The organism is Staphylococcus sp. HMSC36A10, assembly GCF_001838845.1.
In the GTDB taxonomy this organism is placed as follows: domain Bacteria; phylum Bacillota; class Bacilli; order Staphylococcales; family Staphylococcaceae; genus Staphylococcus; species Staphylococcus aureus.
The window spans coordinates 1-57,671 of sequence record NZ_KV839099.1 but is presented as its reverse complement, the minus strand read 5'-3'; the positions used below and the strand labels follow the sequence as shown (position 1 = coordinate 57,671).

Genomic DNA, 57,671 nt, shown 5'->3' with positions numbered 1-57,671 from the left:
TGTTTTATTGATTCAAGTGATGCAATAGGTCCAAATGCAATATGTTGAATATGTCCGCTTAAAGTCCGAATCATTAAATTAGCATGCAACGTTTGTGGTACACCTTGAGTCATCAATAAAATACTAATTAAACATGATAATGGTAAAAGTACTCGGACAATAAACCGAACAATATCTTGATAAAAATTACCAATGATATTAGTTAATCCAGTTAAACGTCTCAACATCGCTATACAAACGGCGTAACCTGATGCACTAGATGTAAACATTAAATATGTCATTACAATCATTTGCGTTAAATATGTCACATCTGATTCACCGTTATAGTGTTGTAAATTACTATTTGTTAAAAAAGATATTGCTGTATTAAACGCTAAATCTATCGATTGGTTTAAATTATGATTTGGATTTAAAAAAAGCCATTGCTGAACTATTAGCAATACAAATGTTATAAACCCCATAAATCCATTAAATGCCAGAAAATGTTTGACATATGTTTTAGCTGACATGTGTTCTAAATCTGTGCCGATAATTTTAAAACACATATTTTCAAATCTAGTAAATATTAAATCTACTCTTGACGATTGCACCAATGCTACGCGATATAGATATCCACTAAAAACATACGTAATCATAACCATCATTGTTAGAAACAAAATTATTTCCATGATAACCCTCACTTAATATATTTCTAAAATTTTTCACTACGAATTAAGGCATAAAATAAATACAAAACTAATGCAATAACTACCAGTAATAAAACGATGAGCATTGCCATAACCTCCTTACAACACAACAACATCGTAACAACTTGTTTATGAGAGAAATATTAATTTTCAAACTTAGTTATTAAGAAATCATTAAGATGTGTATGCAGAAATAAATTTTATAGCATTTAATTGTGAAGAATATTATGATATTGCTATCGAGGTGAAGGTTATGTCAAACACTGAATCGCTAAACATAGGAAAAAAGCGTGGATTTTTAACAATTTACATCGGTTACAGTCCAGGTGTTGGTAAAACATTTGAGATGCTTTCAAATGCCATTGAACTATTTCAAAGTAACGTTGATATTAAAATAGGATATATTGAACCGCATCAGCGTGATGAAACAAATGCATTAGCTGAACAATTACCTAAAATCACAACCAATTTTACTAAACATGGTAGTCATCATTTTCAATATTTAGATGTCGACCGCATAATCGAAGAATCGCCGACAATAGTACTTATCGATGAGTTAGCACATACGAATATTTCTAGAGATCGTCATGAGAAACGATATATGGATATTGAAGAAATTTTAAATCATGGTATCGATGTTCATACCACTTTGAACATTCAACATATTGAAAGTTTAAGTAGTCAAATTGAACTGATGACCGGTGTACATGTTAAAGAACGTGTACCCGACTATTTCATAATGAGCGCCGATGTATTAGAAGTCGTAGATATCTCACCTGAACAATTAATTAAACGCTTAAAAGCTGGCAAGGTATATAAAAAGGATAGGCTAGATGTAGCATTTAGTAATTTCTTTACGTATGCCCACCTAAGCGAACTGCGTACATTGACGTTAAGAACAGTTGCCGACTTGATGAGTGATAAAGAAAAAGTCCGACACAATCATAAAACGTCACTCAAACCTCATATTGCTGTGGCAATTAGTGGGAGCATTTATAATGAAGCAGTAATTAAAGAGGCATTCCATATTGCTCAAAAAGAACATGCGAAATTCACTGCTATTTATATAGATGTATTCGAAAAAAACAGGCAATATAAAGATAGTCAAAAGCAAGTGCATCAACATCTCATGCTTGCAAAATCATTAGGAGCAAAAGTAAAAGTAGTTTATAGCCAAACCGTTGCATTAGGATTAGACGAATGGTGTAAAAATCAAGATGTAACCAAATTAATTATCGGACAACATATTAGAAATAAGTGGCGAGACTTTTTCAATACACCTTTAATTGACCATTTAATGTCCTTTGAACATAGCTATAAAGTCGAAATCGTTCCAATCAAACAAATACCTGTTGAATTGAAAATGAACAAATCACCCTATCGTCCTAAAGGCAAACGTTTCGCCATAGATATGTTAAAAATGATTTTGATTCAAATAATTTGTGTAATGATGGGACTGTGGATTTATCAACTTGATAAGCATGAGTCTAGTACGATTATTTTAATGATTTTTCTCATCGGCATCATTTTGTTATCCATTTGGACGCGATCCTTCATCATTGGCTTTTTAGCAGCAATTATTAACGTATTTGTTTTTAATTATTTTTTTACGGAACCTAGATATACATTTGAAGTATATCGCTTTGACTATCCTATTACATTTATCGTTAGCATTTTAACAAGTATTTTAACGAGTGCTTTATTAAAACAAATTAAATTCCAATACTCCATTACTAAAAAGCAACTTTATCGTACAGATTTATTATTTCAATTTAATGATTCGATTAAACAAACTTATACAGTTGAAAACTTACTAATAAATGCTGGATACCAAATTAATCAATTATTGCAACAATCAATTACTATATACGTTATCAATCAATCGAAAGTAATTAAAACAATACCATTGCAAAACCATATCGATAATACGACTCAACAGCATGAACAAGCATTAAGCTGGGTAATTAAAAATGAAAGACAAGCTGGTGCAACAACAGATACATTTCCAGGCATTAATAAATGGTTGATACCAATTGGCACATCTCCGATTAAAGGCATTCTATCCATTGATTACCAAAGTTCTCAAGTGATTAATCCATATGATGCATCAATATTAGAATCAATGTTAAATGAACTTTCTCTCGCCGTTGAAAATGTGACGTTACTTAAACAAACGAGAGAATCCATGTTACAGGCTGAACGTCAACTGACACATTCAAATTTTTTAAGATCAATTTCGCATGACATACGTACACCGTTAACAACAATTATGGGAAATTTAGATATTTTAGTATCACATAGTAAAGATATGTCTATCATAGAAAAGGAACAATTACTTGTGCATAGTTTTCAAGAAAGTCAGTATTTATATCTATTAGTGACAAATATTTTATCATTAACAAAATTACAGTCATCAAATGTTCAAATAAAATTGCAACCTTATCTTGTTAGTGAATTAGTAGAAGAAATCGATATGATTTTAGAACGTCGCCATTTAAAAAAGCGTATAACTGTATCATCCTCAGTAGATTTACAGTTTATACACATTGACAGTAAGTTGATTTTACAAGCTTTATTCAATTTGATTGAAAATGCAGTTAAACACACTTCTACTGACACCAAAATCAATTTATCTATTCGTTATGCTAGCGATGAACAAATCGAATTTGCCGTTATAGACGAAGGACCTGGAATTAGTTTAGAAGAACAACAAAAGATATTCGAGCCTTTTTACACAGGATCAAATAAATATTTTAAAGATAACCAAAAAGAAAGCATGGGACTAGGCTTATATTTAGTACAGACTATCCTACACAAACATCAATCAAACTTACAATATAAACCGAACCAACCACACGGCAGTATATTCTATTTCAATATAGATACAGACTTTAATGAAGGAGACATATAATGCAATCTAAAATATTGATAATTGAAGATGATCACGCAATCACACATTTACTTGATGTTGCATTAACTTTAGATTATTACAATGTAACTACAGCCGACAATGCCACACAAGCACACTTTAAAATTCAAATTGATAAACCAGATGTCATTTTATTAGATTTAGGTTTACCAGATAAAGATGGATTATGTTTGATTTCAGAAATCAGGCAACATACTGACATTCCTATCATTGTAATAAGTGCAAGACAAGAAGAACAAACAATTATTCAAGCTTTAGATAACGGTGCGAATGACTATATGACTAAACCTTTTAATGTTGATGAGCTTCGGGCACGAATACGAGTCATCGAGAGAATCGCTAAGTCACATCAAGAAACTAACATTGTATTTACTAACGGTTTGCTAAGCATCGACTTTGGCTCCAAATCTGTTGTTATTAATAATCAGGAGGTACATTTGACTCCAAATGAATTTAGCTTGTTAGAACTATTGTCAAATCATAAAGGAAAAGTACTCACTTATGAGATGATATTAAAACGAATATATGGCTATGTTAATAAGACTGAAATGCCTAGTTTAAGAGTGCATATGACATCATTAAGACAAAAACTTTCACAATGTCATGAGGACGCAAAAGATATTATTAAAACACATCCACGCATTGGTTATCAAATGTTGCAGTGGAAAGAGAAATAATTAAATAAAAAAGATCGCTGCCATTAAACGAATGATTGGCAGTGATCTTTTTTATATTCAACTTATTATTTATCGCGCACTAGCGTCAGCAAAAAGCCCTATTATTTTTTTACAAGAACATGATACTGAAATTTCATAAAGTTTATTTATGTTCGATTATTCTTAATTTAAAAATAGTTCTTTAAATTATATACTCACTACATTTGGTGGAGAACCATATTTACACAGAATGATATAACCGCATACAGATCTCAATCCAATTAAATATTTAACCTTTAAAACGTTAGTACTTTGATATCTACAGAGAATCAATTATTGAAAACAAAAAAGAGCTCAAGACATTACATCTTTAAGCTCTTAATCTATAAATTATTTTTGATGGTCAGCAAATGTGCGACCTTTCATAGGTCTGCTTCCACCGCTGCTCTTCTCTTTACGGTCGAATTTTTTTGTACTTTTCTTTTTACTTGAGTATCCTTTTGAACGTTTACTCTTACTGTCAAATTTAGGATTACCACGCTTACTATTTCTGTTACGAGAACCGCTTGGTTTACCATTACGGCCTTTGCGAGATAATGGTTTTTCAAAAGTTAATTGAACTTCAACTTCATCGTTCGCTTCTACTAACTCTTGTAAAAGTGCAGCAACTAAATCAACATCGTTATATTCATTTAACAACTCTGTAGAAATACGTTTCAAGCGTGATTCTGACTCTTTAGACATCCAGTTATCAACTTTTTCTTTGATGTCATCTTCACGTGCTTGAAGTACTTCTTTACGATGAGGTGGACGAAGTGCACTCATTTTTCTACCATTTGCATCTTCAATTTGTCTGATATAATCCATTTCGATTGGATTAACAAACGTTACAGCGATACCTTCTTTACCAGCACGACCCGTACGACCAATACGGTGAGTATAGCTTTCAGTATCTTGAGGTATATCAAAGTTATAAACATGACTCACACCAGAAATATCTAGTCCTCTTGCTGCTACATCAGTAGCGACTAAAATATTAATTTGGTCATTTTTAAATTTCTTTAATACTTCTAAACGTTTCGCTTGTGTAATATCACCATGTAAACCTTCAGCTTTATATCCTTTAGAAATCAAAGCACTTGTTAATTCATCAACACGACGTTTTGTACGTCCGAATACGATTGCTAATTCAGGTTGATGAACATCTAGGAAATTTGTAAATGTATCAAATTTCTCTAATTCTTTAACAATTGTATAGAATTCTTCGATTTGTGGATCAGACATTTCATTATTCATTGTCTTAATGATTTTTGGTGATTTCATAAATTGTTGTACTAAAGCTTGGATTGCTTTAGGCATTGTAGCTGAGAACAACATTGTTTGACGTTGTACTGCTGGAATTTTATCCATAATAAATCTCATATCATCGATGAATCCCATATTCATCATTTCATCAGCTTCATCTAAAATCAAAGTATGAATTCCGTCAGTTTTTAATGTGCGACGATTTAAATGGTCGATAACACGCCCAGGTGTTCCGACTACGATTTGTGGGCCTTTTTTCAAGGCTTTAATTTGGCGTTCGATAGGCATACCACCGAATACAGTAACAACTTGGACACCTTGTCCACGGCTAAATTCTCTTAATTGTTCAGCTACCTGCATTGCCAATTCTCTTGTAGGTGCTAAAATCAACGATTGAACCCCTTGTTTCCCTACTACTTTCTCAATTAAAGGAATACCGAATGCTCCTGTTTTACCTGTACCGGTTTGAGCTTGCCCAAGGATATCAATTCCTTGTAACGCATAAGGGATACTGTCTTTTTGGATAGGTGTCGGCTCTTTAAATCCCATTGATTCAAGTGACTGAACCGTATTATCCGAAATCCCTAGTTCTTTAAAATTTTGCAAAATAATTCTCCTTTTTACCTGTTTATTTCTCAATATACTTTTGCATATAAGTTCATTAATATTTCATCAACTTCTATATAGTACCACCAAAAAAATTTAATCGCAATAAAGCAATTTGCGAATATTTATTAGAATCACATTAATTGATTGTCATATTTTTGTCAAAAAGCTAGCATTAGATAAGATGTAAGCGTTACGCATCATTCGAATAATCATTATAAAAAATTTTTTATAAAATACGTATATCGTTAACATTCCACAACAAATTTTACTGAAACACATGTGAAATTAGACATTATAATACTACATCTTTTTGTAAAATATTATATAAACATTCAAACTACTTCCTATATAAAGTGTGTACATAGAATTAACCTTGATTTAGTTTCAAATTTATAGATTTAACATAAAAAGAAAAAGGCAATTTTGTATTTACACACAAAACCACCTCTTCTTTGTAATCTTTTAGTATTAATTCAAATCATTTTTATAAGTAAAAGGTCGCTCGACTAATCTCTATGAAATTAAAGCATTTACAACTTCTTCTAACTTCATACCACGTGATCCTTTAACTAATACACGGTCATGCGCTTTTAAATCGCTTGTTAAAACTTCTATCATATCGTCTTTAGAATTGAAGTGTTGTGCTTTTTCGACATGTTGCTGGCCCGAATCATAAATATACTTCGCTTCATTACCAAACGTATACAACACATCTATATGCTTTTCTTCTAAATAATTACCTACACCGATATGCATTTCTTTGCTATTTTCACCTAATTCTAAAACATCTCCTAAAATTAGAATGCGACGCCCTGTCAAAGTACCCAGTGTATCAATAGCTGCTCTCATACTTGTAGGACTTGCATTATAGGCATCATTTATCACAGTAATATCATTTTCTAATGTATGTTGCTCCATACGCATACCAGTTAAGCTGACATTTTTTAAATTTTGATAGATTGTGTTATATGTCAAACCTAATTCATGACCAACCGCAATGGCAATCGTCGCATTTTTCATATTATGCTTTCCTAATATTGGCAGATCGTAATGTTCTTTATTATTAATCGTAAATGAAATACCTGTAGTATCTCTATCATCAACAGAACAAACTAATGCATTATCAGTAGCAACACCAATACTAATACATTTTGCATTTTCAACTTCTTTAACATGTGGTTTCAATAATGGTTCATCGCCATCATATATAAACGTACCATTATCTTTTAGACCTATTGTAATTTCAGATTTAGCTTTAGCAATCCCCTCGCGCGAACCTAAATCTTGCATATGTGACTCACCAATATTAGTTATAACTGCAATATCTGGTTGAGCGAGGTTTGACAGAAATTCAATTTCATGGAAACCTGACATCCCCATCTCCAATATTGATATTTCAGTATCATTATCTAATTCCAAAATAGTTAAAGGTAAACCAATTTCATTATTGTAATTACCTTGCGTTTTCTTAACTTTAAATTCGGTATGCAATACACTTTCAATCATATCTTTAGTCGTTGTTTTACCATTAGACCCTGTGACGGCAATTACTTTAGGGTTTACATGTCTCAAGTAAGCTTGTGCCAATTGTTGTAATGCCGTTAATGTGTCTTCAACCCATATAATAGGCCCGCTTACATTTTCATCTATAGGTGTTCCTCTTTGATAAAAAGCAGCCCCAGCACCATCTTGTAATGCTTTAGAGACAAAGCGATGACCGTCAACATTTTCACCTTTAAATGGTATAAATAACATATTTTTAGAAATTGCTCGTGAATCAATTGTGACTCCATTTATCTCTTGATTTAAAAATTGATCTTCAATTTCACAAGGAATCCATGATTGAATTTGCTTTAATGTAACATTAATCATAATAACAACCTCAGTTAGTCAATTTTGTATTTATTTTTCTGTTTATCCTGGTGACGTTCTTTAGCAAGCTCGATAAGTTTTGTAATCAATTCTGGATAAGATAAGCCCATATTTTCCCATAACTTTGGATACATACTGAAAGCCGTAAATCCAGGCATTGCATTTGTTTCATTAATATATATTTGGTTGTCTTCTGTTACAAAGAAATCAGCACGGACTAAACCAGAACAATCTGTCGCTTTGAATGCCTCTAATGCCATATTTCTAAGCGTTAATTGAACATCTTCGTCTAAGTCAGCTGGAATTTGTAATTGAACCTTACCATCTTTATATTTTGATTTGTAATCGTAAAACGCGACATCTTTTACGACTTCACCTGGCCATGTCGCTTCAGGATAGTCATTTCCTAAAACTGCTACTTCAATTTCACGTGCGTTAACGCCTTGCTCAATAACAAGCTTACGGTCAAATTGGAATGCTTCTTTAATACCTTCTTTAAGTTCCGCTTCATTATTACATTTACTTATACCTACACTTGATCCTAAGTTAGCAGGTTTAACAAAGACTGGGTAATTTAATTTATCATTCACTAATTTTAAAATGTTATGTTCATATTTTTCATATTCAGAACGTAAGAAACTAATATAAGGTAACTGTGGTAACCCTCGATGTTCAAATAATTGTTTCATTACAAGTTTGTCCATAGAACTTGCAGCTGACAATACACCATTTCCTACATATGGTACATCCAAAACTTCAAAAAGCCCTTGAATCGTGCCATCTTCACCATTAGGACCATGTAATAATGGGAATACTGCATCGTATGGTTGTCCTGAACTACTTTCTTTCAATAGCTGTGAAATCTCAAGCGCCTCTCCATTTTCTAAATGAAGCTCATCAGTAGATTTAATTTCAGCTGTAATATTATTTTGCTTTCTCCAATCACCATCATTGGTAATATAAATGATATCAACATGATATTTGTCTTTATCTATTGCATTTAATACATTTTGTGCTGTCAGAATCGATACTTCGTGTTCTGCACTTTTCCCTCCAAAAACGATACAAATATTTTCTTTTGTCATTTCGTTTTCCTCCAATGATATATCAGGGTTTGCTACCTTAATATAAATTAATATTGATTTAGTCCTATTGTTAATTGATTTATTCGCATCTTTGAATCTTAATAGTATCACATTTTAATGCTATTTTGCATTTTAAAAACGAGGACTTATGTGTCTGTATCTATGTTGATTCATTTATAATCAGAACAATATTCCCTTCTATTTTATTCCTAATTCAAATTGAAATCTATAGCTGATATCACTGTGATATTCTAGCTAATTTTTAAAAAGTCATGTAAAATTGATATAAACATTAGTGAGTATAAAAGGAGTTTGCAATGAATTATTCATCTCGTCAACAGCCGGATAAGCATTGGCTTCGCAAAGTAGACTGGGTATTAGTAGCCACTATAGCTGTTTTAGCAATTTTCAGTGTTCTGCTTATTAACTCGGCAATGGGCGGTGGTCAATACAGTGCTAATTTCGGTATCAGACAAATTTTTTATTACATTTTAGGTGCAATTTTTGCAGGTATCATCATGTTTATTTCACCTAAAAAGATTAAACATTATACATATTTATTGTATTTCTTAATCTGTCTATTATTAATAGGCTTGCTCGTTATTCCTGAGTCACCTATTACACCTATTATCAATGGTGCCAAAAGTTGGTACACGTTTGGCCCTATCAGTATTCAGCCATCTGAATTCATGAAAATTATTTTAATTTTAGCATTAGCGCGTGTCGTTTCTAGACATAATCAATTCACATTCAATAAATCATTCCAAAGTGATTTGTTATTATTTTTCAAAATTATTGGTGTCTCGTTAGTACCAAGTATTTTAATATTACTGCAAAATGACCTAGGAACTACATTAGTATTAGCTGCTATTATTGCAGGTGTGATGTTAGTAAGTGGTATAACATGGCGTATCTTAGCACCTATCTTTATTACAGGTATTGTTGGTGCAATGACAGTCATTTTAGGTATTCTATATGCACCCGCATTAATTGAAAATTTATTAGGTGTCCAACTGTATCAAATGGGACGAATCAATTCATGGCTTGACCCCTATACATATAGTAGTGGTGATGGCTATCATTTAACTGAATCACTTAAAGCTATCGGTTCTGGACAGTTACTAGGTAAAGGATACAATCACGGTGAAGTTTATATACCTGAAAATCATACTGACTTTATCTTTTCAGTGATTGGGGAGGAACTTGGCTTTATCGGTTCTGTCATATTGATCTTAATATTTTTATTTTTAATCTTCCATCTAATAAGATTAGCTGCGAAAATTGAAGATCAATTTAACAAAATCTTTATCGTTGGTTTCGTCACTTTACTTGTGTTCCATATTTTACAAAATATTGGTATGACAATTCAGTTGTTACCAATCACTGGTATTCCATTACCATTTATTAGTTATGGTGGTAGTGCACTATGGAGTATGATGACTGGAATAGGTATAGTCTTATCAATTTATTATCATGAACCAAAACGATATGTCGATTTATACCATCCAAAAAGTAATTAATTTAAACTATTTTGAGTTTCAAATATCATAACTTTTCAAGATGACGTTATATAGTCTATTTACGTCGTCGATTTAAAATGTCATATATAGATATTACTCGATAATAACAATCCCTCTTTGAAGTACACATTGTAAAATGTACACTCTAAAGAGGGATTTTGTTATATAGTACTTGCTTTCATTTTAGTAAATCCAGTCAAAAAAGCTATCATCGAATAGTCCGACGATAGCTTTAACGGTGTGTGATTCACAATCACAGTCAATTATTTTAATTCGTGACTTACTTTATTAGATGCTGGCAAAGTATTAATAATGTCTAAACGAGATTTAGTTTTTTTAATATTCACACCTAATGATGACAATAGTTTGACTACATTTTGAATCTTTTCAGGACGTTTCATTATTATCACCTCGTTTGGATCGCTTTCAATATTATCTTACCCTATTCGACATACCTTTACTACATCATTTACAAAATTTTTAATTTATTTTCAAAATTAAAATCTATAGCGCACTCTACATTATACCCTAAAATACAATTTTGTATCCTTCATCATAGATTTCTTTTTCAATACTATTCAAATTTGCTGGTGTCTCATACGATACAGTTACTTGACCATCTATTATATTAATATTCACTTGATGAACACCTATCATATTTGAAATGCGTTCTGTCAATTGACTTACTTGTTCTTCTGTTTCAATTCCCGCTGTGTAAATCGTATTTTGATGTATCATCTTAAACTCCTTTAGTCTTTAATCAATTTTTGAAAAGTCACTAATAACTCTTCCATTGCCTCTTCCTGAGCACCTTGATTAACTTTATTCATAATACAACTTTTCATATGTTGTTCTAATAACTTTATCGCAACACTGTTTAACGCCGAACGTGTCGCTCTTATTTGCGTAAGGACATCATCACAATAGACATCTTCTTCAATCATGCGATTAATCGCTCTCACTTGTCCTTCAATTCGATTTAAACGTGATTTAAGATTCGTTTTTATTTGTTCAGAATGATGTGCATTATCTTGTTCAGTCATAGCATTCACTCCTTCATTTACATTCTTTACTATACTATATCCCATAAAACACAACGTCAACACAAAGTGTGTTTTTCAAACTAAATTGTCATGATATTTAAATTGCTTCATGATACAATTAATAAGATATACTACTCGTTTAAGATTTTCGATGGGAGGTTTCAAATGATAGAGTTATTATCCATTGCACTCAAACATTCTAATATTATTTTAAATTCAATATTTATTGGTGCATTTATTTTAAACTTATTATTCGCCTTTACCATTATTTTCATGGAAAGACGTTCTGCCAATTCTATCTGGGCTTGGTTACTAGTCTTAGTTTTCTTGCCTTTATTCGGCTTCATTTTATACTTACTATTAGGACGACAAATTCAACGTGACCAAATTTTCAAAATTGATAAGGAAGATAAAAAAGGATTAGAGTTAATCGTTGATGAGCAATTAGCTGCTTTAAAAAATGAAAACTTTTCAAATTCCAATTATCAAATTGTAAAATTTAAAGAAATGATTCAAATGTTGTTATATAATAACGCAGCATTTTTAACAACAGACAACGATTTAAAAATATACACAGACGGCCAAGAAAAATTTGATGACTTAATACAAGACATCCGTAATGCTACTGATTATATTCATTTTCAGTACTATATTATTCAAAATGATGAATTAGGTCGTACCATTTTAAATGAACTTGGTAAAAAAGCGGAACAAGGTGTAGAAGTTAAAATTCTTTATGATGACATGGGTTCTCGTGGACTGCGTAAAAAAGGCTTACGCCCGTTTCGCAATAAAGGCGGACATGCTGAAGCATTTTTCCCATCAAAATTACCTTTAATTAACTTGCGTATGAACAATCGAAACCATCGAAAAATTGTTGTAATAGATGGGCAAATTGGATATGTTGGTGGTTTTAATGTTGGTGATGAGTACTTAGGTAAATCAAAAAAATTCGGCTATTGGCGAGATACGCATTTACGAATTGTCGGGGATGCAGTGAATGCATTGCAATTACGATTTATTCTAGATTGGAATTCACAAGCCACACGTGACCACATCTCCTATGATGATCGTTATTTCCCAGATGTAAATTCTGGTGGAACAATTGGCGTTCAAATAGCTTCTAGTGGTCCTGACGAAGAATGGGAACAGATTAAATACGGTTATTTGAAAATGATTTCATCTGCTAAAAAATCGATTTATATTCAATCTCCCTATTTCATACCTGATCAAGCCTTTTTAGATTCTATTAAAATTGCGGCATTAGGTGGTGTTGATGTCAATATCATGATTCCTAATAAACCTGACCATCCGTTTGTTTTTTGGGCTACTTTAAAAAATGCAGCATCCTTATTAGATGCCGGTGTTAAAGTATTTCACTACGACAATGGCTTTTTACACTCAAAAACACTTGTTATAGATGATGAAATTGCAAGTGTGGGAACAGCTAATATGGACCATCGCAGTTTCACATTGAATTTCGAAGTCAACGCTTTTATTTATGACCAACAAATTGCCAAAAAATTAAAACAAGCTTTTATAGATGATTTAGCAGTATCTTCTGAATTAACAAAAGCACGTTATGCTAAGCGAAGTCTTTGGATTAAATTTAAAGAAGGTATTTCACAATTATTGTCACCTATCTTATAAAATAGAAATATGAGGAGTGTAACTTTAATGCAACAATCAGACGTCATTAGTGCTGCCAAAAAATATATGGAATCTATTCATCAAAATGATTATACAGGCCATGATATTGCGCATGTATATCGTGTCACTGCTTTAGCTAAATCAATCGCTGAAAATGAAGGTGTTAATGATACTTTAGTCATTGAACTCGCATGTTTGCTTCATGATACCGTTGACGAAAAAGTTGTAGATGCTAACAAACAATATGTTGAATTGAAGTCATTTTTATCTTCTTTATCACTATCAACCGAAGATCAAGAGCACATTTTATTTATTATTAATAATATGAGCTATCGCAATGGCAAAAATGATCATGTCACTTTATCTTTAGAAGGTCAAATTGTCAGGGATGCAGATCGTCTTGATGCTATAGGCGCTATAGGTGTTGCACGAACATTTCAATTTGCAGGACACTTTGGTGAACCAATGTGGACAGAACATATGTCACTAGATAAGATTAATGATGATTTAGTTGAACAGTTGCCACCATCTGCAATTAAGCATTTCTTTGAAAAATTACTTAAGTTAGAATCTTTAATGCATACAGATACGGCGAAGATGATTGCTAAAGAACGTCACGACTTTATGATGATGTACTTGAAACAGTTTTTTACGGAATGGAATTATCACGACTAGACATTGAAGTTGTAGTATGATGATGCGATGTAATGGCGTGTTGTTGTGGAAGCTTGGTGTCATGCCGTTACTTTGATGTGTTGTTGTGGGAGCTTGGTGTTGATGCCATGCTACTTTGATGTGCTGGTACCACGATGCGTCTTGATGTAGTGCTATGATGTGGCATTGCGCTGTTATGGTGTTATAGACAGGTTTGGTGTTGATGCCATGTTACTTTGATGTGCTGGTGCCACGATGCGTCTTGATGTAGTGCTATGATGTGGCGTTGCGCTGTTATGGTGTTATAGCCAGGTTTGGTGTTGATGCCATGCCGTTACGATTCTATGATATGTTGTTGGGACGTTGCAATGTGTATTATGCCGTTGTGACGTTATTATTTCACACTGTTACATGTATTAGTGAATTGCTGTGGAAATTTGCGACATATACTGCTACACTGATGAATCATTGTGTCAAGATGACATTGCAATGAAGAATGGCAACTCTGTTGTTAACCACTTTTTACATGCTGAAATCTCGTTAATATTATTTCAAATAAAAACAGCAGTAGGATGACTTTCACATTTGAAATCATCTTACTGCTGATTCTATTTATCACATATTGTATAATGTGACACTAAGTTTCGCTATTGAAGCGAAAAATAATGTGCGCCCTATAAAGTTAAAATTATCTTCAACTTTTAGGGTGCACATTATTTGGACTTGCTAAGGTTATTTCTTTTTCTTTTTAGACACTACTTGTGTGTTTTTGCCTTTTTTATTGTTGCCGCCGTTGTGCTCTCTTTCATACGCTTCAATGAAAGGTTGTACTTCTTTTTTAGCGACTTTTTCATAATAAATGTTCGCAAAGTGTGTTTGAACTACAAGGAACGCCGCACTGACTGACCAGTACAAACCAAGTGCTGATGCTGAGCTTAATGAAATCCAGATAATCATAATTGGTGAAATGACCATCATCATGTAACCCATTTGACGTTGTTCGTCTGGCATCGTTTTACTTGATACATATGCTTGGATAAAGTATAAAACACCGGCAATAATTGTAATCCAAATATCAGGACGTCCTAAATCGAACCATAAGAAGTGTGGATATTTAAACAAACCATCTACAAGTTGGTCTTTAAGTACAAAGTATAATCCCATGATGATTGGCAATTGGATTAGCATTGGTAAACAACCCAACATACTCTTAATCGGGTTCATGTCATACTTTTTATATACTTGCATTAATTCTTGGTTTGCAGCCATTTTTTCTTCTTGTGTACGCGCACGTTTCACTTTTTCTTGAATTTTTTCAACTTCTGGCTTTGCAACTTTCATTTTTTGACGCATCATATGACTATTTTTATAGTTTGACAACATGAATGGTAATAAAATAATACGAATTACCAATACAAGGATAATAATAGCTAAACCATAATTGTCGTTTAATAAGTTATTTCCCAACCAATCCAATACATTTTTCATTGGATCTACGAATGTATTGTAGAAAAACCCACTACGTTTTTCAGGTTTAGAATAGTCACAACCAGCCAAAAAGACCATAATACCTAAAAATAATGGTAGTAACGCTTTTTTCTTCATTTTTCCACCTCTATCATTATATTCACATAGGATTTATTCTATCACATTAATGAGTACGTATGAAACAATAAGTGGAAAAATTTAACTAATTATTAAAAAAATCTTTGAATCGATTAACAGTCTTTTCAATATTTTCACTTTTAGAAATGGCTGAAATGACTGAAATTCCATTGGCACCTGCTTCTACAATTGGCGCCACATTATTAGTATTGATACCGCCAATAGCTACAATCGGTAGTTGCGGATTCATTTCTTTAAACGTTGCAATCATTTTTGGACCTACTGGTATATGTGCGTCATGCTTCGACGGCGTAGGATAGATTGGTCCAACACCTATATAATCAACATGAGTTAAATCAGATTTTGCATACTCATCTAAATCACTAATACTAAGTCCAATAATTTTATCAGTGAAATATTGTGCTATCTCTTTGACTTTCGCATCATCTTGACCGACATGTATACCATCCGCGTTAATTTCTTTTGCCAAGGATACATCATCATTAACGATAAAAGGCACATCATATTGATGACAGAGATGCTGTAATTCTTTAGCTAATACAAGTTTATCGTTTCCTTTTAAAGCTGATTCACCCTTTTCTCGAAATTGGAAAAGTGTAATCCCTGCCTTTAATGCTGCTTCTAATACTTCATGAATAGTTCGATGACTCGGAACATCGGAGGTCCCACAAATAAAATACACATTTAGATACGATTGGTTAAACATATTATTCCACCTCTTGAATACGAATCCGTTGTTGATAGGTTGTTTCATTTAAATGATATAACGTATCAAGCAACAATGGTGAAAACGTACCAGGACCACCACAATTTTCATTTTCAGCAGCTACCTCAGCAGCAATATTAAATACGCTTACCGCTTCAATTAACGCTTCTATGTCTGGTTCTGTTTCTCTAAATAAAAATCCAGCAATAACGCCTCCTAATAAACAACCAGCTCCAGTTACTCGTGCTAATAATGGAGATCCATTAGCTAATACGATGGCTTTATTATCTTGAACAATAACGTCCTCTTTACCTGTGATTACTATTGCAGTTTTATATGTTGCGTAAGCCTTTTTCGCTATTGTAACCGCATCAAGATTAGCATCACTATCTGTACCTTTCATAGTTGCTGTATCATCAATCAACGCTAATATTTCAGATGCATTGCCTTTAATTACTGATACTTTCGCTGATTTCAATAATAATTTACAAAATTGCTTTCGATATGTAGAAGCACCAACAGCTACAGGGTCAAATACAATAGGTAAGCCTGCCTCATTTGCCGTTTGAGCAATCGCAATAATATCTTGTTCATTTTCTGCTGTTAAAGTACCGATATTGATTAATAGCGCTTGTGCAACTTTGTAAAATTCTTCAGCTTCTTCGGGAGCTTCACTCATTGCAGGGCTAGCACCAATACTTAATAAACCATTCGCTGTAAAATTTTTAACTACATCGTTTGTATAACAAATTGTTAATGGGTTTTCAATACGTATTTTATTTAGATAATTCATCGTCTAATCCCTCTTTCTTTAAATATGCAAAATGATTCACTGGACCTCTACCACGGCCGATTTCAGGCGTATATTGTATACTCATTGAAATAAACTTTTTAGCCTTGTGTACAGCCTCAAATAATCGTCTACCTTTTGCAAGTTCTGCCGTTATAACTGCTGAAAATGTACACCCTGTTCCATGCGTATGTTTTGTTTTAAATCGTTCATTTTCAAATGTTTGAACACCTTCGTTAGTAAATAAATAATCTTTTGCTATATCAGTATCATTTGAATGACCGCCTTTAATGATGACACCTTTACTACCAATCTCATTAATAAAGATGCGGCCAGCCTGCATAATTTTTTCTTCACTATCAATGGTTAGTCCCGTTATTTCTTCAGCTTCTGGTAAATTCGGTGTTACTACGTCAGCTAATGGCAATAACGTATGCTGCAAGTTTTGCTTTGTGTCATTATCCATTAATGAATCACCGCTTTTCGCCAACATAACAGGATCAATTACATATGGAATAGATTCATGTTGCATTAAATAATGACGAATCGTTTCCATAGTATCTGCTGTAGCAATCATCCCCGTTTTAATAGCATGAGGTAAGGTATCATTGAAGACACTATCAAGTTGTTCATCTACCCATTGATGATTTAAATTATGAATATGTTGTACGCCCAATGTATTTTGAGCAACAATACTTGTAACGACGCCCATACCATATACACCACATGAATGAAATGATTTTAAATCAGCCATTACGCCGGCACCACCTGTTGGATCAGTACCTGCAATGGTTAATGCTATTTTAGGTTTAATCATTTACTTTTCCTCCAAATTCCCATTGTTCTAGTGTCATAGCCATATTGAAAAATCGACGCTCATGTATGCAACTTTCTAAAAATACTTGCTTTACTTGTTCCAATTCCTTGTCAGACATTGATTCGGCTAATTTATTCATTAATGCCTCAAATACGTTAATTATGTCATCCATTTCAGTACTATAAAAATCAAACCATTTTGCCGTATCTTTTTCTCTATTAAGCTTATGATCACTTTGAGAGCGCTTAGCTAATTCTGCATAAATATATGGACAAGGTGCCATTGCAGCAATTGTATAAATAGCATTTTCACGACTATGCGCTTGGAAATACATATGTTTTATGTAATGGTCGCCACTTGGAGGCCAAACTTTTGTTTTAATGATTTCTTCGTATGATTCACCAACAATTTGCGCTAAAATATCATGCGCAAGTACTTCACCTTCAACCATAAATTCTATTTGCTCTACTAAAAATTTTACGTCATTCATGCTATTCATTTTTGGAATTAACAAAGCATATAAGTTTGTGAATTCTTTTAAATAAGCTGCATCAGCTTGTAAATAGTGACGTAATGCATCAGCTTGTATATTGCCTAATAACATTTTTTGAATAAAGTCATCCTCATAAATATCATTAATGATTGGCTTTGCAGCTTGGTACAATTTTTGTGAAAATTCCATTGTAAAAAATCCTCCCTAAATAAAAAAACTACTTCCAACATGAAAGTAGTTTGATGGCAATGTTGCTATACTAGCCCCATCACTTCAATAACTACTTTCCTACGTTGGTACTAACCAAATCAGGTCATAAGGGTCTGAACAATTCATCTCAGCCACATCATTAGGCTCCCCTAGTAGTTCCTTAGTATTCAATTGCAAATTAATCTTAGCAAACGGTTTCAACATTTTCAATTATTGTTGCTAAGTTGTATTATTATCTTTAAATAATAATTCTATAATGACATATATTTGCGAAATAAAAAAACCGGAACATATCGAGAATTCCCCGATATATTCCAATCTAAAAGTTACTTATATAACTATTAATTAGCTATGCATAAATGGCTTATGCAGTAACCCAATGTCCAGCGCCACCAGTGTTATATAATTTTACTGCTGCGGCATCTTGAACACTTTCAGGAGCATTTGCTGGTGATACACCTTTATATTTAGCAGGTGCTACTGAATCCCAAGTTGATTGTAAGAATTGATACTTACCAGCTGCACCTGATGTTGGATTTACAGCATGAATATTGCCACCTGATTCACGTTGAGCAATTTGTTTTAGATGAGCATTCACATTTACTGATGAACCTTCTGATGCTTTTGATTCAGTTGGTGTTGCAGTAACTTGTGAATTGTTTGATGTTGATGCTTGTGGTTGTTGAGTTTGAGCATTTTGTGGTGCTTCAACTTCTTGTGATTGTACTTGATTAGCTTGAACAGCTGATGGTGCAACATTATTAGTTGCAGGTGCTTGTGCACTCATGTCTGCTCCATTAGCACCTGTTGCATGGTAATTCCAAGCAAAGTGTGTACCATCTGATTCAAAGTGATAAGTAAACCCTTCATAGTCAAATGTATAATTATAAGCCCCAGCTTCAATTGGTTTTTGATTTAATGTTTGATCATTTGATTGCGCCATTTGCGCTAAAGATGCTTTATTTAAGTCCGCTTCACTTGCATGGGCTTCGTGACCTGCATTTCCTGCTACGATTCCTAAACCTACTGCTAATGATGATGCGAGTAATGTTTTCTTCATAATCTTAAAATCCTCCTACAAGTAATTTGTTTCTCTAAAAGTTTTACAGAGACTACTGTAACATCTATAAAATCCGTGCAGGTTACAACAAAATAAAAAAATAGCCTTGTTTTTTACACAGTGATTACAACGAAATCCCCCATAATTTCAGATATGATTCTATCGAGAATTGTCATGACAGTAAAAATGTTTTTTATTTGCAATTTTTTATGTAATCGTTTTGCAATCTATGTCTATTTTCTATTAGAAAAACTACACAAAAAGACGACCTACACAACAGTACTAGTCATGTAAGTCGTTTTTAAGTGAGTATATTTCAAGTTAATTAGATCTATAAAAAATTTAGGATGGATTAAATGTATATTAAGGATGTTTAGGATAATTGGATTTAAATTTCTAATAAGTCATGATTATCTATATTTTGAGAGTCAATATCTAAAATACTATCTGAGAGAATTTCATTATTTTGGGATTTAGGGGACATAAATTTTATTGTTTCAACATATAATTCAGTGACAAAGTGTGTTTGTCCGTCTTTATCATACTTTCTTGATCTCATTTGACCAGTTATACCAACCAATGTACCTTGATTAGTATATTTTTCTATATTAGAAGCTAACTTGCCAAATGCTTTACAGAATAAGTAATCACAGACGATTTCTCCATTTTCATCTTTATAATTTCGGTGCGTTGCAACACAAAACGTTGCAATTTTTCTATCCTCCTTTTCAAATATTTGTGCGTCTTTCGTCAGTCTCCCGACAATTACGATTTTATTTAGCATGTAGTGTGTGATTCACCTCCTATGCCTATATCTTAATTACTAGCTTAAAAATGGTCAAAATGGCAAATTTTATATAATTAATAGCTATAGCATCTCGTTATTTGTTATATTTAAAGAAATTAGTCATGAAATGACCTTAAATCTTCTAAATAATTCAAAAATCATAAATATTAAACTAATGGGATGTGGGAATATGAAAACTTTTAAAGCAGTAAGGTTTCAAATTGTGAATGAACACGGCAGAATTATAGAATATGAATTAGAAGATGGCGTAATAATTAATAAAGAGGAAAGTGGCACGGGTTGGTTGCTTGAAATTGTCATTTCTAATGAGCATTATGAAACATTTAAGGAATATCAAGACAATGAACAGTTATTGGATATTCGTGTCGTCATCACGCGTCCAGCCAATGATCCAGCTTTATTTGAATCTACTGTGAAAAGTATTAAAAATTTTAAAACAACAATGTCTATCGTATTTGAATGTCATATTTACACTTTACGTCAACAGTATGCTGAAAGTTTATTAGAACAACTTATTGATGATGGATTATCTGGTGAAGAATTAAAAAAATCATTTAATCGAATGATGCAGTCTAAACCAAAGTTAAAGGATGAAAAATTAGAAGAGTAAAATAAAAAACATTCAAAGATTATGCCAACACATTAAATCTTTGAATGTTTTTTTGTTTTATTTTACATCTTGAATTGCAAATGTAAGTTCACAACTACAAGCAAGTTGACCATCGACAGTAGCTTTAGCATTACCTTTACCGATTGGTCCTTTAATTTTAGTGATTTCTACTTCCAACGTTAAAGTATCACCAGGTACTACTTGACGTTTAAAACGACATTTATCAATACCAGCAAATAAAGCGATTTTGCCTTTATTTTCTTCACTATTTAAAATAGCTACCGCACCTGTTTGAGCTAACGCTTCAGTAATTAATACGCCTGGCATTACCGCATACTCAGGAAAATGCCCTTGAAAGAATGGTTCGTTTCCTGATACTTGTTTAATAGCCACACAACGTTGACCTTCTTCATATTCAACTACTTTATCAATTAATAAAAATGGCTGTCTGTGAGGTATAATTTGTTTAATTTGGTTATAATCAAAAATTGTTTCCATGGTTGAAATCCTCCATTATATTAATTTACTGAATTAATCGTTAATACGTTCAATGTCTGCACCTAATTGCTTCAATTTACCGTGTAAGTCAACATAGCCTCTATCTAGGTGCGTTAATTCAGTAACGCTTGTTTTACCATCAGCAACTAATCCAGCTAAAATTAAGGCGGCTGCTGCTCTTAAATCAGTCGCTTTAACTTGTGCACCTTGCAATTGACTTTTACCTTCAAGTTTAGCACTACGACCTTCTACATTGATATTAGCATTCATACGTTTGAACTCTGCAACATGCATAAAACGGTTTTCAAAAACAGTTTCGGTTACGACTTTATGACCATTTGCCGTTAATAACAATGCCATCATTTGTGATTGCATATCAGTCGGGAATCCAGGATGTGGTAGAGTTTTGATGTCTACAGGTTGTAATTCCCCTTCAGCACGTACACGAATACCATCTTCTTGATAGTCCAATTCAACGCCCATTTCTTCTAGTTTATAGACTAAACTCGCCATATGTTCTTTGATTGCACCACGTACAAAAATATCACCACGCGTTATAGCACCAGCGATTAGTAATGTGCCTGCTTCAATTCTATCTGGAATGATAGCATGTTCTACACCATGTAATGATTCTACACCATTGATTGTAATTGTGTCTGTACCAGCACCAGTAATTCTACCACCCATTTCATTAATGTAGTTTGCTAAATCGACAATTTCAGGTTCTTTAGCTGCATTTTCAATTAAAGTCTTACCCTTAGCTAATGATGCTGCCATAATAATATTTTGTGTTGCTCCTACACTTGGAAAATCTAAATGAATTGATGTACCTTTTAATCCATCTTTAGCATTAGCATAAATATTACCATTTTCAAGATGAATTTCTGCGCCTAAAGCTTCAAAACCTTTAATGTGTTGCTCAATCGGTCTACTTCCAATTGCACAACCACCAGGCAATGCAACAATAGCATGTCCTAGTCTTGCTAAAAGAGGTCCCATAACTAAAATACTTGCACGCATTTTACTAACATATTCATATGGTGCCTCTTCATTTAGAGTCTTTGTTGCATCAACGACAACAGCATTTTCGTCCTTTTTGTATGTAACGTCAGCATTTAAAGTTGTTAATACATTATTTATTGTTTCTACATCACTTAAAGCTGGAACATTAACTAATTTGCTCGGTTTATCAGAAGCTAATAAAGATGCTGTCAATATTGGTAATACTGCATTTTTAGCACCTTCTACTTTAACTTCACCCGTTAATTTATTTCCACCTTTGATTACTATTTTATCCATCGTAAATCCTCCACTTAGAACTCCTATTACTTTACATTTCCCTATTTTAAAATTATTTTAAGTCATTATTTAATTATATCTAGTTTTGATTACAAATCATAGAGTTAGACTTATTTTATTAAATATTTTACCTGCGTCGAGTATTGTAACAAATCTACAATAAAATTGCTTACTGCAGTGCCTAATAAAATAGCAACAAATATCATACACACTTGTAATTGAGTGGCGTATCCTTTTTTAAAAAATTGATCTAATCTAATTGATTGTAAAGCCCAATAGGCAATACAAATACATACAACATGTAACACTAAATGGATAACTGCATATTGTCCGATATAATCCATTTTATCACCTCATAAGATTACTGTATTACATTGTACATGAAAAATTTAAATAATGATACAAAGTTTAATACCCGTTTTTAGTAAAGTTTAAGCTAACTTACTATATAATTCTTTTTACATAAATATCATAACTATAAAATATCTTGGTATGAAAAAATGTAGATAATTTCAAAAAATGAAATGTCGACTGTAGATAGTGGTGAAGGAAATTTTGATTTTAGCAATCTATTAGTGATTGTAAAAAAGTAAAACTATTCTTGGGAGTCGGACATAAATCAATGTCTAGACTCTATAGTGTTATATTTGGCAGTAGTTTGCGGGGCCCCAACAAAGAGAAATTGGATTCCCAATTTCTACAGACAATGCAAGTTGGGGGCGGGGCCCCAACATAAAGAAATACTTTTTCTTTAGAAATTAGTATTTCTTATACATGAGTTTTACTCATGTATTCCTATTTTAAATACACATTAGCTGTGTTTAATGATAAAGAACCACTACATCATAAATCTTTAATGGTTCTTTATCAATTCCTTCCCACTCTCATGTTTTGTATCTTTAAATCAATATAATTCAAAAAAGGGTCGAAGATATGAAATCACATCTTCGACCCTTTATTTACTATTTTAATTCAGCCACACGCAAACGGTTATTTGCTCTCTCTAAAGCTCTTTCGGCTCTATGAATATCAGTATTGTCGTCATCATTTTCCAAGTGAGACTCTGCTCTTGCTTTGGCTAATTTAGCTCTTTCAACATCAATTTCTCTTGCAGTTTCTGCAGTCTGAACAATGATTGAAACTTTATCTTTTCTAACTTCAACAAAGCCATCGCTTACAGCAATATATTCAGTTCCATCGTGAAATTTCACTTTTACAAAGCCTGTTTTTAAAGCAGCTACAGTTGGAATATGTCCACTCATGACACCTATCTCACCAGCTGTTGTTTGCATAACAACGAGTTCAACATTATCACGATTGTAAACAGAACCATTAGGAGTGACAATATCTAGGTTTAATGTATTCATTATCCATTCCTCCTAATTGTTATACTTCAACACCCATATCTTTAGCTTTTGCAATAACATCATCCATGCTACCAACTAAACGGAATGCATCTTCTGGAATATGGTCATATTTACCATCTAAGATATCTTTAAAGTTTGCAACTGTTGTCTTAACAGGTACATAAGAACCTTTTTGACCAGTAAATTGTTCCGCTACGTGGAAGTTTTGAGATAAGAAGAATTGAATTCTACGTGCGCGTTCAACTGTTTGTTTATCTTCATCAGATAATTCGTCCATACCTAAGATAGCAATGATATCTTGTAATTCACGGTATTTTTGAAGTGTTGATTGTACATCACGAGCTACTTCATAATGTTCTTGACCTACAATTGATGGTTCCAATGCTCTTGATGTAGACGCTAATGGATCCACGGCTGGATAAATACCCATTTCAGTTAATTTACGTTCTAAGTTTGTAGTTGCATCTAAATGGGCAAACGCTGTCGCAGGCGCTGGGTCAGTATAGTCATCGGCAGGTACGAATACCGCTTGAATAGAAGTTACTGATCCTTTTGTTGTAGACGTAATACGTTCTTGTAATTGTCCCATTTCAGTAGCAAGTGTTGGTTGGTAACCTACTGCAGAAGGCATACGACCTAATAATGCAGATACCTCAGAACCAGCTTGTGTAAATCTGAAAATGTTATCGATGAATAATAATACGTCTTGACCTTGTTCGTCACGGAAATATTCAGCCATTGTTAAACCAGATAATGCAACACGCATACGTGCACCAGGTGGCTCATTCATTTGCCCGAATACCATGGCTGTTTTCTTAATTACACCACTGTCACTCATTTCGAAGTATAAATCGTTACCTTCACGAGTACGTTCACCTACACCGGCGAATACAGAAATACCACCGTGCTCTTGAGCGATGTTGTTAATTAATTCTTGGATTAATACTGTTTTACCTACACCGGCACCACCGAACAATCCGATTTTACCACCTTTAATATAAGGTGCTAGTAAATCTACTACTTTAATACCTGTTTCTAAAATTTGAACTTCTGTTGAAAGTTCATCGAATGCTGGTGCTTGACGATGGATAGGATCGCGGCGAACAGAATCACTAATTTCTTCTTTAAGGTCAATTGTTTCACCTAGTACATTAAATACACGACCTAATGTTTCGTCACCAACAGGTACACTAATTTCTTTGCCTGTATCTTTTACATCCATGCCTCTTTGGACACCATCAGTTGAATCCATCGCAATTGTACGAACAACGTCGTCACCTAATTGCAGCGCAACTTCTAATGTTAGTTGTATTGTACCTTCTTCTTTAGGCACATCAATAACCAAGGCGTTATTAATTTTAGGAACTTGGTTATGTTCAAATCGAACATCAATTACAGGACCCATAACTTGAGTTACACGGCCAATTCCCATGCTATTTTCCTCCTTTAAATATTATTCAAGCGCTGCGGAACCACCAACAATTTCAGTAATTTGTTGCGTAATTTCTGCTTGTCTCGCTCTGTTATATTCTAATGATAAGTCATCAATAAGTTCAGTTGCATTATCAGTGGCATTTTTCATCGCAGTCATACGTGTTGCATGCTCACTTGCTTTTGCGTCTAATATTGTTCCGTAAATCAAACTCTCAACATATTGAGGCAAGATTACACTTAAGATAGATTCTTTATCTGGCTCAAATTCATAAGAAGACAAATGACCATGCCCCTTACTAGAATCCTCTTGAGATAATGGTAATACTTGTCTAGATGTAGGCTTGTTTTCAAGAACGCTGACATAATGACTATAGTATATATTTAATTCATCAATTTCTTCTTCACTGTATAAGTCTATAGCATGGTTAGCTAGTGCTTGAACAGATTTGAAAGAAGGTTGATCAGGTACGTCTACTTGAGAATACTCAATGTCATAACCTCTATTTTTTAGGAAATCAACACCTTGTTGCCCTAAAACTACAATACTGTATTCGCTACTATCTTGATGTTTCGCTTCAATATCAGTAATCAATTTTTTAAGCACGTTTGCACTATATGCACCTGCTAAACCTTTATCACTCGTGATAACTAAATATCCACTTCTAGTAATTTTACGAGGTCTTAGCATTGGATGGTTTGTATTGCTACTTGCCCCTGCAACTGCAGTAATTGCATCTTGCATTTTATCCATATATGGTGTGAATTGTTTTGTATTTTTTTCAGCTCTACGAAGTTTTGAACTTGATACCATGTTCATCGCTTTCGTAATCTGCTTCATTTTTTTGGTTGATTTTATTCGAGTATCTATTTCTTTAAGAGAAGCCACTATCTCACCACCTTATACTAAACTTGTTTATTATTCAGATTTGCTAAAGCTTTTTTTGAATTCGTTAATTGCTGTGTCAAACTTCTCAGCATCTGGTAAGCCACCAGTTTCTCTGATTTCATTTAACAGTTCAGTAGCATTTGATTCTGCCCAGTGGTTTAACTCGTCTTCAAAACGTGTGATATCTACAACTGGAATATCATCTAAATATCCTTTTGTTAATGCATAAATAATCAACACTTGGTGTTCAACTGGTAATGGTTTGTTTTGATCTTGTTTTAAGACTTCAACAGTACGTTTACCACGTTCTAATTTACTTGCAGTAAATTCATCAAGGTCTGAACCGAATTGTGCAAATGATTCAAGTTCTCTGTATGACGCTAAGTCAAGACGTAACGTACCAGCAACTTTCTTCATTGCTTTAATTTGTGCAGATCCACCAACACGAGATACAGATTGTCCGGCATTAATCGCTGGTCTTACACCTGAGAAGAATAAATCAGATTGTAAGAAGATTTGTCCATCTGTAATTGAAATAACGTTTGTTGGTACATAAGCTGAAATATCACCAGCTTGTGTTTCGATAATTGGTAATGCAGTAATTGAACCGCCACCTAAGTCATCGTTTAATTTTGCTGCTCTTTCTAATAATCTACTATGTAAGTAGAATACGTCACCTGGGTATGCTTCACGACCTGGAGGTCTACGTAATAATAATGATAACTCACGATAAGCTGCTGCTTGTTTAGTTAAATCATCATAAACGATTAAAACATGTTTACCGTTAAACATGAATTCTTCACCCATTGTTACACCTGAATATGGTGCAATATATAATAATGGAGAAGGTTCAGAAGCTGATGCTGCTACAACAATAGTGTAGTCTAAAGCGCCTGCTTGTCTTAACTTTTCAACATTTGCTCTTACTGTTGAATCTTTTTGACCAATAGCAACATAGATACAAATCGTACCTTGATCTTTTTGGTTCAAAATTGTGTCAATTGCAATTGTTGTTTTACCTGTTTGACGGTCACCAATGATTAACTCACGTTGACCTCTACCAATTGGTACTAAAGCATCAATTGCTTTGATACCTGTTTGTAATGGCTCATCTACTGATTTACGATCCATTACACCAGTAGCTTTTTTCTCTACTGGACGTGTTTTAGTTGTGTTAATCGGTCCTTGTCCATCAATAGGTTGTCCTAATGGATTAACAACTCTTCCGATTAGTTCTTCACCTACTGGCACTTCCATGATACGACCAGTACGTTTAACTTCGTCACCTTCAGTAATACCTGTATATGGTCCTAAAATAACCACACCCACGTTTGACTCTTCAAGGTTTTGGGCTAAACCAAGTACGCCGTTATGGAATTCTACTAGCTCACCAGCCATAACGTCATTTAATCCGTGAATTAATGCAATACCATCACCAATTTGTAATACAGTACCTACATCAGTTACGGACATTTCTGACTCATAATTTTCAATTTGTGAGCGAAGTAATGCACTGATTTCTTCAGCTTTTATGGCCATCTATGTCACTCCTCTTTATAATTAATTAACTCTTCTAAATTTTCTTTGTAATTGGACAAGATCATTTCTAACACTACCATCTAATACAGTTGTGCCGACTTTAACTCTAAATCCACCAATTAAATCTGGATTAATTTTTGTATCTACAATAACTTTAGATAACTTCGTTTGTTGAGTTACTAGTTTGACAATCTTATCTAACTCTTCTTGACTCAATTCATATGTTGACTCAATTGTTGCAAAATCTTGATTGTAGTGTCCGTTATATAAGCTTTGGAACGCCTTGAATACGTCAGCTATTAATGAGATATGTCTATTATCTGCTAACACGTACATCATATTTTTAATGTATGGATTAATGTCAGTAAATACACCATTAATCAACTCACGACGTTGTTCTGCTGTTTGAGTTGGATTACTGTCAACCATTTTCAATTGCTCAATTTTATCTTTTACTGCTTCATTTATAACTGTTAATTCTTCATTAATAGTCTCTAAATTATTTGTATCTAATGACACGTCAAATAATGCTTTAGCATACTTGTTAGCTACTTTTACCATTATTTATCGCCTGCCTCTTTTAGATACTTGTCAACCAATGCTTTTTGGTCTTGTTCAGAAATTTCTTTTCTAAGAACTTTAGAAGCAATTAACACTGATAGTTCAGATACTTGATTATTAATATCTGCAATGGCACGTTCTTTTTGGCTATTGATTTCACTTTGTGCTGTTTCAATCATACCGTTTGCACGTACGTTTGCTTCATGAATAATTTGTTCTTGCTGTTGACGTGCTTGAACCTTAGCATCTTCTAAAATCTTTTGAACTTCTTCTTGTGTTTCTTTAAGTTTTTGTTTATTTTCTTCTTCAAGTTTCTGTGCATTTAACTTAGCTTGTTCTGCGTCATCGATATCTCTGTTAATATCTCTTTCACGTTTATCCATTACATCTTTCAATGGACCCCATGCGAACTTTTTAAGTAACGCAAGTAACACGATGAAAGTTAGGACCTGTACAATCACAGTACCCCACTCAACGCCTCCAGCTGCACCAAGAACGAATAAGTTAGCTGTTTCAGTCACGGGTTCATGACACTCCTTTCATTAAAATAATCGCTAGTGTTATATAGAAAAAAACGACGAGGTTAGGACCTACTGAATTTATGCGATAGGCATGGTGCGTTCATATCTCAACTATTTAATAAAGTTCAAAGATATTACTATATATGCATCATGAATTATGTCCTATGCGCTTTGTCCCGACCTCTTTTATCTGTTAATTATCCAGCAAATGTCATGAATGCAATTACTACACCGATGATAGGTAATGCCTCAACTAAACCTACACCAATGAACATGATACCCATTAATTGACCACGTGCTTCTGGTTGACGTGCTACACCTTCAACTGTTCTTGAAACGATTAAACCGTTACCGATACCTGCTCCTAATGCTGATAAACCAATTGCGATTGCTGCTGCGATTAAATTCATAATTTAATTTCCTCCTGTGATTGTATATAATTATTGAAATTTTTAGTGTTCATCTGCCACTTTATGTGACATATAAACCATCGAAAGCATAATAAAGATATATGCTTGGATTGTTCCTACAAATATTGAAAATGCTTGCCAAACAATTAATCCTGGGATACTAATAATCCAACCCCATGCTGGTTCGTTAAAGAATAAGCCAGCAAGTAATGTTAATAGTATCTCACCTGCAAATATGTTACCGTACAAACGCAGACCAAGCGTTAATGTTGAAGTGAACTCTTCAAAAACATTAATAATTGCCAATGGCCAAAACGGCTGTACATAACCTTTAAGATATTGTTTCGTACCACGCATTTTAATTCCATAAAAGTGAGTTAACAGTATTATCGTTGTAGACAACGTTAAAGTCACTGTTGCATCAGCTGTCGGTGATTTCCACCACAATGTGTGATCTTTCGTTACTATAGAAAACGGAAGACCTAACATATTAGCTATAAAAATGTACAGAATCAGCGTTACTGCTAAGAAGTGGAATTGACCACCTTTTTTCCAAGCCATGTTACCTTCAATGATTCCCCTCACGAAATCAAAAATCCATTCAACGAAATTTTGTTTGCCAGTTGGTCTTTTTTTCAAATTACGCGTACAAATGATAGCAAGTAGAAAAACAAGAAACGCCGTAACAAGTATCATCAATATACTTGATAAATTGAAAACGATATCAAAACCGAATAAATTCCAACTCACGAGCGGGGATTTGTGATCCATAATCTCACCTCTTTCTTAATTTATTTGCTCACCTTTAGTAAAGGACGTATGATAACTACAACATATGAAATCATTAAACCAATAATTATACCGATGATACTTACATGCGCTTTATTAAGGTACCAAGTCATACAGGCAATAATTGCAACTAAGTATCGCCACATATTTCCAGTTGAAATATACATAGTGTCTGGTCTTTTAGCTTTAGCTAAATAGCATTCAAAAATACATGTGTTGATTGCAGAACCAGTAACACCAATGATTAATCCTAAGATAAATGCATGGTGTGTATAAAGGTATAATCCTCCCAATATTATTATTAGATAAAAATAATATTGAATGAACTGTTTAAAAATGTTGTAGAAACGACTCATTTTATATGCCTCCGTGTGACTGATATCAATCATGAAAACCGTTCCACTCATACAAACTAAATGATAATATAGGCGATTTGTGGTGTCAATTCTATTCAAATTGTTGTAAAAAAATAAGCATAGTTAGACACAATTTAGACACAATTAGACAAAAAGTCTATTTTCCTCAGAAATCGCTTGGTTTTTCAGTGATTAAATTCAAATAATACTTAATATGATTAACTATTCTTTCTGAAGCAAATCCATCACCGTAAGGATTAGATGCTTCAGACATTTGATGATATAATCTCTCATCATCGATTAATTCTTTTGCAGCTTGATACACATTTTGCTTATTTGTTCCAATGACTTTTAATGTGCCAGCTTCAACACCTTCAGGACGTTCTGTAACGCTTCGCAAAACTAAAACTGGCTTATTAAATGATGGCGCTTCTTCCTGAATTCCACCTGAATCTGTCAAAATAAAATAAGATTTTTTAGCAAAATTATGGAAATCTACTACGTCCAAAGGTTCAATCAATTCAATTCTGTCATGACTACCTAAAATCTTTTGAGCCACCTCTCGAACTTTCGGGTTTTTATGCATTGGATATACCAGTGCTAAATCAGTATACTCATCTATTAAGCGTCTAACCGCTTTAAATATATTTTCCATGGGTTTCCCGATATTTTCTCGTCGGTGTGCTGTCATAAGAATGAATTTTTTGTCATGGTATTTATCCATGATGTTAGATTTATAATTGTCATCAACTGTATATTTCATAGCATCAATCGCTGTATTACCAGTGACAACAACACTTTCTGAATATTTCCCTTCACTTAACAAATGCGATGCAGCATTTTTAGTAGGTGCAAAATGTAAGTCAGCTAATACACCAACTAATTGTCTATTCACCTCTTCTGGAAAAGGTGAATATTTATCATAACTTCTAAGCCCTGCTTCAACGTGTCCAATCGGCACTTGGTTATAAAATGCCGCTAAACCACCTGCAAATGTCGTCATCGTATCACCATGTACAAGTACCATGTCTGGTTTTTCTAATTGAATCACTTGCTCTAATTGAGTGATTGATTTAGAAGTTATCTCAGAAAGTGTCTGTCCTGATTTCATAATATTCAAATCGTATTTTGGTTTGATTTCAAAGGTACTTAATACTGAATCAAGCATTTCTCTATGCTGTGCTGTAACAACAACAATTGGCTCGAGCATTTTTTCTTGTTCCAAAGCTTTAACTAAAGGAGCCATCTTTATGGCTTCGGGTCTTGTTCCAAATATGGTCATAATCTTTTTCATCAAACTACTTATCTCCGATTCTTCTATTTAGTACCAAACAATCTATCTCCAGCGTCGCCTAACCCTGGTGTGATATATGCTTTATCATTTAGCTTTTCATCAAGTGCAGCAATATAAATATCTACATCCGGATGTGCTTCATGCATCTTTTCTACGCCTTCTGGTGCTGCAATTAAACACATGAAGCGAATATTTTTAGCGCCACGTTTCTTCAATGAAGTAATAGCTTCAATTGCTGATGCGCCTGTTGCTAACATAGGATCAACAACAATGATTTGTCTTTCAGTAATATCTTGAGGTAACTTAGCAAAATACTCTACAGCCTTTAATGTTTCGGGATCTCGATATAAACCGATATGTCCAACTCTGGCTGCAGGTACTAAACTTAAAATACCATCAGTCATACCTAAACCAGCTCTTAAAATTGGAACGATAGCTAATTTTTTACCAGCTAATCGTTTAGCCGTCATTTTAGTTACAGGCGTTTCAATATCAACATCCTGAAGCTCTAAGTCTCTAGTTACTTCATATGCCATCAACATACCAACTTCGTCTACAAGTTCTCTAAATTCTTTAGTACCTGTATTTACATCTCTAATATAGCTTAGTTTGTGTTGAATTAATGGATGATCGAAAACGTGTACTTTACTCATAAAAATTACTCCTATCTTTGTGTATGTTTATTGATATAGAGGATATTCAGCTGTTAATTTCGCAACGCGTTCTTTAGCTTGTTGTAATTTTTCTTCATCTTTACTATTTTTCAATGCTAAACTGATGATTTTTGCAACTTCCTCAAAAGCTTTTTCATCAAATCCACGCGTTGTTGCAGCAGGTGTACCTAAACGTATACCACTCGTTACAAAAGGTTTTTCTTGATCGAACGGAATGGTATTTTTGTTACATGTGATACCAACTGAATCTAAAGTCTCTTCAGCTTCTTTACCAGTAAGTCCTATAGACCCTTTTACATCAACAGCTACTAAGTGATTATCTGTACCGCCAGAAACAATTCTAAATCCTTCATTAATTAATGCTTCTGCAAGAACTTTTGCGTTTTTAACCACTTGTTGTTGATACGTTTTGAAATTATTTTCTAACGCTTCTCCAAAAGCAACTGCTTTTGCTGCAATAACATGCTCAAGAGGTCCACCTTGAATACCAGGGAAAATTGTTTTATCTATGTCTTTTTTATATTCTTCCTTACATAAAATCATACCACCACGTGGTCCGCGTAATGTTTTGTGTGTTGTAGTTGTTACAAAATCAGCATATTCTACTGGATTTGGATGTAAACCTGCCGCTACTAATCCTGCAATATGTGCCATGTCTACCATTAACTTAGCGTTTACTTCATCTGCGATTTCTTTAAACTTTTTGAAGTCAATTGTTCTTGAATATGCTGATGCTCCTGCCACAATAAGCTTAGGCTTATGCTCTAACGCTAATTTACGAACTTCATCATAATTGATTCGTTCTGTGTCTTTATCTACTCCATATTCAACGAAATTGTAGAATTTACCACTAAAATTAACAGGCGCTCCATGTGTCAAGTGACCACCATGACTCAAATTCATACCTAAAACTGTGTCGCCCATTTCTAATGCAACTAAGTAAACAGCCATGTTCGCTTGTGAACCTGAATGTGGTTGAACATTGACATGTTCAGCTCCAAACAATGCTTTAGCACGATCAATTGCGATGCTTTCAGTAACATCTACAAACTCACAGCCACCATAATATCGGCGTCCTGGATAGCCTTCAGCATACTTATTAGTCAACACTGAACCTTGTGCTTCCATAACCGCTTCCGATACAAAATTTTCCGATGCGATTAACTCTATGTTGCTATTTTGTCTCTGAAATTCTCTCTCGATTGCTTCTGCGATAACTTTATCTTGCTTGGTGATATAAGACATAAAATCTCCCCTTCTTTCAAAAAAACTTATTGGTATTTAGCACGTTCGCCACCAATCTTTTTCGGCCTAGATGTGGCAATAGTTACAATTGCCTGTCCTACTTGCTTTACTGAAGTCCTTACAGGTACACATACATGTTTAATATGCATGCCTATTAACGTTTGACCAATATCAATTCCACAAGGAACAGTAATATGTTCGACCACGATCGGATCCTTCATATGCTGAAAAGCGTATGTTGCCAAACTCCCTCCAGCATGGACATCTGGAACGACGGAAACTTCTTCCATTGTTAATGGATTATACTGAGATTTTTCTATTGTTATCGCTCTGTTGATATGTTCACATCCTTGAAAAGCAAAAGTAACGCCTGTCTCTTTACTCACAACATCTAATGCATTAAAAATAGTTTCTGCAACTTCCATCGAACCGACAGTCCCTATTTTTTCGCCAATGACTTCCGATGTTGAACATCCAATTAAACATATATCTCCTTTATTAAAAAAGGACATATCTTTTAATTCGTCTAATAACATTGTCAAATCTTTCATAAAAGCCCACCCTTCCTAAAAATAAAAAAGGAATATAGCAAAGTGCTACACTCCTCTATTATAACTTATTTAACTGTTAACATATACTAATTATACAGAATTCCTACTAGCAAATAATATCTTTTAATTTTAAAATTAAACTTACAAGTTCTTCATAGGTATGTACATACATTTCTTTTGTTCCACCGTATGGATCTATAACTTCTCCTGCTTCTTTTACATATTCATGCAATGTGAAAACATGATTTTGCAAACCAAAGTGTGCCTCTATTAATTCTTTGTGCGAATACGACATCGTCAAAATAATATCTGCTTTCAAATCTGCTTCAGTAAATTGTTGCGATAAGGTCGTTTCAGCTAAATGATGTTCTTCAACTAAGTCTTCAACATAATTCGAAACACCTTGATTGTTCACAGCGAATATACCTCTTGATTCAAATTGATGATTTGGCATAACCTCTTTTGCAATACTTTCCGCTAATGGGCTACGACATGTGTTACCTGTACAAACGAATAAAATCTTCATAGTTCACATCCTTTAATAATGTGATTACCTGCAGCTTTTAACATGCGATTCATAATTGCTTCTGTATTATCATTCAGCTCAAAGCCGTATATATACGCCGCTGAAATATTTTCATTTTCATCAAGTGAATGTAACACATCATAAAGATTATGACTTGCTTGTTTAACATCATTGTCATCCTGACATAATTGAATGAATTGCGCTTCACTTGGTATAAACGCCACCTTATTACTCGGCACAATAAAAGCTATAGAAGACCAATCTTTACCGTCATTTCCAATTTTGCTCTCAATATCTGTAATAATTGTAAGTGGTGTATTGGGTGAGTAATGCTTATACTTCATACCTGGTGCAATTGGCTGTTCAGTATCATTATAATCAGCATGGGCGATACTATTCGGAAGTATTTCTGTAATCATTGCTGCTGTTATAGAACCAGGTCTTGCAATTTTATAAGGAAAAGATGTGCAATCTAAAACCGTACTTTCTAATCCTTCTTCACTTTGTTCAGCTTGAACAATACCATCGATACGGCCATTCAAATCTTGATATACATGATTGAAAGTTGTTGGTGAAGGTCTACCACTTAAATTAGCACTTGGAGCAGCTAGAGGTTCATTTATGATTTGTAATAATTGTCTACCTACAGAATGGCTTGGCATTCTAACAGCAACTGATGATAAACCTCCAGAAACTTTTCGACATAGATAGCCTGGCTTTAACGGCAATATAAACGAAATAGGGCCCGGCCAGAATGCCTGCATTAACTTTTCTACGCGTGGATCCAAAGTATATGTAAAATCTTTTAATTGACCTTTACTGTGTATATGAACAATAAGCGGATTGTCAGATGGACGGCCTTTAGCTTCATATATTTTAGCTACAGCTTCTTCATCTGTCGCATTTGCTGCAAGTCCATAAACTGTTTCAGTTGGTAAACCTATTAAACCACCGTTTAAAACAATGTCTTTTATTTCATTAATTTTAGGATATTGCTGTAAATCTTCATTATATTCTCTAACATCCCAAATTTTAGTATCCAACTTAATCACGCCTTTCTTATTTATCATAATATAAAGCAAAAAGCTATGCACTTAACTAATCATAGCAAAGGCATAACTTCTAATTACCATTTAAATGAGACGATTCGATCGTGGCCATTTATATCTTTAATAATGTCGATTTTTTTGTCAGGAAATTTATTTAAAATTATTGATTTAAGTGCCTCACCTTGATTGTAACCAATTTCAAAAACAACTGGGCTGCCTTTTTCCATAACGTGAGGTAAATCTTCAATGATTGATTCATAAATAGCATATCCATGGTTATCTGCAAACAATGCCTGATGTGGTTCGAATCTCGTAACCGTTGGAGACATCGTAACCATATCTTTTTCATCTATATATGGTGGATTAGATATCAAGCCGTTCAACTTGATACCTTCATTAATTAAGGGCTTTAATGCATCCCCTGTTAAAAATTGTATTTGTGATTGATGCTTCTCAGCATTATTACGAGCCATATTCATTGCTTCAAGTGAAATATCAGTAGCAATAACATTTAAATCCGGCTTTTCACATTTCAAAGTAATTGCAAGTACACCACTACCCGTTCCGATATCTACGATTGTTGCATCATCTTCTAACTGTTGTAAGAAATGCAACATTACTTCTTCAGTTTCAGGTCTTGGTATCAAACAATTTGAGTTTACATCAAACGTTCTACCATAAAATGAGGCAAAGCCAACTATATACTGTATAGGCTCTCCTAATAACATACGTTGTAATGCTAAGTCGAACTTCATAATCATCGCTTTCGGCATATCATCATGCATGTGGACTACAAAGTCCGTACGCGTCCATTGAAATAAATCTAACATTAACCATTCAGCTCGTGTTTGTTCAAACCCTTTTTGTTGTGTTAAATGAATTGCTTCATCTAACTTTTCTTTATAATTCACCATTATTAAGTTCTTTCAATTTATCTGTCTGCTCTGATAAAGTCAGTGCATCTATAATTTCTTCTAAATGGCCTTCCATAATTTGCCCTAATTTTTGAAGCGTTAGACCTATACGATGGTCTGTTACACGGCTTTGTGGATAATTATAAGTTCGAATACGTTCTGAACGATCACCAGTACCGACTGCTGATTTACGTTGTGACGCATACTTTTGTTGTTCTTCTTGAACTTTCATATCGTATAAACGTGCTTTTAACACTTTCATTGCTTTTTCACGGTTTTGAATTTGAGACTTCTCAGAAGATGTTGCAATGACACCAGTTGGTAAATGGGTAATACGTACTGCAGAGTCAGTTGTGTTTACGTGCTGACCACCTGCACCACTTGAACGATACGTGTCGATTTTTAAATCTTCATTTCTAATTTCAATTTCTACATCTTCAACTTCTGGTAAAACTGCCACTGTAGCTGTTGAAGTATGAATACGTCCACCTGATTCTGTTTCAGGCACACGTTGAACGCGGTGCGCACCATTTTCAAATTTCAATTTACTATACGCGCCATTACCAGAAACTGAGAAACTAATTTCTTTGTAACCACCATGGTCACTTTCAGACGCTTCTACTATTTCAGTTTTGAATCCTTGTGATTCAGCATACTTTGAATACATACGCATTAAATCACCAGCAAAAATCGCAGCCTCATCACCACCTGCTGCTGCTCTTATTTCTACAATAACGTCTTTGTCATCATTAGGATCTTTAGGAATCAATAATATTTTAAGCTCTTCTTCAAGATTTGGAAGTTCAGCTTTAATACCATTACTCTCCTCTTTTAACATTTCTACTTCTTCTTTATCATCAGTCTCACTTAACATTTCTTCAATATCAGCTAATTCTTCTTTTTTAGCTTTATAGTTACGATAAACATCTACAGTTTTTTGTAAATCAGCTTGCTCTTTAGAATATTTACGTAATTTATCTGAATCATTTACAACATCTGGGTCACTTAACAGTTCATTTAACTGTTCGTATCTTTCTTCTACAATATCTAATTGATCAAACACTTATAATTCCTCCTTATTATTATCACTAGGTGCTACGATATGGTGCGCGCGACAACGTGGCTCATAACTTTCATTGGCACCTACTAAGATAATCGGATCATCGATTTTAGCTGGTTTACCATTTATTAATCGTTGCGTTCTACTAGATGAAGAACCACAAACAGCACAAACTGCTTGAAGTTTCGTTACTTGTTCACTGACAGCCATCAATTTAGGCATTGGTTCGAACGGTTCGCCCCTAAAATCCATATCTAATCCAGCAACAATAACACGGTGTCCATCTGCTGATAGTTTTTCTACTATACTTACAATTTCATCGTCAAAAAATTGCACTTCGTCTATTCCTATAACATCAACATTAGTTAAGTCGTGCGTCATAATTTCACTTGCTTTAGAAATATTAATCGCTTCAATGGCATTACCATTATGAGAGACCACTTTTTCTTTATGATATCGATCATCAATCGCCGGTTTAAATACAACGACTTTTTGTTTAGCGTATATACCCCTTCTTAGACGTCTTATTAGTTCTTCGGATTTACCGCTAAACATACTACCTGTAATACATTCTATCCAACCGGAATGGTAAGTTTCATACATTGAGAGTTCCACCTTTTTCAAAACATAATCGCTTTATTATATCATATTTCAAATATTCATAAATGTCTTTTTCATAATTATATCGATATTGTACATGAACAATTATTTTATAAATTTGTCTTGCATATTTATATACAGCTATTCTAATTTGTTGCTTCTTATTCGTGCGGTGTTTCTACTCAATACAAACTTTAATAAAGGGGGAAATTTATCATTATGTATTAACAACATGGTATTGAGTCACTTCTTTGAACACAGTCGTAAGTATATACCCTTACTACGCTTATAAATAAAAAAGCTGTCTACAATTCCATTATAGGATGCAGACAGCTTAACGATTACTATATTAGTTGTTTGATTTAAGACCAAACTTTTTGTTGAAACGTTCCACACGTCCATCCGCAGCAGCGAATTTTTGACGTCCAGTGTAGAATGGATGTGAATCAGATGAAATATCTAAACGAATAACTGGGTATTCTTTTCCATCTTCCCACTCCATCATTTCTGAAGATGTTTTTGTAGAACCGCTTAAGAATTTGAAGTTTGTAGTAGTATCTAAAAAGATTACTTGGTGATACTCAGGATGAATTCCTTGTTTCATTATTTTCAGCTCCTTTGCCCTGAACCATCTGGAACAGAGTTATTTGTGAGTTTTTACCCAATACTGTGTAATTATAAAGGTAATTAATTCAAAACGCAAGCCCCTATATAATGTTTATTAAATTATAGGTCGACCCGTTTTAGTACTTTCTTCTGCAGACTTTTGTAGCTGCTTGAAGAAATCTTCATTATTCTTAGACCTTTTAAGTTTGCGAATAAATCTTTCAGTAAAGTCAGTTGAGTCAGTGAATAGATTTCTTAATTGCCATAATGTGTCTAATTCAGATTTACTTATCAACAATTCTTCTTTACGCGTTGAACTTCTGCCAATATCAATTGCAGGGAAGATACGACGTTCAGACAATTTACGATCTAAATGTAACTCCATGTTACCTGTTCCTTTAAATTCTTCGTAAATCATATCGTCCATACGTGAACCCGTATCAACTAATGCAGTTGCAAGTATTGTTAAACTTCCACCCGCTTCAATATTTCTCGCTGCACCGAAGAATGCTTTTGGTTTGTGTAAAGATGCAGGATCTAAACCACCTGATAATGTACGACCACTTGGTGGAATAACTAAGTTATAAGCGCGTGCTAATCTCGTTATAGAATCCATTAAAATAATGACATCTTCCCCAATTTCTACTAAACGCTTTGCACGTTCAAGTAATAATTCAGCTACTTTAACATGGTGTTCTGGTGGTTCGTCAAACGTTGAATGAACGACTTCAGCAGCTTCTACTGAGCGTTCTAAATCTGTTACCTCTTCAGGACGCTCGCCAACTAACAAAATAAATAGCTTTGCATCTGGTTTGTTCGTACTGATTGCATTCGCTATTTCTTTTAATAACGATGTTTTACCTGCTTTAGGTGGCGCCACTATTAAACCACGTTGACCTAAACCAATCGGTGTTACTAAATCCATGATGCGCGTTGAATAATTTTGTGTTTCTGTCTCTAATTTAATACGCTCATCTGGATAAAGTGGTGTCAAAGCTTGGAAATGCGGACGTTTCTTCACTTCTTCTGCGTTATGGTCATTGACAAAGTCAACTTGTAATAAGCCATAATATTTTTCGTTATCTTTAGGTTTTCTAACTTTCCCAGTTACTTTATCCCCACGTTTAATTTCAAAACGACGAATTTGGCTAGCAGATATATAAATATCTTTTTCCCCTTTAGAATAGTTCACTGTTCTTAAAAAACCATAACCATCTGGTTGAATATCATCTAAGATACCTTCCATATAATAGTTACCATCTTTTTCCATTTGTGCTTCCATAATAGCTAGAACAAGTTCTTTTTTATTTAATTTACTATAGTTCGTCAACTTAAGAGTTTTAGCTTTTTGAGTGAGTTCCTTGGTAGTATAGTTCTTGTACAATTCGTGGAATGATTCATACTGAGGAGATGTACGTTCTCTTTCAGGCATATAGTTTACACCCATTTCATTATTTTTTAGTTAGTAAGTAATAGATAGGCATGACAATGCATAAATAACTGTGCTAGCACAATCCCATTATGCTAATCCCCAACCTTTTAAATACATGAATAACTATAGCAAATTTTTATTTTAATTACAAAATCTATTTATAAAAATTGCAAAATTAAAACAGTACACAAAACTTAATTAGTCATGTGCACTGTTTTATTGCGATTTTTAATTCAAAAATCAAATTTATTTAAAATATCCAGCTATAGATTTCACTTCTAAGAACTCTTCAATACCATAATCGCCCCATTCACGACCTAAACCAGATTGTTTATAGCCACCAAATGGTAAATCTGGCTTTCTACCTGCTTCGTTTATTTCTACTGTACCTGCTTCAATAGAACGAGCTACTTTATGCAATGTTTCTTTGTCCTTACCAATAACATATCCTGCCAAACCATATTTTGTATCATTTGCAATTTGAATCGCTTCATCTAAATCGTTATAAGTGATAACTGACATTACTGGCCCAAAAATTTCTTCTTGTGCTATCGTCATTTGATTATCTACATTAATAAAAATTGTCGGACGTGCAAAGTATCCTTTTTCAAGTCCTTCTGGTTTACCAGGACCACCATAAAATAATTCAGCACCTTCTTCAATACCTTTATTAATATAATTTTGTACTTGATCAAATTGTTTTTTACTAATGATAGGGCCTACTTGTGTACCATCTTCTCTTGGATTACCGACACGCACTTGGCTAAATTGTTCTTTTAATTCAGCTAAGAATGCATCTTTAATTTTGTTAGGCACTAAAACACGTGTACCAGCTGTACATACTTGACCAGTATTATTAACAACTTTGCCTGTTGTTGCTTTAGCCGCTTCTTTAATATCTACGTCATCTAGGACGATGTATGGTGATTTGCCACCAAGCTCTAATGATACCTTTTTAAAATCTTTAGCAGCTTTTTCCATAATTTTAGAACCAGTAGGGCCTGATCCTGTAAATGACATCATGCGTACTTTAGGATGCTCAGATAAAGGATTCCCAACGCCAGCACCATCACCATTAACAAGGTTAAATACACCTTTAGGAACACCGACTTTATCAAAAATCTCAGCTAAAATAACAGCTGCAAATGGTGTTTCTTCAGATGGTTTAAGTACAACTGGACTACCAGCCGCAAATGCTGCTGCTAATTTTAATGATGTTTGGTTTGTAGGGAAGTTCCACGGTGTAATTAATCCAGATACACCGATTGCTTCTTTAACAACTAAATCATCTCCGCGGCGTTCTTCAAATTCGTAGTTATCTAATGCGTCTCTCGCTGCAACAAAATGGTTTAGTCCCATTTGATAATGGACACGCTCAGATAATGATAAAGGAGCACCTAATTCATCCGTAATAGCTTGTACAATATCGTCTTTTCTGTTTTCATATTCTTTTACAATTTTATCTAATAACGCTTGTCTTTCTTTCACAGATGTATGACGGAACTCTAAATAAACATCGTCTGCCGCCTCGACGGCTTTATCAACATCAGCTTTATTACCTTTAGCAACTTTCCCGATTACTTCTTCGGTTGCTGGATTTATAACTTCTATCGTTTCATTACTATTACTTTCTACCCATTCGCCATTAATGTATTGCTTTGTGTAGTCTCTCATTATTCTTTCACTCCTCAAGAATGATTTATATATTATTTATCCGAAATGCATACGATATAAACATTACATTCCATTATGATACGCTCCCTTTTAATATGTTCAAAATAAAATGCTTTAAAATTTTGCTGCATCTATTTTTTTATATTTTTAAATAAAAATAACTATTCCCACATCATCGCAAATAATGCGAAGACTTAGAAATAGTTATAATCAATGCTATGTTTAAACGTCATGTAATTATTTAGCAGTACGTTGATCTGTTAAATCGACATATGATTGCGCCCATGCTTCAATTGGATGTAAAGCCTCTGCTAACGCTTTACCTTTTTCAGTTAGCACATAAATAATTTGTACTGGACTCGTAGAAATGATTTGCTTCTCAACTAACTCCCATTGTGCAAGCTCTGACAACTTAAGACTTAAAGCACGTGGTGTTATTGTTTTCAAATCTCTTTTCATATCGGAAAAGTGTGCTGAACAGTCATTACATCTTGAGAGATAATTAATGATTAATCCATTCCAACTTCTACCAAGTATTTTAAAAGTTTCTTCGAGATACGGACATACTTCCATCATCTTCACCTCTCATCAATAAATTTAGAATGTAAACGAACACCCTTTTTTAATCAGTATAATTATTATACCACAAAACAAGATAAATCTATACAGTTTCCGTCCAAATATCTGCACCTAAAGCTTTTAAGTGTTCTACAATATCTGTATAACCTCTATAAATATGTTTTACATTGTAAATTGTAGTTACACCCTCAGCAATTAAACCAGCAATAATTAAACAAGCTCCTGCTCTTAAATCGCTAGCATAAACTTCAGCACCATGTAATGTTGATGGCTTTATCGTTGCTGTGCCTTCGTCAACTTCAATATTTGCACCCATGCGCTTTAATTCTTCAACATGTTTAAAACGCTCCGGATAAATCGTATCAGTTACAAATGAAGGACCATTTGCCATAAATAATAATGGTGTAATAGGCTGTTGCAAATCAGTAGCAAAACCTGGATATACTAGTGTTTTAATATCAACAAATTGATATGGCGCATTATTATTGATGCGAATTCTTTCGTCTCTTACATCAACATTCACACCTAATTCACTAAATTTAGCAGTTAATGTTTCTACATGTTTCGGAACAATATTATTTAATATAACATTTTCTCCACATGCTGCAGCGATACACATATATGTGCCTGCTTCAATTCTATCAGGTATAACTTGATACTCAGAACCATGTAATTCTTTGACGCCATTGATTTTAATTGTTGATGTACCCGCTCCCTTAATATTAGCTCCCATACTTGTTAAGAAGTTAGCAACATCAACTACTTCCGGTTCTTTAGCAGCATTTTCAATTACAGTTTGTCCTGTTGCATAAACTGCAGCTAGCATAATGTTAATTGTTGCACCTACGCTAACCATATCTAGAAAAATATGTGCACCTTTTAACTCTTTAGCTTCGATTTTCATTGATGTCGTACTTGATTCATCAATTTCAGCACCTAAAGCTTTAAATCCTTTAATATGTTGATCAATTGGACGTGGCCCAAGTGGACATCCTCCCGGTAAACCAATCACACATTTTTTAAATCTACCTAACATGGCACCCATCATATAGTATGAAGCACGTAATGATTCAACTTTATTATTTGGTAATGCAGCATTTTGTATTTCAGTTGTATCAACTTCTAATTCCGTACCATTTAGTGATGCCTTAATATTTAAATCTTCTAATAAACTCACTAAAGTTTTAACATCAGAGATTTGCGGTAACCCTTCTAATTTCACATGTCCTTGAGCTAATAATGTTGCAGGAATGATAGCTACAGCACTGTTTTTCGCGCCACTGATATTAACTTCCCCATTTAGTGTGCGTCCACCTCTTATTTTTATTACCTCTTGAGCCATATCATTTATCTCCTTTGTCCATTACTTTTTAATTTTTTGCATTATTAGCATTATAAATTAATTTTACTTTATTTGTAAAATAGTTTATTTTAATCGTTAAAATCTTGTCTTTCTATTTTCGATTGATTAATAACAAATCATTCACCTTTACTAATATATGCTGTTCTTCCCCACTTGACCATGGTCTAAAGTCTGATTATTCAACTAAATATTGACGTTGTTTTGACAATTATTTAGTTTTAATTCTACGGTTTTCACGTAAACTTTTTTCATAAATTGCTCATTTTCCTTATAATTATATCACAATCAATTTTGATATATTTTACCATTTTTACGCTTTCATTTTAAAATCAAACTGTTTTATTTATTACTTATACAACATAAAAAAGAAGCAAACACCATTTTGTCTGCTTCTTTTAAAATTAATATCCCTACGTTATTAATAACTTAAAGACTAAATATTAATTATTTAGCGCGGTTTGAAGTACCGAACTCTTTAATTTTACCTTTAACTGTTTCTTTGATAGCTTCACGTGCAGGTCCTAAGTATTTACGAGGATCGTAAACTTCTTTGTCGTTATTTAAAACGTCACGAACTGCTTTTGCTGAAGCGATTTGGTTTTCAGTGTTTACGTTAATTTTAGCTGTACCAAATGGAATTGCTTTTTGGATATCTTTAGTTGGGATACCAGTACCACCGTGTAATACTAATGGTAAACCAGTTGATAAACCGATTTCTTCCATTTCTTTGAATCCTAATTTTGGTTCACCTTTGTATGGACCATGAACTGAACCTAATGCTGGCGCTAATGCATCGATACCAGTTTTTTCAACTAGTTCTTGACATTCTTTAGGATCAGCATAAATGATGCCGTCTGCTACAACATCATCTTCTTGTCCACCAACAGTACCTAATTCAGCTTCTACAGAAACACCTTTTTCATGAGCGTATTCAACAACTTTTTTAGTTGTTGCTACGTTTTCTTCGAATGGGCTGTGTGAAGCATCGATCATTACTGATGTGAAACCAGCATCGATAGCTTCTTTACATTTTTCAAAGCTTGAACCATGGTCTAAATGGATTGCTACAGGAATAGTGATGTTTAAGTCATGCATTAACCCTTCAACCATTTTAACAATTGTGTAGAAACCGCTCATGTAACGAGCAGCACCTTCAGAAACACCTAAAATTACAGGTGCGTTTTCTTCTTGTGACGCTTCTAAAATTGCTTGAGTGAATTCTAGGTTATTAATATTGTATTGACCTACCGCATAACCATTTTCTTTTGCATCAATTAACATTTCTTTCATTGAAACTAAAGGCATGAAAGTTCCTCCTTGAGTGCTTACGCACGTATTTTTCAAAGTAATTATATCAAAAAAATAGCGTCAATGCATTGAAATACTGCAGATTAAATGTGTATTTTTTGAAAAATGCGATAGTTATACTAAATGCAAACGTATACATTTTTATACAATTTAAGCCGTTGCATAATATGTAGTCATTAATTACAATATTTTATAAGTAGATTGGAGGATAAAGATGTCAAAAATCTTAAACACACAACTAATAGGTATCTTTAATAGGCTAGAAAAACAATCTTTAGAAATTCAAATGGCCGCCCAATGTTTAATTCAAGCAATTGGTGGCGAAGGTTATGTTTATGTAAAAGGTTATGATGATTTACAGTTTTTCGAAAGTTTCATTCTACATAGTGATGAGCGTTTAAAATCTAGCCGAAAACTTGACGCTATTAAAGACTTTAAAGAAATTGACTCAACTGATCGTGTATTATTATTCGCACCATTTTATAATGATCAAGTTGCATTAGATATTCAAAAACTTATCGACTTAGATATCGATGTGGTCTTAATAAGCAACAAACCTAAAACAGATGATTTCCCTGATCATCTCGTACATTTTATCGATTTATCTACACCAAGACCTATAGTCTACACTGAAGATTACGATAAGATTGTCCAACCACATGCGATGGCATTGAATTATGTATACTATGACATTTATACACAAATGATTGAAATGACAAGAGACTTAGAATTATAAAAGTCACTATTGTTATTTCATACCTTGTCACTAACATAATATTAAAATTATACGAAAAACCGGTACTTTCAATGTTTAACAATGAAAGTACCGGTTTTATTAGCAAATTTATTTATTTTGTTGATATTTTAATGAAGCTTCAATAAATGATTTAAAAATCGGGTGCGGACGATTTGGTCTAGATAAGAATTCTGGGTGGAATTGACAAGCAATAAAGAAATCATTTGTCGGAATCTCTACCATTTCTACTAAACGTCCATCTGGACTTGTACCAGAAATTACCATACCATTTGCCTCTAATTGTTCTCTATAGTCATTATTAAATTCATAACGATGACGATGTCTTTCTTCAATTTCCGCTTTACCATAAACATCTTGTGCCAATGTGCCTTCTTTAATTGAACATGGATATAAGCCTAAGCGTAATGTACCACCTAAATCTTCGATATCTTTTTGTTCTGGTAATAAATCTATAATTGGGTATGGTGTTGCTGGGTCTAATTCAGCTGAATGTGCGCCTTCAAGGCCTAATACGTTTCTTGAAAATTCAACTGTTGCAAGTTGCATTCCTAAACAAATACCAAAGAATGGTACATTGTTTTCTCTAGCATACTTAATTGCACTAATTTTACCTTCACTTGCACGGAAACCAAATCCACCTGGTACTAAAATACCGTCGACATCTGCAAGGTATTCGGCTGCATTTTCATCTGTTACTTCACTTGAATCAATCCATCTAATGTCAATATCTTTGGCAAAAGGATATCCAGCATGTTTCAATGATTCAACAACTGATAAATATGCATCTTGTAAGCTAACATATTTACCTACTAAACCAATTGTAATTTTACCATCTAAATTATTAACGATATCTAACAACTGTTTCCATTCATCAAGCTGTGTTTCATATTTCGCGTTTAATTGTAAACGTTTAATAACGATATCATCCATATTTTGTTGGCTTAATTGTAATGGAATTTCGTATAAAGAGTCTGCATCACGACATTCAATAACACTTTCTTTATTAATGTCACAGAATAATGCAATTTTATCTTTTAAATCTTGTGTCATTTCATATTCAGTTCTTACAACGATTAAGTCTGGTTGAATACCTAAGCCTCGTAATTCTTTAACACTATGTTGTGTTGGCTTCGTTTTCATTTCTCCAGCAGCTTTAATATAAGGCAGTAATGTACAGTGAACATACATAACATTTTCTCTACCTAAATCGCTACGAATTTGACGAATCGCTTCAATAAACGGTAATGACTCAATATCACCTGTTGTACCGCCAATTTCAGTGATAACAACGTCTGCATTCGTACTTTCCCCTGCAAGTAATAAACGTTCTTTAATTTCATTTGTAATATGCGGAATAACTTGAACTGTTCCACCTAAGTAATCACCACGACGTTCTTTTTTCAATACGTGTGAATACACTTTACCGGCTGTCACATTTGAAAACTTGTTTAAATTAATATCGATAAATCTTTCGTAATGTCCTAAGTCTAGGTCAGTTTCTGCACCATCATCCGTTACGAATACTTCACCATGTTGATAAGGACTCATTGTACCTGGGTCAACATTTAAGTATGGATCGAATTTTTGAATTGTTACATTTAGACCTCTATCTTTTAATAATCTACCTAGAGAAGATGCTGTAATACCCTTCCCTAATGATGAAACTACGCCACCTGTTACAAAAATAAATTTTGTCATGTCTTGACCTCCTAATTATTAAAGGGAATGCTTCCTCATCAATTGTAAAAATTACGTAAAACATAACATTAAAGCAAGCTCATTCAAGTTGTTTATTTGTCGAATTCGACAAAATTAAATTCTGTTTACTTACCGTTTCCATACTGCTATGTCACTATGTATATCATTTACAACTTTGATTTTTGCGTTATCATTTCTTGATTTACTCAATTAAATAAAAAAACGCTCCCTCTCACAAATTCTGTAAGGGGAGCGTATAAATTTTATACACGTGTCCTATTTAAAGGAGCCCGAATAAAATTTTATCATCTTTCAACTAAAAGTCAAACAAAAAATTAATCGTTGAAGTCTTCTTCGTCTTCAAACACTTCTTCGTCTTCGTCTAGTTCATCTTCATCTTCTTCAATGACTATATCCGAATGATTGATTTCTTCTTCAACCTGCTCATCTTCTGGATCATTTAGTTCTTCTTGATCATCTGTTTGAGCTGGAATATCATCGTCGTCATCCATTTCATCTTCGCCCAATAATTTTAAGTTTTGATCTTCTTCATCATCTGCATCCAGAATATCGAATTTTTGAATAGTTGGTGCGATTTTCTCTTCAATATCATCTACCGAATACCAATCACGTAATCCCCATAAATTTTCTCCAACATTTAAAAAACGACCATCTGTGTTTAAATCCGTGTAAAATTGTACAACACGATTTTCAATTTCTTCGTACTCATAATCACCTAACGCTCTAAATTCATCGATGATATCATATAAGTTCATTGTTTCGCCTTTATCATTCAATAATGTATAAGCCATATCAATAAATGATTTTTCATCAACCATTTGTTTTGTATAATCTTGAATTTTCATTGCCCAATACTTCCTTTCGAAGGATATAATCTAAATTTATACGTCTGAATTCATTTATATATAGTAACAAAACTAAATTATAAATGACAATATCATATTTCGCAATCACTGTTAGTAATTTAAATATTTTTCAAAAACGACATAATCATCAGTTTGTTCGATTTCAACGAAATTACTATTTAGACATAATGGTTTAAAATCATTATTCTCTCCAAACAGAATCATCGTAATCACATTAAGGTTGTCATAGTTTTTTCTTAAGTAAGTTGGCAATTGTCGCAGCGCACTTGAACCAATACCATTAAAGCGATATGATTTATCCACTTCAATAGCAGCAATGTTCATGCGTTCACCAATCTGCTCCAATGCAATAAAGCCAACCTTTTGGCCATCAATCATTAAATTAATGATATGTACATTGGTCACTTCTGAACGACTTTCTTCTTCAAGCTTTAATGACGAAACATGTTTTGAATCTAAGTCCAAGTAATATAGTCGTTCTTTGCCAATTGGTCCTTCTTCTTTAGTCGCTGTATGCATGAATCCAGCACGTTCGTATAGGTTCCAAGCATTGTCATTTTCCGCATCTACTACTAGATATAGATGATTAAAATCAGGAAATACACCTTGAACATATTGCGGCAATGACATCATTATTTTCGTGCCATATCCAAAACCTTGATATTTTTCATTAATCGATAATGAACGAATATAAACGACATTTTCAGGTGTATCATAACCTTCATGCTGATAGTAACGATGTAATACAAAAAAGCCCACCACTTCATTTTTATCGTTTATTGCTACGTTAGCAATCCTATCAGCATCATTAATTGCATCATCAATAACTTCTTTAGGTAAAGATGAATATATTTGTTGTCTTTCATTCAAGTCAAAATCATTAATTGCTGAACGATATTGTTCATCAAATGCTTTTAAAGTGATACCTTCAAAACAAAGTTCTTTAGCCATATATTTAACCCCTATCTTTTTATATATGAAGCATGAATCCCCATATTATTTTACCTATTATTTCACTACGATACCATTATTTGCTCTAAGTTAAATAAATTACTTATTTATATTTTTTTAAATTTCAAAATTAATGTGCTATTCCTCATTACTTATCATTTTAATCAGAGACTTACAAATACACTGCGTACGAACTACTTTTAATATTGCGTCACTAACTAACAATCCTATACAACTTCAAAATTCCTAGAAAATAATATATATAACTTAACGTCTACGTTTGTAATACATTAATTGCGATGCGCTTACAATGTCGAAATACAATGGCATCAAATTTGTTAATAATTACTATTATTACTTGTTTTTTAGTCATTTTACTATACTATTATTTAAGGATAGACATTAATAATGAGGTGGGAATCTTATGAAAGTTGGCATTGACGCTGGCGGTACACTAATTAAAATCGTTCAAGAGCAAGATAACCAACGTACTTTTAAAACTGAATTAACTAAAAATATTGATCAAGTTGTGGAATGGTTAAACCAACAGCAAATTGAAAAATTATGCTTAACTGGAGGTAATGCAGGTGTCATTGCTGAAAACATCAACATTCCTGCACAAATTTTTGTAGAGTTTGATGCTGCATCTCAAGGACTAGGTATTTTGTTAAAAGAGCAAGGCCATGACTTAGCAGATTATATTTTTGCAAATGTTGGTACCGGTACGTCACTACATTATTTCGACGGCCAATCACAACGTCGTGTAGGCGGTATCGGTACAGGTGGTGGCATGATTCAAGGACTCGGTTATTTACTAAGTCAAATCACTGATTATAAACAGTTAACTGACATGGCACAACACGGTGATCGTAACACTATCGATTTAAAGGTTAGACATATTTATAAAGATACCGAACCACCCATTCCCGGTGATTTAACAGCAGCTAATTTTGGTCATGTACTACATCATTTAGATGCTGATTTTACACCTAGCAATAAATTAGCAGCCGTTATTGGTGTCGTTGGTGAAGTTGTTACGACAATGGCCATTACTGTTGCACGTGAATTTAAAACTGAAAATATCGTTTATATCGGTTCTTCATTTCATAATAACGCTTTATTACGAAAAGTTGTGGAAGATTATACTGTGTTACGCGGTTGCAAACCGTACTATGTTGAAAACGGCGCATTTTCAGGTGCTATTGGTGCATTATATTTAGAAAAATAGAAAAAGACCATTTATATGCGCGTTGTTTTAAATAAACGCTATATAAATGGCCTTTTATTTTATGGTCTAAGTGTTTTGAATACGTATTGTTCCATTTATTATCACTTAATTACTTACAACTCAATTCAATTAAAATGTAAGTTCATTAGACAATTTTTGCGCTGAAACAATTGTACCAACCACGCCAGTTTTTAAATCTATCGCAACGGCTTTATGATCATCTCTAAGTTCATCTAGCCATTCTCCGAAAACAGAACCTTCAATCGTAATTAAATCACACTCTTCAAAATCTTCATCTCGAACTTTTAACGCTCTGTTTTTAATACTCCATACAGGCATAATATGCGGCTTTTTTTCGTCGCTATCATTTTCACTAATGAGAATAAACTGCTTACTACCTTTTTTAGTTAAGCCGTATACTTCATCATATTTCGCTACATCTTGGACAAATTCTTTGATTCTAATTTTATCTAATTCCGTCATCACTTCTTGTGTAACAGCTACAACGTTTAGTAGATGCCCTTCTTCTTCCATTGTTTGATTCATAATAATATGGTCTTGTTCATCAAACAATTCATCTAATTCATAAGTAGCAAAACGATCAACGTCCATTTTTACAACTTTATCAAATGGAATATCACGACTTGTTAAAAATGATACGGCCACACTTTCTTCTGTCCAAACGCCTACATACGCTTCACTTTTATAATTTAGGCGTACTAGTTTTTTATTTTTAGAGGCGAAATAAATACATTCATTTATTAATATATCTCTAAAGAATGGATATGCTTTATAAGACATGCTTGACCCTCACTTTTTAAAATATGTCATACATAAAATAGTAAATGACTCCAACAAGTTAGTCAATTAGACATATTATGAATTCAATTTAATGTCATGTTTTTCATTTTAAAAATTCAATAGCATTAAATTTTACGTATACACAAATTCGGTCTATAACACGAAACATATCTAGTTACTAAAAATTTCAAAACGATAACCTTTAGTATACCTTTATCAACAAAATGGCAACTCTTATAACATAGTGAAATAAAAGTCGCCATTTAATATTAGTATTACAAAGTATTGCCATATCATAAATTTAATTACTGTTGACTAGAATCGAAAAAAGCTTGTTACAAACGCATATTCAGTCAACTACTGGCAACACAACATTGTAGCGCCTTATGTTCCGAACTCTAATAGTGTTCAAGTTCAGCTAAAAATGCGCGTTCATTCTCCAGTACTGTTTCTTTTGAATCACCATGCCAAATACAGCCAAACCTTGATTTAACTTTATCTTCACCGTACCAATCACCATCATAATAAGATAACGGGTATAAACTACCTTCTTTGACATATTTCAAAATCGTATTGAAGAAATGTGTGTTATCACCTTTTGAATGATAACTATAAAACTTTTGATATCCTGAATTCAACTCGTTAGCAAGTAATAACATGCTCGTTGAACCATTTTGTCTAAAGTTTAAATCAATCGCATAAACGTTATCATCCTCATCGACGAGTAGGTCAAAACCAGCTACACCAAAGAATCCTTGATTCACACCGTTTTCCATAATTTGTCTACCTGCTTCTATAACGTGCTCTGGTACATTAGTAGTATTTTCATTTCCGTTATAAAATCCGTACTTATCCGTTAATTGCGTTGCCGCACCAAGATATTGAATGCCTAGCGATTCCGAGTATGCAAACTGAACGCAATAATTCGCTTTTTCTTCAATCTTCTGTTCGATAATAAGCGAATTCGTTTCAGCAGTTGCCTCTTTAATACGCGTTATCGCTTTTTGTAAATCTGCATCATGATAACAAATCATAACGCCATAGCCACCTGCTGTCGGAAGATCATCTCCCGGCTTAATTACTAACGGGAATTCCCAATTCTTAATCTCGTTTTCGAATTGCTCAATTTTTACAACTTTTCTTTTTGGTAAAAACTTCCCATTTGTCCATTCAGGTATTCTTGCTTTATTATTTAAAGCAACAAATAACGTTTTATCTAATGCATAATATTGCTGATTCAAGATTGTTTCATCATGAATATATTGAAAATAAATCTTTTTATTTTCCTTATGTGCCAATTGTTTGATCAAGTTTTCGTAAGATTGCTGATTGTTAAATGTATAAATTGAGTTCGGTACTTCCTTACCAATAACTTGAAATAGCTGATGCAATTTGTCTGTCGCACTAGCTTCGTGAACAATAACAGGTAATTGATTTGCTATTAATAACTCCCTACCAGTTAAAAAATTAGATTGATGTTCGTCCGGTTTCAACCATGGATTCGATATATACGAAGGTCTTGACGTATAGACAACATCTTTGTCATATAAATCACTTAACGTTAAGTTCGGCTCATTACCATTATTTGTCATTACTTCCCATTCCCTTTCAAATGCGCATGCTCTTCAATAATGTCTTGATAAACGTCTTGATTTGTAATTAACTCTAACCCCATCAACGCCATTATTTTAGCGCCTTTAATTAATGCTTCATCACCATGTACACTCGCAGCCGCTTCTCTAAATCTATGCGTATGTCCTACTAAATTACGTGATCCTATTTTAATATGAGGATGTATTGTTGGCACAACATGACTTACGTTCCCTGTATCCGTAGAGCCATAACCAAAATCATCATCAATAACTGCTTCACCAACTTCTTCAGCATATTTAGCAAATAAATCATCTAATTTCGGCGTTTTAATGAATTCATTCACACCGTTTTGAATTCGACCAAATTCATAATCACAACCAGTCTGTATCGCAGCTCCACGTGCGATTTGATTTACTTTTTCTGTTAATATATCCAATTCTTTACGCGTCATTGCTCTAGTATAAAAACGAGCATGTGTATAGTCTGGAATAATATTAGCTGCTTTCCCGCCATCTAAAATCACACCATGCACACGTTGATCTTTTTTAATATGTTGTCGTAGTTGTGCTACACCATTAAAATAACTAATCATAGCGTCTAATGCATTTAACGCTTCATCTGCATTTTCAGAGGCATGAGCACTTTTTCCGTAAAATTTAACATCTAAAACATCCACTGCCAAAGTATCAATCGTTTTATAAGTTTCATTTCCCGGATGAATCATTAAGGCAATGTCTATTTGATCAATCACACCAGCCTTGACATAAGAAGCTTTAGCGCTACCATTTTCCCCACCTTCTTCAGCTGGACATCCAAGAACGACTACTTTACCACCAATTTGGTCAATCACTTGCTTCAAACCAATTGCACCAAGAACACTTGCAGTTCCAATGATATTATGACCACAAGCATGACCCAATCCTGGCAAAGCATCGTATTCTGCTAAAAAACCTATAGCTGGCCCGTCAAGTCCTGAATCATATGTCGCTATAAACCCAGTTGCATGCCCAGCAATCTCGGTTTCAATTTCAAAATCATGCTCTTTCAAACGATCTATTAAAGTTCGAGACGCAAATATTTCTTCATTACCAAGTTCAGGACGTTCATGAATTCTATGACTGATTTCGATATAACTATATTTATTTGTTTCTATATAATCGAGAATTTGTTGTTTTTCACTCATTTTTTACTATCTCCCTTTTACCCTACACTCATTTTAATCATCCACAATATTTTGTTCTTTCAAAATGAATTATTACTTATTCTATCGGTTTTATCTCATGATGTCATCTAGTTTTTCTTTATTTACAAAATTTTCTAATAACTAAAAGCCTTTCATAAATTTATAAAACAGTTTCAAATTGTAAAACATAAGCCCTATTGTTACAATTTAAGTATTGTTAGAAACACAACTTACAACAAACTTAAGTTTTATAATGCAACAAATCATAAGCGTTTTATAGTTTTGAGTAGTTAATAGGAGGAAATTCAAAATGACAAAAATGAATGTTGAAAGTTTCAATTTAGATCATACTAAGGTGGTTGCCCCATTTATTAGATTAGCGGGAACGATGGAAGGATTAAACGGAGATGTCATTCACAAATACGACATTCGTTTCAAACAACCAAACAAAGAACATATGGATATGCCCGGACTACATTCATTAGAACATTTAATGGCTGAAAATATTAGAAATCATAGTGACAAAGTTGTTGATTTAAGTCCTATGGGTTGCCAAACTGGTTTCTATGTATCATTTATTAATCATGATAATTATGATGATGTATTAAATATTGTTGAAGCAACTTTAAATGATGTGCTAAATGCTACTGAAGTGCCTGCTTGTAATGAAGTACAATGTGGCTGGGCAGCAAGTCATTCATTAGAAGGTGCTAAAACTATCGCTCAAGCATTTCTAGACAAACGAAACGAATGGCATGATGTTTTCGGTACAGGAAAATAAATCTTAGTCAATCAAGTTAATCAGAAAAGCAGTCGAACAATGATTTTACAATCGCCATTGTCCAACTGCTTTTTATTATGCTTCAAAGTCAAAAAATCGAACAAATGAAAAAGTAAAATCTTTAACATTTGTCCGATTTATTTGAGAACCACTATAATTTCTTAATTAGTCCCATTAACACGAACTGCATAGGTAACCTTAAATATAGTTGCCATGTTGGCAATTGTTTATCTCCTAAAGGTAACTTTTTAACTGCCATATAGATATTAGCTGGGAATACAGCTAGCAAGAATAGATTGATTGTATTTTTCAAGCATTGAGATGGTCTTTTAATTAAAAGTGCAAGTCCAAATAATATCTCAAAGATTCCTGTAACAAGAACCGCTGTTTTTCGAAGTGGCAAACATTTCGGTATGATATTTCTAAATTGTCGTTCTCGTGTAAAATGCAATACACCTATTACACTAAAACCTATTCCTAATAAATATCTTAGTATGTTCAATCAGCTTCAACTCCTATTCTGTAATGATTTTATGAATTAATGTAGGCGATACAACATGATCAGCAATTGTTATGCTTGAATCTAATTTTTTAACAACATCGTCTACATCTTGGCGATTACTGTGAATCGTTAATAATGATTCTCCTTCTTCTACTTTATCACCAATTTTTTTATTTAAAACAATACCAACCGCTAAATCAATATCATCCTCTTTTGTTAAACGTCCCGCTCCTAACATCATCGAAGCGACACCTATATCGTTAGAGACTAATTCAGTCACATAACCTGATTTTTTAGCTTTATATTCAATTTGATATTGAGCTTGTGGCAAACGCTCTGGATGGTCAATAACAGTTTCGTCGCCACCTTGGTTTTTAATAAATGTTTTGAATTTTTCTAATGCTGCACCTGAATTAATTGCCTCAATTAGCAACGCTCTCGCTTCTTCAAGCGTTTCAGCTTTGTTTGCAAGTACAACCATTTGAGAACCTAATGTTAATACAAGTTCTGTTAAATCTTTCGGACCTTGTCCTTTCAACGTATCAATTGCTTCTTGTAACTCAAGCGCATTGCCAATCGCACGTCCAAGTGGCTGATTCATATCAGAAATAATCGCCATCGTATTACGTCCCACATTATTACCAATACGTACCATTGCGTGCGCTAATGCTTCAGCATCTTCTAATGTTTTCATAAATGCACCGCTACCAGTTTTTACATCTAATACAATTGCATCTGCACCAGCAGCAATCTTTTTACTCATAATTGAAGAGGCAATTAATGGTATTGAATTGACAGTACCAGTAACATCCCTTAAGGCATATAATTTTTTGTCTGCAGGAGTTAAATTTCCTGATTGTCCTACAACTGCCACTTTATTTTCATTAACCAATTTCACAAATGTTGCTTCATCTATTTCAACATGAAAACCATCAATTGCTTCTAATTTATCAATCGTACCACCTGTATGACCTAATCCACGCCCACTCATTTTTGCAACAGGAACATCTACAGCTGCTACTAATGGTGCTAAAACCAATGTAGTTGTATCTCCTACACCACCTGTTGAGTGCTTATCTACTTTGACACCTTTAATATCACTCAAATCTATCATATCACCAGAATTAACCATAGCCATCGTTAATGCTGCACGCTCATCATCATTCATATCTTGGAAATAAATCGCCATTGCTAAACTTGATGCTTGGTAATCAGGAATATCCCCTTTAACATAGCCGCCAATAAAGAAATTAATTTCTTCCGTTGTTAGTGTATGACCGTCACGCTTTTTCTCAATAATGTCTATCATTCTCATTTTTATCATCCTTTTCTTAAAAAGCTTAGGACAAAGCATCTGCGCTTTCTCTAGTCCATTTTTAAAAGCACAAGCGAAAATTATTATAGCAAGCTATCGATTTCATTTTTAATATCACAATTTCAATGCGATGTTATTATTCTTAAATAGATTGGTTATAACGTTAAAGTCCCTATTAAATTATCTTAGAATCATCATGGCATTTATGATGTCTTAAAGCTGATATCGACATACTTATATATGGTTACGATGTCCCATGCTTACATATTTTTATAAAATTAGTAATCTGAATCTGCTTCTAAACCTTGCAT

The 57,671-nt window shown here is 33.6% G+C and carries 60 protein-coding genes and 1 riboswitch (1 of these 61 running past the window's edge); of the genes, 9 read left to right on the top strand and 51 right to left on the bottom strand.

Annotation, left to right across the window (positions count from 1 at the left end):
* Positions 1 to 668, bottom strand: partial view of a potassium-transporting ATPase subunit KdpA gene (gene kdpA, locus HMPREF3247_RS06265; protein WP_000402656.1) — the 5' end (the start) only. It extends 1,009 nt beyond the left edge of the window; the window shows 668 of its 1,677 coding nt (coding positions 1-668); its start codon is at positions 666 to 668; its stop codon lies off the left edge, out of view.
* Between the two features lie 23 nt (positions 669 to 691).
* On the bottom strand, positions 692 to 802 hold the full coding sequence (kdpF, locus tag HMPREF3247_RS06260) for a K(+)-transporting ATPase subunit F (RefSeq protein ID WP_001789641.1): 111 nt from the start codon (positions 800 to 802) through the stop codon (positions 692 to 694).
* Between the two features lie 137 nt (positions 803 to 939).
* On the opposite strand from kdpF, the gene HMPREF3247_RS06255 reads away from it, so the two are divergent.
* Together HMPREF3247_RS06255 and HMPREF3247_RS06250 are read left to right on the top strand one after the other, a co-directional pair.
* Positions 940 to 3,597: a sensor histidine kinase gene (locus HMPREF3247_RS06255; protein WP_064130050.1), complete on the top strand. Its 2,658-nt coding sequence runs from the start codon at positions 940 to 942 to the stop codon at positions 3,595 to 3,597.
* Complete coding sequence (locus tag HMPREF3247_RS06250) at positions 3,597 to 4,292, top strand: response regulator transcription factor (protein ID WP_001190841.1); 696 nt, start codon at positions 3,597 to 3,599, stop codon at positions 4,290 to 4,292. Before HMPREF3247_RS06255 ends, HMPREF3247_RS06250 begins: the two co-directional genes overlap by 1 nt.
* A 369-nt stretch (positions 4,293 to 4,661) precedes the next feature.
* Here the strand turns inward: HMPREF3247_RS06250 and HMPREF3247_RS06245 are convergent, their stop codons facing one another.
* From HMPREF3247_RS06245 to HMPREF3247_RS06235, 3 genes are all read right to left on the bottom strand, one after another.
* Positions 4,662 to 6,182: a degradosome RNA helicase CshA gene (locus HMPREF3247_RS06245; RefSeq protein WP_001178938.1), complete on the bottom strand. Its 1,521-nt coding sequence runs from the start codon at positions 6,180 to 6,182 to the stop codon at positions 4,662 to 4,664.
* A 516-nt stretch (positions 6,183 to 6,698) separates the two neighbouring features.
* A complete protein-coding gene (gene murF, locus HMPREF3247_RS06240) occupies positions 6,699 to 8,057 on the bottom strand; it encodes a UDP-N-acetylmuramoyl-tripeptide--D-alanyl-D-alanine ligase (RefSeq protein WP_000611464.1) in 1,359 nt (452 codons plus the stop codon).
* Between the two features lie 14 nt (positions 8,058 to 8,071).
* Positions 8,072 to 9,142, bottom strand: coding sequence for a D-alanine--D-alanine ligase (locus tag HMPREF3247_RS06235; RefSeq protein WP_000159631.1), 1,071 nt, complete (start codon positions 9,140 to 9,142; stop codon positions 8,072 to 8,074).
* A gap of 317 nt (positions 9,143 to 9,459) precedes the next feature.
* Between HMPREF3247_RS06235 and HMPREF3247_RS06230 the strand changes: the two genes are divergently transcribed.
* The gene (locus HMPREF3247_RS06230; RefSeq protein ID WP_001109939.1) at positions 9,460 to 10,662 is read left to right on the top strand and encodes an FtsW/RodA/SpoVE family cell cycle protein; all 1,203 of its coding nucleotides are present in this window, start codon (positions 9,460 to 9,462) and stop codon (positions 10,660 to 10,662) included.
* A gap of 263 nt (positions 10,663 to 10,925) precedes the next feature.
* Here the strand turns inward: HMPREF3247_RS06230 and HMPREF3247_RS06225 are convergent, their stop codons facing one another.
* The 3 genes from HMPREF3247_RS06225 to csoR all read right to left on the bottom strand — a co-directional run bounded on the left by HMPREF3247_RS06225 (position 10,926) and on the right by csoR (position 11,705).
* Positions 10,926 to 11,063, bottom strand: coding sequence for an Lmo0850 family protein (locus HMPREF3247_RS06225; protein ID WP_000828354.1), 138 nt, complete (start codon positions 11,061 to 11,063; stop codon positions 10,926 to 10,928).
* Positions 11,064 to 11,190: 127 nt separating this feature from the next.
* On the bottom strand, positions 11,191 to 11,400 hold the full coding sequence (locus HMPREF3247_RS06220; RefSeq protein ID WP_000581792.1) for a putative copper chaperone CsoZ: 210 nt from the start codon (positions 11,398 to 11,400) through the stop codon (positions 11,191 to 11,193).
* A gap of 11 nt (positions 11,401 to 11,411) precedes the next feature.
* Entirely contained in the window at positions 11,412 to 11,705 is a 294-nt protein-coding gene (gene csoR, locus HMPREF3247_RS06215; RefSeq protein ID WP_000138932.1) for a copper-sensing transcriptional repressor CsoR, read from the bottom strand.
* Positions 11,706 to 11,870: 165 nt separating this feature from the next.
* Here csoR and cls point away from each other — a divergent pair, with 165 nt between their 5' ends.
* Both cls and HMPREF3247_RS06205 read left to right on the top strand, forming a co-directional pair.
* On the top strand, positions 11,871 to 13,355 hold the full coding sequence (gene cls / locus HMPREF3247_RS06210) for a cardiolipin synthase (RefSeq protein WP_000571549.1): 1,485 nt from the start codon (positions 11,871 to 11,873) through the stop codon (positions 13,353 to 13,355).
* 27 nt (positions 13,356 to 13,382) lie between these two features.
* Positions 13,383 to 14,030 carry an HD domain-containing protein gene (locus HMPREF3247_RS06205; protein WP_001187630.1) on the top strand — a complete coding sequence of 216 codons (648 nt, stop codon included), beginning with the start codon at positions 13,383 to 13,385 and terminating at the stop codon, positions 14,028 to 14,030.
* A gap of 711 nt (positions 14,031 to 14,741) precedes the next feature.
* On the opposite strand, the gene yidC is transcribed toward HMPREF3247_RS06205, so the two are convergent.
* From yidC to HMPREF3247_RS06165, 7 genes are all read right to left on the bottom strand, one after another.
* Entirely contained in the window at positions 14,742 to 15,614 is an 873-nt protein-coding gene (gene yidC / locus HMPREF3247_RS06195; protein ID WP_000725800.1) for a membrane protein insertase YidC, read from the bottom strand.
* Positions 15,615 to 15,699: 85 nt separating this feature from the next.
* Positions 15,700 to 16,341, bottom strand: coding sequence for a thiamine phosphate synthase (gene thiE / locus HMPREF3247_RS06190; protein WP_000483156.1), 642 nt, complete (start codon positions 16,339 to 16,341; stop codon positions 15,700 to 15,702).
* Between the two features lies 1 nt (position 16,342).
* Positions 16,343 to 17,134: a hydroxyethylthiazole kinase gene (gene thiM, locus HMPREF3247_RS06185; RefSeq protein WP_001108482.1), complete on the bottom strand. Its 792-nt coding sequence runs from the start codon at positions 17,132 to 17,134 to the stop codon at positions 16,343 to 16,345.
* Positions 17,118 to 17,948, bottom strand: coding sequence for a bifunctional hydroxymethylpyrimidine kinase/phosphomethylpyrimidine kinase (gene thiD, locus HMPREF3247_RS06180; RefSeq protein ID WP_000594960.1), 831 nt, complete (start codon positions 17,946 to 17,948; stop codon positions 17,118 to 17,120). Before thiD ends, thiM begins: the two co-directional genes overlap by 17 nt.
* Positions 17,941 to 18,630, bottom strand: coding sequence for a thiaminase II (gene tenA / locus HMPREF3247_RS06175; RefSeq protein ID WP_000396067.1), 690 nt, complete (start codon positions 18,628 to 18,630; stop codon positions 17,941 to 17,943). The genes thiD and tenA overlap by 8 nt, the downstream gene beginning before the upstream one ends.
* A gap of 79 nt (positions 18,631 to 18,709) precedes the next feature.
* A riboswitch (TPP riboswitch) is annotated at positions 18,710 to 18,812 on the bottom strand.
* A 203-nt stretch (positions 18,813 to 19,015) separates the two neighbouring features.
* Positions 19,016 to 19,711, bottom strand: a complete 696-nt coding sequence (gene sceD, locus HMPREF3247_RS06170) for a lytic transglycosylase SceD (RefSeq protein ID WP_000752001.1) — start codon at positions 19,709 to 19,711, stop codon at positions 19,016 to 19,018.
* 388 nt (positions 19,712 to 20,099) lie between these two features.
* Positions 20,100 to 20,495, bottom strand: coding sequence for a single-stranded DNA-binding protein (locus tag HMPREF3247_RS06165; protein WP_000932694.1), 396 nt, complete (start codon positions 20,493 to 20,495; stop codon positions 20,100 to 20,102).
* 193 nt (positions 20,496 to 20,688) lie between these two features.
* On the opposite strand from HMPREF3247_RS06165, the gene HMPREF3247_RS06160 reads away from it, so the two are divergent.
* Positions 20,689 to 21,129 carry a YwpF-like family protein gene (locus HMPREF3247_RS06160; protein WP_000846746.1) on the top strand — a complete coding sequence of 147 codons (441 nt, stop codon included), beginning with the start codon at positions 20,689 to 20,691 and terminating at the stop codon, positions 21,127 to 21,129.
* Positions 21,130 to 21,186: 57 nt separating this feature from the next.
* Here the strand turns inward: HMPREF3247_RS06160 and fabZ are convergent, their stop codons facing one another.
* From fabZ to fdaB, 28 genes are all read right to left on the bottom strand, one after another.
* Positions 21,187 to 21,627 carry a 3-hydroxyacyl-ACP dehydratase FabZ gene (gene fabZ / locus HMPREF3247_RS06155; RefSeq protein WP_000447678.1) on the bottom strand — a complete coding sequence of 147 codons (441 nt, stop codon included), beginning with the start codon at positions 21,625 to 21,627 and terminating at the stop codon, positions 21,187 to 21,189.
* 33 nt (positions 21,628 to 21,660) lie between these two features.
* Entirely contained in the window at positions 21,661 to 22,926 is a 1,266-nt protein-coding gene (gene murA / locus HMPREF3247_RS06150; protein WP_000358006.1) for a UDP-N-acetylglucosamine 1-carboxyvinyltransferase, read from the bottom strand.
* Between the two features lie 110 nt (positions 22,927 to 23,036).
* Entirely contained in the window at positions 23,037 to 23,270 is a 234-nt protein-coding gene (locus HMPREF3247_RS06145) for a DUF1146 family protein (protein WP_000384523.1), read from the bottom strand.
* 131 nt (positions 23,271 to 23,401) lie between these two features.
* Positions 23,402 to 23,494, bottom strand: coding sequence for a hypothetical protein (locus tag HMPREF3247_RS06140; protein WP_001790611.1), 93 nt, complete (start codon positions 23,492 to 23,494; stop codon positions 23,402 to 23,404).
* Positions 23,495 to 23,888: 394 nt separating this feature from the next.
* Positions 23,889 to 24,293 carry a F0F1 ATP synthase subunit epsilon gene (locus HMPREF3247_RS06135; protein WP_001094394.1) on the bottom strand — a complete coding sequence of 135 codons (405 nt, stop codon included), beginning with the start codon at positions 24,291 to 24,293 and terminating at the stop codon, positions 23,889 to 23,891.
* A 19-nt stretch (positions 24,294 to 24,312) separates the two neighbouring features.
* Positions 24,313 to 25,725, bottom strand: coding sequence for a F0F1 ATP synthase subunit beta (gene atpD, locus HMPREF3247_RS06130; protein WP_000511143.1), 1,413 nt, complete (start codon positions 25,723 to 25,725; stop codon positions 24,313 to 24,315).
* A 21-nt stretch (positions 25,726 to 25,746) separates the two neighbouring features.
* Positions 25,747 to 26,613: an ATP synthase F1 subunit gamma gene (gene atpG / locus HMPREF3247_RS06125; RefSeq protein WP_000157603.1), complete on the bottom strand. Its 867-nt coding sequence runs from the start codon at positions 26,611 to 26,613 to the stop codon at positions 25,747 to 25,749.
* A gap of 30 nt (positions 26,614 to 26,643) precedes the next feature.
* A complete protein-coding gene (gene atpA / locus HMPREF3247_RS06120) occupies positions 26,644 to 28,152 on the bottom strand; it encodes a F0F1 ATP synthase subunit alpha (protein ID WP_000974881.1) in 1,509 nt (502 codons plus the stop codon).
* A gap of 21 nt (positions 28,153 to 28,173) precedes the next feature.
* Positions 28,174 to 28,713, bottom strand: coding sequence for a F0F1 ATP synthase subunit delta (locus HMPREF3247_RS06115; RefSeq protein WP_000241344.1), 540 nt, complete (start codon positions 28,711 to 28,713; stop codon positions 28,174 to 28,176).
* Positions 28,713 to 29,234, bottom strand: coding sequence for a F0F1 ATP synthase subunit B (locus HMPREF3247_RS06110; RefSeq protein WP_000140679.1), 522 nt, complete (start codon positions 29,232 to 29,234; stop codon positions 28,713 to 28,715). The genes HMPREF3247_RS06115 and HMPREF3247_RS06110 overlap by 1 nt, the downstream gene beginning before the upstream one ends.
* Positions 29,235 to 29,431: 197 nt before the next feature.
* Positions 29,432 to 29,644: a F0F1 ATP synthase subunit C gene (gene atpE, locus HMPREF3247_RS06105; RefSeq protein ID WP_001048816.1), complete on the bottom strand. Its 213-nt coding sequence runs from the start codon at positions 29,642 to 29,644 to the stop codon at positions 29,432 to 29,434.
* Positions 29,645 to 29,686: 42 nt separating this feature from the next.
* A complete protein-coding gene (gene atpB / locus HMPREF3247_RS06100; RefSeq protein WP_000349655.1) occupies positions 29,687 to 30,415 on the bottom strand; it encodes a F0F1 ATP synthase subunit A in 729 nt (242 codons plus the stop codon).
* Positions 30,416 to 30,435: 20 nt separating this feature from the next.
* Positions 30,436 to 30,888 carry an ATP synthase subunit I gene (locus tag HMPREF3247_RS06095; protein ID WP_083324630.1) on the bottom strand — a complete coding sequence of 151 codons (453 nt, stop codon included), beginning with the start codon at positions 30,886 to 30,888 and terminating at the stop codon, positions 30,436 to 30,438.
* Between the two features lie 67 nt (positions 30,889 to 30,955).
* The gene (gene wecB / locus HMPREF3247_RS06090) at positions 30,956 to 32,083 is read right to left on the bottom strand and encodes a non-hydrolyzing UDP-N-acetylglucosamine 2-epimerase (RefSeq protein ID WP_000723418.1); all 1,128 of its coding nucleotides are present in this window, start codon (positions 32,081 to 32,083) and stop codon (positions 30,956 to 30,958) included.
* Positions 32,084 to 32,106: 23 nt separating this feature from the next.
* Positions 32,107 to 32,736 (bottom strand): uracil phosphoribosyltransferase, encoded by a 630-nt coding sequence (upp, locus tag HMPREF3247_RS06085; protein ID WP_000048712.1) that lies wholly within the window; start codon positions 32,734 to 32,736, stop codon positions 32,107 to 32,109.
* Positions 32,737 to 32,763: 27 nt separating this feature from the next.
* Entirely contained in the window at positions 32,764 to 34,002 is a 1,239-nt protein-coding gene (glyA, locus tag HMPREF3247_RS06080; protein ID WP_000120494.1) for a serine hydroxymethyltransferase, read from the bottom strand.
* A 26-nt stretch (positions 34,003 to 34,028) separates the two neighbouring features.
* Positions 34,029 to 34,553, bottom strand: coding sequence for a TIGR01440 family protein (locus HMPREF3247_RS06075; protein WP_000654185.1), 525 nt, complete (start codon positions 34,551 to 34,553; stop codon positions 34,029 to 34,031).
* A gap of 106 nt (positions 34,554 to 34,659) precedes the next feature.
* Complete coding sequence (locus tag HMPREF3247_RS06070; RefSeq protein ID WP_000697334.1) at positions 34,660 to 35,079, bottom strand: low molecular weight protein arginine phosphatase; 420 nt, start codon at positions 35,077 to 35,079, stop codon at positions 34,660 to 34,662.
* A complete protein-coding gene (locus HMPREF3247_RS06065) occupies positions 35,076 to 36,122 on the bottom strand; it encodes an L-threonylcarbamoyladenylate synthase (protein ID WP_000379892.1) in 1,047 nt (348 codons plus the stop codon). Before HMPREF3247_RS06065 ends, HMPREF3247_RS06070 begins: the two co-directional genes overlap by 4 nt.
* An 83-nt stretch (positions 36,123 to 36,205) precedes the next feature.
* The gene (prmC, locus tag HMPREF3247_RS06060; RefSeq protein ID WP_064130052.1) at positions 36,206 to 37,042 is read right to left on the bottom strand and encodes a peptide chain release factor N(5)-glutamine methyltransferase; all 837 of its coding nucleotides are present in this window, start codon (positions 37,040 to 37,042) and stop codon (positions 36,206 to 36,208) included.
* Entirely contained in the window at positions 37,029 to 38,105 is a 1,077-nt protein-coding gene (gene prfA / locus HMPREF3247_RS06055) for a peptide chain release factor 1 (protein ID WP_000460242.1), read from the bottom strand. Before prfA ends, prmC begins: the two co-directional genes overlap by 14 nt.
* Entirely contained in the window at positions 38,106 to 38,705 is a 600-nt protein-coding gene (locus HMPREF3247_RS06050; protein ID WP_000273356.1) for a thymidine kinase, read from the bottom strand.
* 346 nt (positions 38,706 to 39,051) lie between these two features.
* On the bottom strand, positions 39,052 to 39,306 hold the full coding sequence (locus HMPREF3247_RS06045) for a type B 50S ribosomal protein L31 (RefSeq protein WP_000808968.1): 255 nt from the start codon (positions 39,304 to 39,306) through the stop codon (positions 39,052 to 39,054).
* A 117-nt stretch (positions 39,307 to 39,423) separates the two neighbouring features.
* The gene (rho, locus tag HMPREF3247_RS06040) at positions 39,424 to 40,740 is read right to left on the bottom strand and encodes a transcription termination factor Rho (RefSeq protein WP_001115101.1); all 1,317 of its coding nucleotides are present in this window, start codon (positions 40,738 to 40,740) and stop codon (positions 39,424 to 39,426) included.
* Positions 40,741 to 40,986: 246 nt separating this feature from the next.
* On the bottom strand, positions 40,987 to 42,414 hold the full coding sequence (locus HMPREF3247_RS06035; protein WP_001206093.1) for an aldehyde dehydrogenase family protein: 1,428 nt from the start codon (positions 42,412 to 42,414) through the stop codon (positions 40,987 to 40,989).
* Positions 42,415 to 42,651: 237 nt separating this feature from the next.
* Complete coding sequence (locus tag HMPREF3247_RS06030; RefSeq protein WP_000451438.1) at positions 42,652 to 42,987, bottom strand: winged helix-turn-helix transcriptional regulator; 336 nt, start codon at positions 42,985 to 42,987, stop codon at positions 42,652 to 42,654.
* An 88-nt stretch (positions 42,988 to 43,075) separates the two neighbouring features.
* Positions 43,076 to 44,335: a UDP-N-acetylglucosamine 1-carboxyvinyltransferase gene (locus tag HMPREF3247_RS06025; protein WP_000046602.1), complete on the bottom strand. Its 1,260-nt coding sequence runs from the start codon at positions 44,333 to 44,335 to the stop codon at positions 43,076 to 43,078.
* 465 nt (positions 44,336 to 44,800) lie between these two features.
* Complete coding sequence (gene fdaB, locus HMPREF3247_RS06020; RefSeq protein ID WP_001131841.1) at positions 44,801 to 45,661, bottom strand: class IIb fructose-bisphosphate aldolase FdaB; 861 nt, start codon at positions 45,659 to 45,661, stop codon at positions 44,801 to 44,803.
* 217 nt (positions 45,662 to 45,878) lie between these two features.
* Between fdaB and HMPREF3247_RS06015 the strand changes: the two genes are divergently transcribed.
* Positions 45,879 to 46,400 carry a DUF2529 domain-containing protein gene (locus HMPREF3247_RS06015; RefSeq protein ID WP_000036005.1) on the top strand — a complete coding sequence of 174 codons (522 nt, stop codon included), beginning with the start codon at positions 45,879 to 45,881 and terminating at the stop codon, positions 46,398 to 46,400.
* A gap of 108 nt (positions 46,401 to 46,508) precedes the next feature.
* On the opposite strand, the gene HMPREF3247_RS06010 is transcribed toward HMPREF3247_RS06015, so the two are convergent.
* The 3 genes from HMPREF3247_RS06010 to HMPREF3247_RS06000 all read right to left on the bottom strand — a co-directional run bounded on the left by HMPREF3247_RS06010 (position 46,509) and on the right by HMPREF3247_RS06000 (position 49,957).
* A complete protein-coding gene (locus tag HMPREF3247_RS06010; RefSeq protein WP_000159960.1) occupies positions 46,509 to 48,119 on the bottom strand; it encodes a CTP synthase in 1,611 nt (536 codons plus the stop codon).
* 335 nt (positions 48,120 to 48,454) lie between these two features.
* Positions 48,455 to 48,985: a DNA-directed RNA polymerase subunit delta gene (gene rpoE, locus HMPREF3247_RS06005; protein ID WP_000701483.1), complete on the bottom strand. Its 531-nt coding sequence runs from the start codon at positions 48,983 to 48,985 to the stop codon at positions 48,455 to 48,457.
* 111 nt (positions 48,986 to 49,096) lie between these two features.
* A complete protein-coding gene (locus HMPREF3247_RS06000) occupies positions 49,097 to 49,957 on the bottom strand; it encodes a GNAT family N-acetyltransferase (protein WP_001040736.1) in 861 nt (286 codons plus the stop codon).
* A gap of 424 nt (positions 49,958 to 50,381) precedes the next feature.
* Here HMPREF3247_RS06000 and coaW point away from each other — a divergent pair, with 424 nt between their 5' ends.
* On the top strand, positions 50,382 to 51,185 hold the full coding sequence (gene coaW / locus HMPREF3247_RS05995; RefSeq protein ID WP_000862727.1) for a type II pantothenate kinase: 804 nt from the start codon (positions 50,382 to 50,384) through the stop codon (positions 51,183 to 51,185).
* Positions 51,186 to 51,314: 129 nt separating this feature from the next.
* Here coaW and HMPREF3247_RS05990 read toward each other — a convergent pair whose 3' ends face one another.
* The 3 genes from HMPREF3247_RS05990 to HMPREF3247_RS05980 form a co-directional block, all read right to left on the bottom strand.
* Entirely contained in the window at positions 51,315 to 51,986 is a 672-nt protein-coding gene (locus HMPREF3247_RS05990) for a DUF2750 domain-containing protein (protein WP_000120549.1), read from the bottom strand.
* Positions 51,987 to 52,384: 398 nt separating this feature from the next.
* Entirely contained in the window at positions 52,385 to 53,578 is a 1,194-nt protein-coding gene (locus tag HMPREF3247_RS05985) for an L-aspartate--L-methionine ligase LdmS (RefSeq protein WP_000183726.1), read from the bottom strand.
* A complete protein-coding gene (locus HMPREF3247_RS05980) occupies positions 53,578 to 54,762 on the bottom strand; it encodes a M20 family metallopeptidase (RefSeq protein ID WP_001291500.1) in 1,185 nt (394 codons plus the stop codon). The genes HMPREF3247_RS05985 and HMPREF3247_RS05980 overlap by 1 nt, the downstream gene beginning before the upstream one ends.
* A 310-nt stretch (positions 54,763 to 55,072) precedes the next feature.
* On the opposite strand from HMPREF3247_RS05980, the gene HMPREF3247_RS05975 reads away from it, so the two are divergent.
* Positions 55,073 to 55,543, top strand: a complete 471-nt coding sequence (locus HMPREF3247_RS05975) for an S-ribosylhomocysteine lyase (RefSeq protein WP_000164421.1) — start codon at positions 55,073 to 55,075, stop codon at positions 55,541 to 55,543.
* Between the two features lie 151 nt (positions 55,544 to 55,694).
* Here HMPREF3247_RS05975 and HMPREF3247_RS05970 read toward each other — a convergent pair whose 3' ends face one another.
* A complete protein-coding gene (locus HMPREF3247_RS05970) occupies positions 55,695 to 56,045 on the bottom strand; it encodes a DoxX family protein (RefSeq protein ID WP_001024035.1) in 351 nt (116 codons plus the stop codon).
* Positions 56,046 to 56,058: 13 nt separating this feature from the next.
* On the bottom strand, positions 56,059 to 57,360 hold the full coding sequence (locus tag HMPREF3247_RS05965; RefSeq protein WP_001242318.1) for a pyrimidine-nucleoside phosphorylase: 1,302 nt from the start codon (positions 57,358 to 57,360) through the stop codon (positions 56,059 to 56,061).
* Between the last annotated feature and the right edge of the window lie 311 nt (positions 57,361 to 57,671).

Bases quoted from the DNA above. Each gene is read 5' to 3' on its own strand.
- thiM (WP_001108482.1), bottom strand. From the start codon at position 17,134: ATGAATTATCTAAATAAAATACGTATTGAAAACCCATTAACAATTTGT.
- HMPREF3247_RS06235 (WP_000159631.1), bottom strand. From the start codon at position 9,142: ATGACAAAAGAAAATATTTGTATCGTTTTTGGAGGGAAAAGTGCAGAA.
- atpD (WP_000511143.1), bottom strand. From the start codon at position 25,725: ATGGGAATTGGCCGTGTAACTCAAGTTATGGGTCCTGTAATTGATGTT.
- HMPREF3247_RS06075 (WP_000654185.1), bottom strand. From the start codon at position 34,553: ATGAAAGATTTGACAATGTTATTAGACGAATTAAAAGATATGTCCTTT.
- yidC (WP_000725800.1), bottom strand. From the start codon at position 15,614: ATGAAGAAAAAAGCGTTACTACCATTATTTTTAGGTATTATGGTCTTT.
- HMPREF3247_RS06025 (WP_000046602.1), bottom strand. From the start codon at position 44,335: ATGGCTCAAGAGGTAATAAAAATAAGAGGTGGACGCACACTAAATGGG.
- HMPREF3247_RS06225 (WP_000828354.1), bottom strand. From the start codon at position 11,063: ATGAAACGTCCTGAAAAGATTCAAAATGTAGTCAAACTATTGTCATCA.
- HMPREF3247_RS06070 (WP_000697334.1), bottom strand. From the start codon at position 35,079: ATGAAGATTTTATTCGTTTGTACAGGTAACACATGTCGTAGCCCATTA.
- HMPREF3247_RS06255 (WP_064130050.1), top strand. From the start codon at position 940: ATGTCAAACACTGAATCGCTAAACATAGGAAAAAAGCGTGGATTTTTA.
- HMPREF3247_RS06050 (WP_000273356.1), bottom strand. From the start codon at position 38,705: ATGTATGAAACTTACCATTCCGGTTGGATAGAATGTATTACAGGTAGT.
- coaW (WP_000862727.1), top strand. From the start codon at position 50,382: ATGAAAGTTGGCATTGACGCTGGCGGTACACTAATTAAAATCGTTCAA.
- thiE (WP_000483156.1), bottom strand. From the start codon at position 16,341: ATGTTTAACCAATCGTATCTAAATGTGTATTTTATTTGTGGGACCTCC.
- rpoE (WP_000701483.1), bottom strand. From the start codon at position 48,985: ATGAAAATTCAAGATTATACAAAACAAATGGTTGATGAAAAATCATTT.
- HMPREF3247_RS06160 (WP_000846746.1), top strand. From the start codon at position 20,689: ATGAAAACTTTTAAAGCAGTAAGGTTTCAAATTGTGAATGAACACGGC.
- wecB (WP_000723418.1), bottom strand. From the start codon at position 32,083: ATGAAAAAGATTATGACCATATTTGGAACAAGACCCGAAGCCATAAAG.
- HMPREF3247_RS06035 (WP_001206093.1), bottom strand. From the start codon at position 42,414: ATGAGAGACTACACAAAGCAATACATTAATGGCGAATGGGTAGAAAGT.
- rho (WP_001115101.1), bottom strand. From the start codon at position 40,740: ATGCCTGAAAGAGAACGTACATCTCCTCAGTATGAATCATTCCACGAA.
- HMPREF3247_RS06115 (WP_000241344.1), bottom strand. From the start codon at position 28,713: ATGGTAAAAGTAGCTAACAAGTATGCTAAAGCATTATTTGACGTGTCA.
- HMPREF3247_RS06145 (WP_000384523.1), bottom strand. From the start codon at position 23,270: ATGGATTATATCGGACAATATGCAGTTATCCATTTAGTGTTACATGTT.
- csoR (WP_000138932.1), bottom strand. From the start codon at position 11,705: ATGACTGAACAAGATAATGCACATCATTCTGAACAAATAAAAACGAAT.
- thiD (WP_000594960.1), bottom strand. From the start codon at position 17,948: ATGATTAAACCTAAAATAGCATTAACCATTGCAGGTACTGATCCAACA.
- HMPREF3247_RS06135 (WP_001094394.1), bottom strand. From the start codon at position 24,293: ATGAATACATTAAACCTAGATATTGTCACTCCTAATGGTTCTGTTTAC.
- atpA (WP_000974881.1), bottom strand. From the start codon at position 28,152: ATGGCCATAAAAGCTGAAGAAATCAGTGCATTACTTCGCTCACAAATT.
- atpE (WP_001048816.1), bottom strand. From the start codon at position 29,644: ATGAATTTAATCGCAGCAGCAATCGCAATTGGTTTATCAGCATTAGGA.
- cls (WP_000571549.1), top strand. From the start codon at position 11,871: ATGATAGAGTTATTATCCATTGCACTCAAACATTCTAATATTATTTTA.
- glyA (WP_000120494.1), bottom strand. From the start codon at position 34,002: ATGTCTTATATCACCAAGCAAGATAAAGTTATCGCAGAAGCAATCGAG.
- HMPREF3247_RS05975 (WP_000164421.1), top strand. From the start codon at position 55,073: ATGACAAAAATGAATGTTGAAAGTTTCAATTTAGATCATACTAAGGTG.
- HMPREF3247_RS05985 (WP_000183726.1), bottom strand. From the start codon at position 53,578: ATGACAAATAATGGTAATGAGCCGAACTTAACGTTAAGTGATTTATAT.
- HMPREF3247_RS06030 (WP_000451438.1), bottom strand. From the start codon at position 42,987: ATGGAAGTATGTCCGTATCTCGAAGAAACTTTTAAAATACTTGGTAGA.
- fabZ (WP_000447678.1), bottom strand. From the start codon at position 21,627: ATGGAAACAATTTTTGATTATAACCAAATTAAACAAATTATACCTCAC.
- HMPREF3247_RS05980 (WP_001291500.1), bottom strand. From the start codon at position 54,762: ATGAGTGAAAAACAACAAATTCTCGATTATATAGAAACAAATAAATAT.
- upp (WP_000048712.1), bottom strand. From the start codon at position 32,736: ATGAGTAAAGTACACGTTTTCGATCATCCATTAATTCAACACAAACTA.
- HMPREF3247_RS06000 (WP_001040736.1), bottom strand. From the start codon at position 49,957: ATGGCTAAAGAACTTTGTTTTGAAGGTATCACTTTAAAAGCATTTGAT.
- HMPREF3247_RS06165 (WP_000932694.1), bottom strand. From the start codon at position 20,495: ATGCTAAATAAAATCGTAATTGTCGGGAGACTGACGAAAGACGCACAA.
- HMPREF3247_RS06230 (WP_001109939.1), top strand. From the start codon at position 9,460: ATGAATTATTCATCTCGTCAACAGCCGGATAAGCATTGGCTTCGCAAA.
- fdaB (WP_001131841.1), bottom strand. From the start codon at position 45,661: ATGCCTTTAGTTTCAATGAAAGAAATGTTAATTGATGCAAAAGAAAAT.
- HMPREF3247_RS06010 (WP_000159960.1), bottom strand. From the start codon at position 48,119: ATGACAAAATTTATTTTTGTAACAGGTGGCGTAGTTTCATCATTAGGG.
- prmC (WP_064130052.1), bottom strand. From the start codon at position 37,042: ATGGTGAATTATAAAGAAAAGTTAGATGAAGCAATTCATTTAACACAA.
- murA (WP_000358006.1), bottom strand. From the start codon at position 22,926: ATGGATAAAATAGTAATCAAAGGTGGAAATAAATTAACGGGTGAAGTT.
- HMPREF3247_RS05965 (WP_001242318.1), bottom strand. From the start codon at position 57,360: ATGAGAATGATAGACATTATTGAGAAAAAGCGTGACGGTCATACACTA.
- HMPREF3247_RS06015 (WP_000036005.1), top strand. From the start codon at position 45,879: ATGTCAAAAATCTTAAACACACAACTAATAGGTATCTTTAATAGGCTA.
- HMPREF3247_RS05990 (WP_000120549.1), bottom strand. From the start codon at position 51,986: ATGTCTTATAAAGCATATCCATTCTTTAGAGATATATTAATAAATGAA.
- HMPREF3247_RS06220 (WP_000581792.1), bottom strand. From the start codon at position 11,400: ATGATACATCAAAATACGATTTACACAGCGGGAATTGAAACAGAAGAA.
- HMPREF3247_RS06045 (WP_000808968.1), bottom strand. From the start codon at position 39,306: ATGAAACAAGGAATTCATCCTGAGTATCACCAAGTAATCTTTTTAGAT.
- kdpF (WP_001789641.1), bottom strand. From the start codon at position 802: ATGTTGTTGTGTTGTAAGGAGGTTATGGCAATGCTCATCGTTTTATTA.
- atpB (WP_000349655.1), bottom strand. From the start codon at position 30,415: ATGGATCACAAATCCCCGCTCGTGAGTTGGAATTTATTCGGTTTTGAT.
- HMPREF3247_RS06205 (WP_001187630.1), top strand. From the start codon at position 13,383: ATGCAACAATCAGACGTCATTAGTGCTGCCAAAAAATATATGGAATCT.
- HMPREF3247_RS06250 (WP_001190841.1), top strand. From the start codon at position 3,597: ATGCAATCTAAAATATTGATAATTGAAGATGATCACGCAATCACACAT.
- sceD (WP_000752001.1), bottom strand. From the start codon at position 19,711: ATGAAGAAAACATTACTCGCATCATCATTAGCAGTAGGTTTAGGAATC.
- tenA (WP_000396067.1), bottom strand. From the start codon at position 18,630: ATGGAATTTTCACAAAAATTGTACCAAGCTGCAAAGCCAATCATTAAT.
- murF (WP_000611464.1), bottom strand. From the start codon at position 8,057: ATGATTAATGTTACATTAAAGCAAATTCAATCATGGATTCCTTGTGAA.